Source organism: Ruegeria sp. CJ3, from assembly GCF_056536725.1.
In genome coordinates, this window is record NZ_JBQFQE010000008.1 from 114125 (window position 1) to 168957 (window position 54833).

General features: G+C 61.6%; 56 protein-coding genes and 1 pseudogene (2 of these 57 running past the window's edge). 27 read left to right on the forward strand and 30 right to left on the reverse strand.

Going from position 1 to position 54833, the window contains the following annotated elements; all coding sequences use genetic code 11:
• The 3 genes in view from rdgB to ACR0J1_RS15065 are tightly spaced (each overlapping or abutting the next) and all read left to right on the forward strand, a layout consistent with a single transcriptional unit that may run on beyond the window.
• Positions 1 to 127 carry the 3' portion of an RdgB/HAM1 family non-canonical purine NTP pyrophosphatase gene (gene rdgB / locus ACR0J1_RS15055; protein ID WP_480733786.1) on the forward strand. 488 nt of this gene lie to the left of the window's left edge, so only the last 127 of its 615 coding nucleotides appear in the window; its start codon lies beyond the left edge, outside the window; its stop codon occupies positions 125 to 127.
• Complete coding sequence (gene hemW / locus ACR0J1_RS15060) at positions 117 to 1271, forward strand: radical SAM family heme chaperone HemW (protein WP_480733787.1); 1155 nt, start codon at positions 117 to 119, stop codon at positions 1269 to 1271. Before rdgB ends, hemW begins: the two co-directional genes overlap by 11 nt.
• A complete protein-coding gene (locus ACR0J1_RS15065; RefSeq protein ID WP_480733843.1) occupies positions 1271 to 1624 on the forward strand; it encodes a YbaN family protein in 354 nt (117 codons plus the stop codon). Before hemW ends, ACR0J1_RS15065 begins: the two co-directional genes overlap by 1 nt.
• Here ACR0J1_RS15065 and ACR0J1_RS15070 read toward each other — a convergent pair.
• The 7 genes from ACR0J1_RS15070 to ACR0J1_RS15100 form a co-directional block, all read right to left on the reverse strand.
• Entirely contained in the window at positions 1614 to 2507 is an 894-nt protein-coding gene (locus tag ACR0J1_RS15070; protein ID WP_480733788.1) for a ParB/RepB/Spo0J family partition protein, read from the reverse strand. The two genes, ACR0J1_RS15065 and ACR0J1_RS15070, sit on opposite strands and share 11 nt — an antisense overlap.
• Positions 2508 to 2526: 19 nt before the next feature.
• Positions 2527 to 3330 carry a ParA family protein gene (locus ACR0J1_RS15075; RefSeq protein WP_480733789.1) on the reverse strand — a complete coding sequence of 268 codons (804 nt, stop codon included), beginning with the start codon at positions 3328 to 3330 and terminating at the stop codon, positions 2527 to 2529.
• Positions 3323 to 3946, reverse strand: a complete 624-nt coding sequence (gene rsmG / locus ACR0J1_RS15080) for a 16S rRNA (guanine(527)-N(7))-methyltransferase RsmG (protein WP_480733790.1) — start codon at positions 3944 to 3946, stop codon at positions 3323 to 3325. The genes ACR0J1_RS15075 and rsmG overlap by 8 nt, the downstream gene beginning before the upstream one ends.
• The gene (mnmG, locus tag ACR0J1_RS15085; protein ID WP_480733791.1) at positions 3943 to 5811 is read right to left on the reverse strand and encodes a tRNA uridine-5-carboxymethylaminomethyl(34) synthesis enzyme MnmG; all 1869 of its coding nucleotides are present in this window, start codon (positions 5809 to 5811) and stop codon (positions 3943 to 3945) included. The genes rsmG and mnmG overlap by 4 nt, the downstream gene beginning before the upstream one ends.
• Positions 5812 to 5823: 12 nt before the next feature.
• Positions 5824 to 7110 carry a tRNA uridine-5-carboxymethylaminomethyl(34) synthesis GTPase MnmE gene (gene mnmE, locus ACR0J1_RS15090; protein ID WP_480733792.1) on the reverse strand — a complete coding sequence of 429 codons (1287 nt, stop codon included), beginning with the start codon at positions 7108 to 7110 and terminating at the stop codon, positions 5824 to 5826.
• A 31-nt stretch (positions 7111 to 7141) separates the two neighbouring features.
• A complete protein-coding gene (gene rho / locus ACR0J1_RS15095) occupies positions 7142 to 8413 on the reverse strand; it encodes a transcription termination factor Rho (protein WP_480533754.1) in 1272 nt (423 codons plus the stop codon).
• Positions 8414 to 8536: 123 nt separating this feature from the next.
• Positions 8537 to 8986: a CopD family protein gene (locus tag ACR0J1_RS15100; RefSeq protein ID WP_480533756.1), complete on the reverse strand. Its 450-nt coding sequence runs from the start codon at positions 8984 to 8986 to the stop codon at positions 8537 to 8539.
• 405 nt (positions 8987 to 9391) lie between these two features.
• Between ACR0J1_RS15100 and ACR0J1_RS15105 the strand changes: the two genes are divergently transcribed.
• Genes ACR0J1_RS15105 through dnaQ form a run of 4 tightly spaced genes read left to right on the forward strand, consistent with a single transcriptional unit; the run spans position 9392 to position 12126 of the window.
• Positions 9392 to 9991 carry a Maf family protein gene (locus ACR0J1_RS15105; RefSeq protein ID WP_480733793.1) on the forward strand — a complete coding sequence of 200 codons (600 nt, stop codon included), beginning with the start codon at positions 9392 to 9394 and terminating at the stop codon, positions 9989 to 9991.
• Complete coding sequence (locus ACR0J1_RS15110; protein ID WP_480733794.1) at positions 9988 to 10821, forward strand: shikimate dehydrogenase; 834 nt, start codon at positions 9988 to 9990, stop codon at positions 10819 to 10821. Before ACR0J1_RS15105 ends, ACR0J1_RS15110 begins: the two co-directional genes overlap by 4 nt.
• Positions 10818 to 11411, forward strand: coding sequence for a dephospho-CoA kinase (gene coaE, locus ACR0J1_RS15115; RefSeq protein ID WP_480733795.1), 594 nt, complete (start codon positions 10818 to 10820; stop codon positions 11409 to 11411). The genes ACR0J1_RS15110 and coaE overlap by 4 nt, the downstream gene beginning before the upstream one ends.
• Complete coding sequence (gene dnaQ / locus ACR0J1_RS15120) at positions 11404 to 12126, forward strand: DNA polymerase III subunit epsilon (RefSeq protein ID WP_480733796.1); 723 nt, start codon at positions 11404 to 11406, stop codon at positions 12124 to 12126. Before coaE ends, dnaQ begins: the two co-directional genes overlap by 8 nt.
• 27 nt (positions 12127 to 12153) lie before the next feature.
• Here dnaQ and secB read toward each other — a convergent pair whose 3' ends face one another.
• Both secB and ACR0J1_RS15130 read right to left on the reverse strand, forming a co-directional pair.
• Positions 12154 to 12654: a protein-export chaperone SecB gene (gene secB / locus ACR0J1_RS15125; protein ID WP_480733797.1), complete on the reverse strand. Its 501-nt coding sequence runs from the start codon at positions 12652 to 12654 to the stop codon at positions 12154 to 12156.
• A 54-nt stretch (positions 12655 to 12708) separates the two neighbouring features.
• A complete protein-coding gene (locus ACR0J1_RS15130) occupies positions 12709 to 13209 on the reverse strand; it encodes an FxsA family protein (RefSeq protein WP_480733798.1) in 501 nt (166 codons plus the stop codon).
• A gap of 108 nt (positions 13210 to 13317) precedes the next feature.
• On the opposite strand from ACR0J1_RS15130, the gene ACR0J1_RS15135 reads away from it, so the two are divergent.
• From ACR0J1_RS15135 to ACR0J1_RS15145, 3 genes are read left to right on the forward strand one after another with little or no spacing between them, the layout of a single operon-like run.
• Positions 13318 to 13974 carry a Tim44/TimA family putative adaptor protein gene (locus ACR0J1_RS15135; RefSeq protein WP_480733799.1) on the forward strand — a complete coding sequence of 219 codons (657 nt, stop codon included), beginning with the start codon at positions 13318 to 13320 and terminating at the stop codon, positions 13972 to 13974.
• Positions 13971 to 15005: a murein transglycosylase A gene (gene mltA, locus ACR0J1_RS15140; protein WP_480733800.1), complete on the forward strand. Its 1035-nt coding sequence runs from the start codon at positions 13971 to 13973 to the stop codon at positions 15003 to 15005. Before ACR0J1_RS15135 ends, mltA begins: the two co-directional genes overlap by 4 nt.
• Positions 15005 to 15592, forward strand: coding sequence for a Smr/MutS family protein (locus ACR0J1_RS15145; RefSeq protein ID WP_480733801.1), 588 nt, complete (start codon positions 15005 to 15007; stop codon positions 15590 to 15592). Before mltA ends, ACR0J1_RS15145 begins: the two co-directional genes overlap by 1 nt.
• 4 nt (positions 15593 to 15596) lie before the next feature.
• Here the strand turns inward: ACR0J1_RS15145 and ACR0J1_RS15150 are convergent, their stop codons facing one another.
• Both ACR0J1_RS15150 and hslU read right to left on the reverse strand, forming a co-directional pair.
• Positions 15597 to 16694 (reverse strand): alpha/beta hydrolase, encoded by a 1098-nt coding sequence (locus ACR0J1_RS15150; RefSeq protein ID WP_480733802.1) that lies wholly within the window; start codon positions 16692 to 16694, stop codon positions 15597 to 15599.
• Positions 16695 to 16781: 87 nt separating this feature from the next.
• Positions 16782 to 18089, reverse strand: a complete 1308-nt coding sequence (hslU, locus tag ACR0J1_RS15155; protein ID WP_480733803.1) for an ATP-dependent protease ATPase subunit HslU — start codon at positions 18087 to 18089, stop codon at positions 16782 to 16784.
• Between the two features lie 172 nt (positions 18090 to 18261).
• Between hslU and ACR0J1_RS15160 the strand changes: the two genes are divergently transcribed.
• Complete coding sequence (locus tag ACR0J1_RS15160) at positions 18262 to 19503, forward strand: MFS transporter (RefSeq protein WP_480733804.1); 1242 nt, start codon at positions 18262 to 18264, stop codon at positions 19501 to 19503.
• On the opposite strand, the gene hslV is transcribed toward ACR0J1_RS15160, so the two are convergent.
• A complete protein-coding gene (gene hslV / locus ACR0J1_RS15165) occupies positions 19495 to 20052 on the reverse strand; it encodes an ATP-dependent protease subunit HslV (protein ID WP_480533779.1) in 558 nt (185 codons plus the stop codon). The two genes, ACR0J1_RS15160 and hslV, sit on opposite strands and share 9 nt — an antisense overlap.
• A 196-nt stretch (positions 20053 to 20248) precedes the next feature.
• Here hslV and ACR0J1_RS15170 point away from each other — a divergent pair, with 196 nt between their 5' ends.
• Positions 20249 to 20443 carry a DUF1127 domain-containing protein gene (locus tag ACR0J1_RS15170; RefSeq protein ID WP_480733805.1) on the forward strand — a complete coding sequence of 65 codons (195 nt, stop codon included), beginning with the start codon at positions 20249 to 20251 and terminating at the stop codon, positions 20441 to 20443.
• A 129-nt stretch (positions 20444 to 20572) separates the two neighbouring features.
• Here the strand turns inward: ACR0J1_RS15170 and trxA are convergent, their stop codons facing one another.
• From trxA to regB, 8 genes are all read right to left on the reverse strand, one after another.
• Complete coding sequence (trxA, locus tag ACR0J1_RS15175; protein WP_170410773.1) at positions 20573 to 20893, reverse strand: thioredoxin; 321 nt, start codon at positions 20891 to 20893, stop codon at positions 20573 to 20575.
• Positions 20894 to 20953: 60 nt separating this feature from the next.
• Positions 20954 to 24313: a double-strand break repair helicase AddA gene (addA, locus tag ACR0J1_RS15180; protein ID WP_480733806.1), complete on the reverse strand. Its 3360-nt coding sequence runs from the start codon at positions 24311 to 24313 to the stop codon at positions 20954 to 20956.
• Positions 24310 to 27237, reverse strand: coding sequence for a double-strand break repair protein AddB (gene addB / locus ACR0J1_RS15185; RefSeq protein WP_480733807.1), 2928 nt, complete (start codon positions 27235 to 27237; stop codon positions 24310 to 24312). Before addB ends, addA begins: the two co-directional genes overlap by 4 nt.
• Positions 27230 to 27916, reverse strand: coding sequence for a nucleotidyltransferase family protein (locus tag ACR0J1_RS15190; RefSeq protein WP_480733808.1), 687 nt, complete (start codon positions 27914 to 27916; stop codon positions 27230 to 27232). The genes addB and ACR0J1_RS15190 overlap by 8 nt, the downstream gene beginning before the upstream one ends.
• Positions 27913 to 28917, reverse strand: a complete 1005-nt coding sequence (locus ACR0J1_RS15195; RefSeq protein WP_480733809.1) for an aminoglycoside phosphotransferase family protein — start codon at positions 28915 to 28917, stop codon at positions 27913 to 27915. The genes ACR0J1_RS15190 and ACR0J1_RS15195 overlap by 4 nt, the downstream gene beginning before the upstream one ends.
• On the reverse strand, positions 28914 to 29384 hold the full coding sequence (gene tsaE, locus ACR0J1_RS15200; RefSeq protein ID WP_480733810.1) for a tRNA (adenosine(37)-N6)-threonylcarbamoyltransferase complex ATPase subunit type 1 TsaE: 471 nt from the start codon (positions 29382 to 29384) through the stop codon (positions 28914 to 28916). The genes ACR0J1_RS15195 and tsaE overlap by 4 nt, the downstream gene beginning before the upstream one ends.
• Before the next feature lie 41 nt (positions 29385 to 29425).
• Positions 29426 to 30934, reverse strand: coding sequence for a PAS-domain containing protein (locus tag ACR0J1_RS15205; RefSeq protein ID WP_480733811.1), 1509 nt, complete (start codon positions 30932 to 30934; stop codon positions 29426 to 29428).
• A 66-nt stretch (positions 30935 to 31000) separates the two neighbouring features.
• Positions 31001 to 32392 (reverse strand): sensor histidine kinase RegB, encoded by a 1392-nt coding sequence (regB, locus tag ACR0J1_RS15210; protein ID WP_480733812.1) that lies wholly within the window; start codon positions 32390 to 32392, stop codon positions 31001 to 31003.
• Positions 32393 to 32482: 90 nt separating this feature from the next.
• Between regB and ACR0J1_RS15215 the strand changes: the two genes are divergently transcribed.
• Positions 32483 to 33103 (forward strand): SCO family protein, encoded by a 621-nt coding sequence (locus tag ACR0J1_RS15215; RefSeq protein ID WP_480733813.1) that lies wholly within the window; start codon positions 32483 to 32485, stop codon positions 33101 to 33103.
• Between the two features lie 86 nt (positions 33104 to 33189).
• Positions 33190 to 33744, forward strand: a complete 555-nt coding sequence (locus ACR0J1_RS15220) for an ActR/PrrA/RegA family redox response regulator transcription factor (RefSeq protein ID WP_480733814.1) — start codon at positions 33190 to 33192, stop codon at positions 33742 to 33744.
• A gap of 22 nt (positions 33745 to 33766) precedes the next feature.
• Here the strand turns inward: ACR0J1_RS15220 and ACR0J1_RS15225 are convergent, their stop codons facing one another.
• Positions 33767 to 34489 carry a hypothetical protein gene (locus tag ACR0J1_RS15225; protein WP_480733815.1) on the reverse strand — a complete coding sequence of 241 codons (723 nt, stop codon included), beginning with the start codon at positions 34487 to 34489 and terminating at the stop codon, positions 33767 to 33769.
• A gap of 108 nt (positions 34490 to 34597) precedes the next feature.
• Positions 34598 to 35191, reverse strand: coding sequence for an HD domain-containing protein (locus ACR0J1_RS15230; RefSeq protein ID WP_480733816.1), 594 nt, complete (start codon positions 35189 to 35191; stop codon positions 34598 to 34600).
• Between the two features lie 209 nt (positions 35192 to 35400).
• Between ACR0J1_RS15230 and ACR0J1_RS15235 the strand changes: the two genes are divergently transcribed.
• The 3 genes from ACR0J1_RS15235 to ACR0J1_RS15245 all read left to right on the forward strand — a co-directional run bounded on the left by ACR0J1_RS15235 (position 35401) and on the right by ACR0J1_RS15245 (position 37969).
• Positions 35401 to 35718, forward strand: a complete 318-nt coding sequence (locus ACR0J1_RS15235) for a hypothetical protein (RefSeq protein ID WP_480533803.1) — start codon at positions 35401 to 35403, stop codon at positions 35716 to 35718.
• 102 nt (positions 35719 to 35820) lie between these two features.
• Entirely contained in the window at positions 35821 to 37209 is a 1389-nt protein-coding gene (ahcY, locus tag ACR0J1_RS15240; RefSeq protein WP_480733817.1) for an adenosylhomocysteinase, read from the forward strand.
• A gap of 13 nt (positions 37210 to 37222) precedes the next feature.
• A complete protein-coding gene (locus ACR0J1_RS15245) occupies positions 37223 to 37969 on the forward strand; it encodes an extensin-like domain-containing protein (RefSeq protein ID WP_480733818.1) in 747 nt (248 codons plus the stop codon).
• Positions 37970 to 38005: 36 nt separating this feature from the next.
• Here ACR0J1_RS15245 and ACR0J1_RS15250 read toward each other — a convergent pair whose 3' ends face one another.
• Entirely contained in the window at positions 38006 to 39079 is a 1074-nt protein-coding gene (locus ACR0J1_RS15250) for an L-dopachrome tautomerase-related protein (RefSeq protein WP_480733819.1), read from the reverse strand.
• Between the two features lie 89 nt (positions 39080 to 39168).
• On the opposite strand from ACR0J1_RS15250, the gene ACR0J1_RS15255 reads away from it, so the two are divergent.
• Complete coding sequence (locus ACR0J1_RS15255; RefSeq protein WP_480533811.1) at positions 39169 to 40044, forward strand: LysR family transcriptional regulator; 876 nt, start codon at positions 39169 to 39171, stop codon at positions 40042 to 40044.
• A gap of 116 nt (positions 40045 to 40160) precedes the next feature.
• Positions 40161 to 40502: a DUF2853 family protein gene (locus ACR0J1_RS15260; protein ID WP_480533813.1), complete on the forward strand. Its 342-nt coding sequence runs from the start codon at positions 40161 to 40163 to the stop codon at positions 40500 to 40502.
• A 190-nt stretch (positions 40503 to 40692) separates the two neighbouring features.
• Here ACR0J1_RS15260 and ACR0J1_RS15265 read toward each other — a convergent pair whose 3' ends face one another.
• From ACR0J1_RS15265 to tsaD, 4 genes are read right to left on the reverse strand one after another with little or no spacing between them, the layout of a single operon-like run.
• On the reverse strand, positions 40693 to 41115 hold the full coding sequence (locus ACR0J1_RS15265; protein ID WP_480733820.1) for an EVE domain-containing protein: 423 nt from the start codon (positions 41113 to 41115) through the stop codon (positions 40693 to 40695).
• On the reverse strand, positions 41115 to 41384 hold the full coding sequence (locus ACR0J1_RS15270) for a YciI family protein (protein WP_480733821.1): 270 nt from the start codon (positions 41382 to 41384) through the stop codon (positions 41115 to 41117). The genes ACR0J1_RS15265 and ACR0J1_RS15270 overlap by 1 nt, the downstream gene beginning before the upstream one ends.
• 1 nt (position 41385) lies before the next feature.
• Positions 41386 to 42348 (reverse strand): NAD(P)H-dependent glycerol-3-phosphate dehydrogenase, encoded by a 963-nt coding sequence (locus tag ACR0J1_RS15275; RefSeq protein WP_480733822.1) that lies wholly within the window; start codon positions 42346 to 42348, stop codon positions 41386 to 41388.
• Positions 42345 to 43439 (reverse strand): tRNA (adenosine(37)-N6)-threonylcarbamoyltransferase complex transferase subunit TsaD, encoded by a 1095-nt coding sequence (tsaD, locus tag ACR0J1_RS15280; RefSeq protein ID WP_480733823.1) that lies wholly within the window; start codon positions 43437 to 43439, stop codon positions 42345 to 42347. Before tsaD ends, ACR0J1_RS15275 begins: the two co-directional genes overlap by 4 nt.
• Positions 43440 to 43536: 97 nt before the next feature.
• On the opposite strand from tsaD, the gene ACR0J1_RS15285 reads away from it, so the two are divergent.
• The 3 genes from ACR0J1_RS15285 to ACR0J1_RS15295 are packed head-to-tail and all read left to right on the forward strand — an operon-like array spanning position 43537 to position 47083.
• The gene (locus ACR0J1_RS15285; protein ID WP_480733824.1) at positions 43537 to 44250 is read left to right on the forward strand and encodes a uroporphyrinogen-III synthase; all 714 of its coding nucleotides are present in this window, start codon (positions 43537 to 43539) and stop codon (positions 44248 to 44250) included.
• Positions 44251 to 44298: 48 nt separating this feature from the next.
• Positions 44299 to 45561 (forward strand): COG4223 family protein, encoded by a 1263-nt coding sequence (locus tag ACR0J1_RS15290; RefSeq protein WP_480733825.1) that lies wholly within the window; start codon positions 44299 to 44301, stop codon positions 45559 to 45561.
• A gap of 10 nt (positions 45562 to 45571) precedes the next feature.
• Positions 45572 to 47083 (forward strand): heme biosynthesis HemY N-terminal domain-containing protein, encoded by a 1512-nt coding sequence (locus ACR0J1_RS15295; RefSeq protein WP_480733826.1) that lies wholly within the window; start codon positions 45572 to 45574, stop codon positions 47081 to 47083.
• 3 nt (positions 47084 to 47086) lie between these two features.
• Here the strand turns inward: ACR0J1_RS15295 and ACR0J1_RS15300 are convergent, their stop codons facing one another.
• From ACR0J1_RS15300 to ACR0J1_RS15310, 3 genes are read right to left on the reverse strand one after another with little or no spacing between them, the layout of a single operon-like run.
• Positions 47087 to 48118, reverse strand: coding sequence for an ABC transporter substrate-binding protein (locus ACR0J1_RS15300; RefSeq protein WP_480733827.1), 1032 nt, complete (start codon positions 48116 to 48118; stop codon positions 47087 to 47089).
• Entirely contained in the window at positions 48118 to 49512 is a 1395-nt protein-coding gene (locus ACR0J1_RS15305) for a sensor histidine kinase (protein WP_480733828.1), read from the reverse strand. The genes ACR0J1_RS15300 and ACR0J1_RS15305 overlap by 1 nt, the downstream gene beginning before the upstream one ends.
• Positions 49505 to 50176: a response regulator transcription factor gene (locus tag ACR0J1_RS15310; protein WP_480733829.1), complete on the reverse strand. Its 672-nt coding sequence runs from the start codon at positions 50174 to 50176 to the stop codon at positions 49505 to 49507. Before ACR0J1_RS15310 ends, ACR0J1_RS15305 begins: the two co-directional genes overlap by 8 nt.
• A 189-nt stretch (positions 50177 to 50365) precedes the next feature.
• Between ACR0J1_RS15310 and ACR0J1_RS15315 the strand changes: the two are divergent.
• From ACR0J1_RS15315 to ACR0J1_RS15335, 5 genes and pseudogenes are all read left to right on the forward strand, one after another.
• Positions 50366 to 51262, forward strand: a pseudogene (locus tag ACR0J1_RS15315) (tripartite tricarboxylate transporter permease); the annotation flags it as partial.
• A gap of 105 nt (positions 51263 to 51367) precedes the next feature.
• On the forward strand, positions 51368 to 52453 hold the full coding sequence (locus ACR0J1_RS15320) for an MHYT domain-containing protein (RefSeq protein ID WP_480733844.1): 1086 nt from the start codon (positions 51368 to 51370) through the stop codon (positions 52451 to 52453).
• 138 nt (positions 52454 to 52591) lie between these two features.
• Complete coding sequence (locus ACR0J1_RS15325; RefSeq protein ID WP_480733830.1) at positions 52592 to 53425, forward strand: FAD binding domain-containing protein; 834 nt, start codon at positions 52592 to 52594, stop codon at positions 53423 to 53425.
• 12 nt (positions 53426 to 53437) lie between these two features.
• Positions 53438 to 53932 carry a (2Fe-2S)-binding protein gene (locus ACR0J1_RS15330; RefSeq protein WP_170355562.1) on the forward strand — a complete coding sequence of 165 codons (495 nt, stop codon included), beginning with the start codon at positions 53438 to 53440 and terminating at the stop codon, positions 53930 to 53932.
• Positions 53929 to 54833 carry the 5' end (the start) of an aerobic carbon-monoxide dehydrogenase large subunit gene (locus tag ACR0J1_RS15335; protein ID WP_480733831.1) on the forward strand. 1513 nt of this gene lie beyond the right edge of the window, so only the first 905 of its 2418 coding nucleotides appear in the window; its start codon is at positions 53929 to 53931; its stop codon lies beyond the right edge, outside the window. Before ACR0J1_RS15330 ends, ACR0J1_RS15335 begins: the two co-directional genes overlap by 4 nt.

A 54833-nucleotide genomic window follows, 5' to 3' on the forward strand; every position in this document is an offset into this window, starting at 1 on the left:
CGACCCGATGTTTGTCCCCGACGGCCACGACATTACCTTTGCCGAGATGGATCGCTGGGAAAAGAACAAGATCAGCCATCGCGGCCGTGCGGTGGAGATGTTCGTGAAAGGCTGCTTTGGCGGATGATTGGCGCAACGGGGGCTTTGGCCTGTACGTGCATTGGCCCTTTTGCGAGGCCAAATGCCCCTATTGCGACTTCAACAGCCATGTGTCCCGAAATATCGATCAAAAACAATGGCTTGGTGCATATTTGAGCGAGCTGCGCCGCTCGGCGGCTGAAACCCCCGGGCGGGTCCTGAACACGATCTTCTTCGGTGGTGGCACCCCGTCCCTGATGGATCCCGACACCGTTGCCGCTGTGATCAACGAAGCCCGCACTCTCTGGCACCCGGCCAATGACATGGAAATCACGCTTGAGGCCAATCCCGGTTCGGTCGAGGCTGGCCGGTTTGCTGCCTATCGCGATGCGGGTGTGAACCGGATTTCTATGGGCGTACAGGCCCTGAACGACGACGACCTGCGCCGTCTGGGCCGCATCCATACCGTCGCCGAGGCCCGCGGCGCCTTTGACATCGCGCGGCACTGCTTCGATCGGGTCAGCTTTGACCTGATCTATGCCCGCCAACACCAGACACTGACCGATTGGCAGGCCGAACTGACCGAGGCCTTGTCAATGGCCGTCGATCACTTGTCGCTGTACCAGCTGACCATCGAAGACGGCACCGCCTTCGGCGACCGCTATGCGGTGGGCAAGCTGCGTGGCCTGCCCGAAGATGATCACGCCGCCGATATGTATCTAGCCACGCAGGAAATCTGCGACGCGCACGGCCTGCCCGCCTATGAGGTCTCGAACCACGCACGGCCCGGCGCGGAATCGCAACACAATCTGATCTATTGGCGCTATGGGGATTATGTCGGCATCGGCCCCGGCGCACATGGTCGGATCACTCTGAACGGGCGCAAGCTTGCAACGGAAACCTACCTGTCGCCGACGAAATGGCTGTTGGCTGCGGCGCAAGGTCTGGGTGAGAGTGATCGGATCGAACTCAGCCAGCAGGATCAGGCATCTGAACACCTTATGATGTGTATTCGCCTCTCAGAAGGTCTAAATATTGATAGATACCGAGAATTGGCGGGTCACACGCCTCCGCAGGACAAGCTTGCTGCACTGGTCGATCTAGGGATGATCGAGCTCTGTGAAAACCGGCTGCGCGCGACGCCCAACGGACGCGCGGTGCTAAACGCGGTAATCCGGGAAATTCTGGAATGATGCAATATCTGTGGGCCGGTCTGGGTTTGCTCTGCGTCGCGCTTGCCGTGATCGGTATCGCCCTACCCTTGCTTCCGACCGTCCCGTTCCTGCTGCTGGCCGCGTTCTTCTTTGCCCGCTCGTCGTCGCGCCTGCATCACTGGCTGCTGAGTCATAAGACCTTTGGCCCGTTGATCCTGGACTGGCAAAGCTCGGGCGCGATCCGGCCTGCCGCAAAAAAGGCGGCCACCCTTTCGATCGCCGCCGTGTTTGGCCTGTCAGTTCTGATTTCCGTCCCGGCGCATGTCCTGGTCATTCAGGCCGTCGTGCTGGGCGGCGTCATGACCTTTATCTGGACCCGGCCTAACGGCTGAGCTTGGCGCACAGATCATCCAGCTGATCGAGGTTTTCATAGGTGAGCACGACCTGCCCGGTCTCTGAACCCGCCTTGTGATTGATGGTCACCTTCATCGCCAGAATTGCCGAGAGATCTTTCTCGAGCGCGCGTGTATCCGCATCTTTCCCGGCGTTCAGATTTCTGGACCGTGGTGTTGGTGTGTCAGACCCGCCTTGCTGTTTCTTGACCAAAGCCTCGGTCGCCCGCACCGAAAGCCCGTCCCGAACCACCTGTTTCGCCAGCTCCGAAGGGTTTTCCGCCGTGATCAAAGCCCGCGCGTGACCAGCGGATAGTTTGCCCTCAATCACCAAGGTTTGCACATCCATCGGCAGCGACAGCAGGCGCAGCAGATTGGCGATATGGCTGCGGCTCTTACCCAAAGCCTCGGCCAGTTTTTCCTGCGTATGGCCGAAACGGTCCATCAGTTGCTTGAAGCCGGCGGCCTCTTCCACCGCGTTCAGATCAGCACGCTGAATGTTTTCGATGATCGCGACCTCAAGAACCTCGGTATCGTCGAATTCACGAACAATCACTGGAATTTCATGCAGTTGCGCCATCTGGGCGGCGCGCCAGCGGCGTTCGCCCGCGACGATTTCATACTGCCCACCTGCGATGCTGCGCACGATCAGGGGCTGAATGATTCCCTTTTCCTTGACCGAGGCTGCAAGCTCATCCAACTGTTCCTGCGCAAAACGGCGGCGGGGCTGATCTGGGTTTGCCTGCAGTTTTTCGATCGGAACCTTCAGATCAGGGCGGCGCGGCTCCGATGCGATCCGGCCATCGGCCTCGGGTGTCACGTCGGCCATCAACGCCGACAAACCGCGACCCAACCCACGGGGTTTGCTTTTCCTGACGCTCATTTGCCCTCCTGACCGCCGCTTAGGCGGCGGCTTTGTTGTTCTTATGCATGATCTCACGGGCAAGGTGCCGATAGGCCATCGCCCCCAGAGACCCGGAATCATATTGCAGAACGGGCAGCGCGTAAGACGGCGCCTCGCTCACCCGCACATTCCTGGGTATCTTGGTTTTAAATACCATCTCACCCAGATTGTCACGCGCATCCTTTTCGACCTGACGAGACAAGTTGTTGCGGTTGTCATACATGGTCAACACAACACCTTCGATTCTGAGGTCCGGATTTGCGGTTTGACGCACCTCGCGGATCGTCAGCATCAGCTGCGACAGACCTTCGAGCGCGAAGAATTCGCTCTGCAGCGGTACAAGCACCGAATGCGCCGCGACCATGGCGTTGACAGTCAGCAGGTTCAGCGACGGCGGGCAGTCGATCAGCACGAAATCCAGACCAAAGGCGTCAATCGCCGTCTGGCGCAACGCGTCGTGCAGCAGATAGCTGCGCTTCTCGTTTGAAATCAGTTCGATATCTGCCGAGCTGAGATCAACGGTTGCCGGAACCACATAGAGATTGCTGATTTCGGTTTCCTGAACCACAGCCTCAAGCGGCGCGTCGTCCAGAATAAGGTCATATGTCGTCCAGTCCCGATCCTCGACACCAAGCCCGGTTGACGCGTTGCCTTGCGGATCAAGGTCGACCACCAGCACCTTGCACCCAGCTTCGGCCAGCCCGGCCGCCAGATTGATTGCTGTTGTTGTCTTTCCCACCCCGCCTTTCTGATTGGCGACCGCGACAATCCGGGGCCCGGCAGGACGAGACAGATCAACCACGAGTGACTCCTTTGACTTTCAGGATAACGGCTTGGGGTTCCGTTAAACTTGTAATTGGCTCAGCCTCGAATTTCCATTCCTTGCGCGCGTCGTCCAGTTCTTTTTTCCAGCTTGCGCCTTTCGGCAACAGCGCGATGCCAGTCGGGCTTAAATGCCTGTCACAAAAAGACAATAGCTTTCTCAGGTCCGCCAGCGCCCGGGCAGACAGGATATCCGCTTCAAGCGGTTCAATATCCTCGATCCGTCGTGATATGACCTTGGAATTGGCATCGCATTCGCGCGTGACAGTGCGCAGGAAGGCCGATTTGCGCTGGTCGCTTTCTACCAACGTGAATTGCATCTGAGGCGCCACTTCAATCGCCATGATTGCGCAGACGAGCCCCGGGAACCCTCCGCCGCTGCCCAAATCGACCCAATTTGCAGCCGGTCCAGCACACCGGAAGACCTGTAACGAATCCCGGATGTGACGCTCCCATATGGTATCCAGACTGTTGCGCGACACCAGATTGATCTTCGGATTCCAGCGCCCAACCAGATCCACATATGTTCTGAGCCGCTCAAATGTTTCACGTGAAACATCCAGATCCTCCGGCGTCACGCCCTTCGCAGCTCTCATGCTTTGCGCGTCCTCAAATCCCGACGCAGCTTTGCCAGCACCAATGTCAGTGCCGCCGGTGTAACCCCTTCGACCCGTCCGGCCTGTGCAATATTCTCTGGCCTGGCCTTCGACAGCTTTTGCTTCATCTCAGCCGACAAACCATCAAGCGCAAAATAGTCAAAATCCCTTGGAATCATGTGGGATTCGTCACGTTTCATCGCTTCGACATCACGCTGCTGCCGCGCGATATAGTTGGCGTAAAGGGCGTCACGCTCAACCTGACGCCGGGTATCCTGATCTGTAGCCGCCAGTTCGGGATCAAGTGTTATCAAATCCTCGAACCCAACTTCTGGAAAAGCCAATATCGCCATTCCATCCCGACGGTTTCCGTCCTGATTGACAGCGATCCCGGCTGCACGGACCTCTTTCGGCGTGTAGGTTCGGGCGGTGAGTCGAGCGCTCACGGTCTGCAACTTATCAGACTTCTTCGCGAAGACTTCTTGCCGGGACGCACCAACACAGCCCAATTCAATGCCCTTCGGTGTCAGGCGTTGATCTGCGTTGTCGGCGCGAAGGGATAAGCGGAACTCGGCGCGGGAGGTGAACATCCGATAAGGCTCCGCGACCCCGCGGGTGGTTAAGTCATCGATCATCACGCCGATATAACTGTCCGACCGCGTAAAAAACACAGGATCGTGCCCCTGAACCTCACGCGCCGCATTCAGCCCGGCGACCAGACCTTGCGCCGCGGCCTCCTCATATCCCGTAGTGCCATTGATCTGCCCCGCAAGATATAGGCCCGGCGCATCAGGGAGCGACAGCGAGGCGCTCAGAACACGCGGATCGACATAATCGTATTCGATGGCATAACCCGGCTGCAGGATCTCTGCCTGCTCAAGGCCTTTGATCGAGCGCACATACGCCACCTGAACGTCCTCCGGCAAAGAGGTCGAGATTCCGTTCGGGTAGACAGTGTGGTCATTGACGCCCTCTGGTTCCAGAAATATCTGATGTGATTCCTTGTCCGCGAAGCGCACGATCTTATCCTCTATCGAGGGGCAATATCTGGGACCGACCCCGTCGATATGCCCGCCATACATAGCGGATCGAGATAGGTTGCGCTCGATGATCTCGTGGGTTTGCGTGTTAGTATGAGTGATGCCACAGGCGATTTGGGGCGCCGTCACGGTCGTCGACAGGACCGAGAACAGCGTCGGCTCGGGATCACCGTCTTGCCGTTCAAGAGCATCCCAATCGATCGTCCGTCCATCCAGACGCGGCGGTGTGCCGGTCTTTAGCCGCGCCATGGGCAGCGCGAAACCATCCAGACGTTCAGCAAGCCTCACCGACGGGCGGTCGCCCATACGACCCCCGGGCCTTGATATATCACCGATATGGATTACGCCGCGCAGGAACGTACCCGAAGTCAGAATGACCGTCTTTGAAGCAATCTCGGATCCGTCCGCCAGAACAACACCCGCAACCCGCGAGCCGTCCATTCGGAAATCGACGACCTCACCCGGAATGACGGATAGGTTGGGCTGGCCTTGCGTCTCCTTCAGCATGGCAGCTTGATACAAGGCGCGGTCGGCCTGCGCGCGCGGGCCCTGGACAGCCGGGCCTTTTCTTCGGTTCAGAAGGCGGAACTGAATTCCCGCCTGATCCGCAACACGCCCCATGACACCATCCAGCGCGTCGATCTCTCGGACCAAATGACCCTTGCCCAGCCCGCCAATAGCGGGATTGCAGGACATCACCCCGATATCTCGTTCAGACAAGGTCACCAACGCCGTCGAGACACCCATGCGGGCAGCTGCGTGGGCGGCCTCGGCCCCCGCATGGCCTGCCCCTATCACGACTACATCGAAATCTGAATGTTTCACGTGAAACACTCCTCACTTACCCAAACAAAAGCTGGCAAAGATCTCATCCAGAAGGGTTTCGACATCTATTCTGCCCACCAGAGATTCAAGCGCGCGGATCGCGGTCCGCAGTTCCTCAGCCGCTATATCATACATCTCGGGCCCTGATTCCAGAACCGTCTGAGCAGCCTTTAACGCGTCACTGGCCCGTAGCATAGCGGTCCGATGCCGTTCCCGCGTCGCGATACCATGACTGGTAGTTCGATGGCTTAATATATACGATATATTGTTGATCAATCGATCAATACCCTGTCCAGTTTTCCCCGAAATACCCTCTGCTGCAGCCTCTCGCAGGTCAGATTTCGGAAGAACGTGAATATCCCCGTCCCGCATCTGAATCCCCAGTGCATCCGGCGCGTCAGTCAGAAACACCCGCAGATCAGCAGCCTCAGCCCGATTGCGGGCCAGTTCGATACCCAGGTTTTCGACATGGTCTTCGGTCTCACGCAGCCCTGCAGTATCCAGCAATGTGACCGGCAGGCCCGCAAGGTCCATCCGCACCTCGATCACGTCTCGCGTGGTGCCCGCATATTCCGAGGTTATCGCCGCCTCGCGCCCAGCCAGCGCATTCAGCAGCGTTGACTTCCCCGCGTTCGGAGGGCCCACAATCGCCACCTCAAAGCCCGAGCGGATACGTTCAGCAATCCGAACCCCCTCAGCCTCGCGCGTCAGGTCTGCTTTCACGACCTCTATCAGGCTGCGAACTTCGGGCGTGACATCGGTCGGCACCTCTTCATCGGCAAAGTCGATCACCGCCTCAAGCAACGAGGCGGCCCGGATCAGATCACGCCGCCAGCCCTCAGCCAGCTTACCCAGCGCTCCGGACAAGATGGTTTGCGCCTGTTTGCGCTGCGCCTCGGTTTCCGCGTCGATCAGATCGGCCAGCCCCTCGACCTGAGCGAGGTCCATCTTGCCGTTTTCCAGCGCCCGCCGCGTGAATTCTCCGGGTTCGGCCAGACGCAGATCGTCACGGTCCGACAAGCACCGCAGCACCGCGTTGACCGCGGCCGTACTCCCGTGGATCTGAAACTCGGCCACGTCTTCGCCGGTGAAGCTGGCCGGCGCCTGGAAGGTCAGAACCAGCCCGTCATCCAGAATCGCACCGTCCGGCCCGCGCAGCGTCCGCAGATGCATCCCGCGCGACGGCAACCCGCCCCCGGCCAGCGCGTTCGCTGACTTGTGCGCATCAGGTCCAGAAAGACGGATGACTGCTACGCCTGCTTTGCCCTGGGCGCTGGCCAGGGCGAATATCGTATCCATGGATAGCCCCCGCGACAGTGCCGGACCGGCGTCAGGTGTTCATCGAATCAAAGAACTCGCCATTTGTCTTGGTCTGTTTCAGTTTCGACAACAGGAACTCGATGGCGTCGGTCGTGCCCATCGGGTTGAGGATGCGGCGCAGAACGAAAGTCTTGGCCAGATCGCCCTTGTCGACCAGCAGGTCCTCTTTCCGGGTGCCGGATTTGAGGATGTCGATCGCCGGGAACACGCGCTTGTCGGCGATCTTGCGATCCAGAACAATCTCCGAGTTACCCGTGCCCTTGAATTCTTCGAAGATGACCTCGTCCATCCGGCTGCCGGTATCGATCAGCGCGGTGGCGATGATGGTCAGCGAGCCACCCTCTTCGATATTCCGCGCCGCACCAAAGAACCGCTTGGGCCGTTGCAGGGCGTTCGCATCCACACCACCGGTCAGAACTTTACCCGAGGATGGGACCACGGTGTTAAACGCTCTGCCAAGTCTTGTGATTGAGTCGAGAAGAATAACAACATCTCGTTTATGTTCGACCAAACGCTTGGCTTTTTCGATCACCATCTCAGACACGGCGACGTGGCGCGTTGCCGGTTCGTCAAAGGTCGAGGAGACAACCTCACCCTTCACCGAGCGCTGCATGTCGGTCACCTCTTCAGGGCGTTCATCGATCAGCAGGACGATCAGATAACACTCGGGATGGTTCTTTTCGATCGAATGCGCGATGTTCTGCAGGATCACGGTTTTACCGGTCCGTGGCGGGGCCACAATCAGCGACCGCTGGCCTTTACCGATGGGCGACACAAGGTCGATCACACGGGCCGATTTGTCCTTGATGGTCGGATCCTCGATCTCCATCTTCAGGCGCTCATCAGGGTACAGCGGCGTGAGGTTGTCGAACAGGATCTTGTGCTTGGCCTTGTCGGGGTTCTCGAAATTGATCTTGGTGACCTTGGTCAGAGCGAAATAGCGCTCGCTCTCGTTCGGGGCCTTGATCTCACCTTCGACCGTGTCGCCGGTGCGCAGCGAATGCTGGCGGATCATGTCGGGTGAGACATAGATATCGTCCGGACCCGGAAGGTAGTTCGCCTCGGGCGAGCGCAGGAAGCCAAAGCCGTCCTGCAGCACTTCCAACACACCATCGCCGCCAACGGTCCAGCCCTCATCTGCGCGTTCACGCAGAATCTGGAACATCATCTCGCCCTTGCGCATGGTCGAGGCATTTTCGATCTCAAGCTCTTCGGCCATGGCCAGCAGGTCTTTGGGGCTTTTGGCTTTCAGATCGGCAAGATTCAGGGACTCGGTCGTCATGATATACACCTTCACCGCTTGGGATCGCGGCATGGATTGGAATTTCAGCACGGAAGATACGCCGCCCGGACGGGCGTGTTAGCTGATAAGTAGGCGTTTACTTAGTCAGAGTCAAACCTACGCTCAGAACTTCACAACGACCGCCAGAACGATGGCAATCATCAAAAGGGTCGGAACCTCGTTCATCATGCGGTACTGCCGCCCAGTGAGCTTATTTCGGCCCTCTGCGAAGTCTTTTCGTCGGGCCATCAGCCAATGATGGAACCATGTCATACCAATCACTGCTGCACCCTTGATCCAGGGCCAGCTCCAGTCCCAGCCGACAATGCCGGGGGTGAACACCATGATCAGACCACAGACCCAAGACACGATCATCGCAGGCCGCATGATCACACGCAGCAGCTTTTCTTCCATTTCAAAGAAAATCGGTTCCGCCCCGTCGACGGCTTGTGCCTTTTCGACGTGATAGACGAATAATCTGGGTAAATAGAACAGACCCGCCATCCAAGAGATCACGGCCATGATGTGCAGGGACTTCACCCACGGGTATATCGTGAAAAGAAGATCGGTCATCAGGGGCTCCGGGCATTGCTCGGGACCCTCCCTAATAAAAAAATAAGAAAAGAAAAAGGATGATGGTTTTGTAGGGAGATCAAAATCAGTGGATTACTTTTTTATCCATGCCTTCTCCCCAAGTGGATAGATTTTTCTAAACTGGAAGAAATACTGTTGAGAACAAGAATAATATAGAAATTTCAAATGCTTAGTGTAAAAAGTCCGGGCGAGATCTGGGGATAACTCTTGCACCAGGCGGGGATATCCCGGTTATTCCATCTGTTCCAGTTATCCTTACCCCGACGGGATGGATTTCGAACGACTCGGGGAAGATCGGGGTCGAAATCCCGGGCTTGCGTGTCAACCGGAAAACCATACAAACCGTTCAGGACAGCTCAACGATTTACACAGGGGGTTTTCCACATGACTGTCCCCATTCTTCTGGCCTCGGGTTCGTCCATCCGGGCGCAGTTGCTGCGCAATGCGGGGGTTCCCTTCGACGTGCAGACGGCGCGCGTGGATGAAGAGACCGCCAAGCGGGCGTTGCTGGCCGAAGGCGCTGCGCCGCGCGATATCGCGGATACGCTGGCCGAAATGAAGGCGCGCAAGGTCAGTGACAAGAACCCCGGTGCAATGGTTCTGGGTTGTGATCAGGTGCTGGATTTCGACGGGCGCTTGTTGTCGAAGCCAATCAGCCCCGAAGATGCGCTGGCGCAGCTGAAGGCGATGCGGGGCAAGCGGCATATGCTGTTGTCGGCGGCGGTGATTTACCGCGACGGGGAACCCCTTTGGCGGCATGTCGGTCAGGTGCGTCTGCGGATGCGCGCCAGTTCGGATGCGTATCTGAAGGCTTATGTGGCGCGCAACTGGGACAGCATTCGCCATGCGGTTGGTGCGTATAAGCTGGAAGAAGAAGGTGTGCGCCTGTTTGCCACCATTGACGGCGACTATTTTAACGTCTTGGGTATGCCTCTGCTGGAGCTGCTCAATTTTCTGGCCGTGAAAGGGGTGATCGACCAATGACGGACCATTCTATTCCGCTGGCCGGGGTGATCGGCCATCCGGTAGCGCATTCCCGGTCGCCGAAACTGCACGGGCATTGGCTGAAAACCTACGGGCTGGCCGGGCATTATGTTCCGATGGATGTGGCCCCGGCTGATCTTGAGCAGGTTCTTCGGACATTGCCCAAGGCGGGGTTTGTCGGGGCCAATGTGACGGTTCCGCATAAAGAGGCCGCGCTGCGTCTGGCCGATCACGCCTCGGATCGCGCCTCGGTCATCGGGGCGGCGAATACGCTGACTTTCCGGCAGGATGGCTCGATCCATGCCGACAACACCGACGGGTACGGGTTCATCGAAAACCTGCGCAGCGGCGCGCCGGACTGGGTTCCTGGCGATGGCCCGGCGGTGGTGTTCGGCGCAGGGGGTGCCGCGCGCGCGGTTCTGCAGGCCTTGGCCGAGGCGGGTGTGCCCGAAATTCTGCTGACGAACCGCACACGTACGCGGGCGGATCATCTGAAAGAAGAATTCGGCCAGCGGATCACCGTGGTCGACTGGGTACAGGCCGGAAACGTGATCGAAAACGCCGAACTGGTGGTTAATACAACCTCGCTGGGGATGCAGGGCCAGCCCGAACTGCGGGTGCCTCTGGACGGGCTGCAGCCCGGCGCGGTGGTCACCGATCTGGTCTATGCCCCGCTGAAAACCCGCCTGCTGCAAACGGCGGAGCAGGCCGGATGCACCACGGTTGATGGTCTGGGTATGTTGCTGCATCAGGCCGCGCCCGGATTTGAACGCTGGTTCGGTGTTCGGCCTCAGGTGGATGACGATCTCCGCGCGGCTGTGCTGGCATGAGTTTCGCTCTGGGTCTGACCGGTTCGATCGGGATGGGCAAAAGCACCACGGCGCAGCTGTTTGCGGACGAAGGCTGCGCGGTGTGGGATGCGGACGCGGCGGTGCATCGGCTGTATTCGGCGGGGGGCGCAGCGGTTGCGCCGATGCGGGCTGATTTGCCCGACGCCGTTGTCGAAGGAGCGGTCAGCCGCGACGCGCTGAAACGGATCATCGCCCAGGACCCGACCGCGCTGAAACGGATCGAGGCGATTGTGCATCCGTTGGTCGCGGCTGACCGGGCCGCCTTTCGGGATGCTGCTAATGCAGACATTCTGGTCTTTGACATCCCATTGCTGTTTGAGACCGGTGGAGAGGCCGCAATGGATGCAGTCGCCTGCGTTTCGATCCCTGCCGAGGAACAAAAGCGCCGGGTAATGGAGCGCGGCACGATGACCGAGGCGCAGTTCGACCAGATCCGCGCCAAGCAGATGCCGAATGACGAAAAATGCGTGCGGTCGGATTTCGTCATCGTCACGGACACTCTGGACCATGCCCGCACGCAGGTGCAGGATGTGGTCAGGCAGATACGGGCGGGGATGGCAGATGCGTGAGATCGTACTGGATACCGAAACCACGGGCTTTGATCCCGAAAGCGGCGACCGGATTGTTGAAATCGGTGCGGTCGAGCTGTGGAACCACGTGGCGACTGGCGAGACTTATCACGTCTATATCAACCCCGAACGCGGCATGCCGGACGAGGCGTTCGGCGTGCACGGGATCGGCCCCGACCTGTTGGAGAACCCGCGCCCGCCGGAAAAGGGCGAAGTGACGCTGAAAGACAAGCCGGTCTTTGCCAAGGTCGGTCAGGGGTTTCGGGACTTTGTCGGCGACGCCAAGCTGGTGATTCACAACGCGTCGTTCGATATGAGGTTCCTGAATGCCGAGCTCAAGTGGATGCGCGCGTCACTGATCCCGATGGATCAGGCGATTGATACGCTGGCCATTGCGCGCAAGCGGTTTCCCGGCTCGCCCGCCTCGCTGGACGCTTTGTGCCGCCGGTTCGGGATCGACAATTCGAACCGGGTGCTGCACGGCGCTCTGCTCGACTCCGAGATACTGGCCGAGGTCTATCTGGAACTGATCGGCGGACGCCAGCCCGATTTCGGCCTGTCCAATTCGGGTTCAAATGCAGCAGGCGGTGCTGATGCATGGAGGCCATCCCCACGGCCAAGCGTTTTGCCGTCCCGGATCACCGAAGACGAACGTGCGGCCCATCAGGAATTTGTGGAAAAACTGGGCGAAAACGCCCTATGGACCCGCGCCTGATTCCGATCACGCGCGGGTCGTAAGCAATCAGGCTTCGGTCTTTTGCGCCTGTGCGGCCTGACGGCGCGCCAGTTCGTTGCGATAGAGCGCCACGAAATCGATGTTGTCCAGATTGACCGGCGGATAGCCCCCGTCGCGGGTGACGTCGCTGACGATGCGGCGCAGGAAGGGGAACAACATGCGCGGGCATTCGATCATCAGGAACGGGTGCAATTGATCCTCAGGTACGCCTTCCACGTGGAACAGGCCGCAATAGTCGATCTCGCACAGGAACAGAACGTCCTCCATGCCTTTGGCCTTGGATTTGAGGTTCAGCTTGATGGAAACCTCAAACTGATGATCGGCGGCGCGCTTTTTCGCGTCCAGATTGACCTGCACGGAAATCTCGGGCTGTACGTCGCCCGACACGCCCTTCTGCGCCATCACGTTTTCAAAGGACATATCGCGGATGAACTGCCCCAGCACGCGCATCTGGATCTGAGGTGTTTGCGGGGCGGCGGTGTTTTCCGCAGCGCTTTCTTCGGCCATGAAGCTACTCCAAGAATGAAATTCGCCACTGATTAGCAAGTTGGGCGGGGCACCTCAATGCCGGTGCGGCCCTTCGACCCATTTCGAGGGCTTATCCGGGTGCTGCCGCGGCCGCACCTCGGTGAATTCGCCGTCGATCACATCGTCCTGCGCAAACGGATCGGGGCCTGACCGGAACTGCGCGCCGGTGCCCATCTGAAACTGCGTAATCGTGGCTTTGGACTTCAGATAGCGGAACACCGCCACACGGATACCCGGAACAAGCAGCGCAAAACCAACGGCATCGGTGAAAAAGCCCGGTGTCAGCAGCAAAACGCCCGACAGCAGGATCATCGCCCCGTGCGCCAGCGGCTCGGTCGGGTCATCGAGCTGGGCAAAGGATCGCTGCAGATTGGCCAGCGCCATGCGACCTTGTGTCCGCACCAGAACCGTGCCCAGAACCGCCGTCAGCACTACGATGGCCAGGGTCGGCCACAGCCCGATCAGGCCGCCGACCTGAATGAACAGGGCGATTTCGATGATGGGGACCAACAAAAATGCCAAGAACAGATACATTTGCGTTATCCTTCAGGATGTGCCGGGCTGTGGACTTGGCCCGAACTGTCACCTACATAGTGGCATGAGGCCCCGTATACAAAGCCCCGGTTCTGAAAAGAGGACGAAATGAACTCACCCCTGATCCAGCTTCTTGTGCTGGCCGGCATTGCCATATTCCTGATCCTGCGCCTGAAAAGCGTGCTGGGCACGCGCGAAGGTTTCGAGAAGCCCCCGTTGCAGCAGCCCGACAGCAATACTGCGCGCCGCGATTTCGAGGTGATCGAGGGCGGCCCGGATCACGATATCACCGACCACGTGGCCGAAGACAGCGAACAGGCGCAGACGCTGGCCGCGATGAAGCGGATCGAGCCCGGGTTTTCCGTCAGCGAGTTCGTGCAGGGTGCGCGCGGGGCCTATGAGCTGATCGTGATGGGTTTTGAAAAGGGCAATCTGGACGAGATCCAGCCCTTCCTGTCGGAAGAGGTGTTCGACAGCTTCGTCTCGGTCGTCGCTGCGCGCGAGGATCAGGGCCTGACGGTCGAGGCCGAATTCATCGGCGTACGCGAGACCACGCTGTCCGATGCGCGGTTCGACAAGGACAGCAATCAGGCCGAGATCACAATGCGTTTCGTGGGCGAGCTGACCTCGGTCGTGCGCGATCGTGGTGGCGACATCATCGAAGGTAACCCCAACACCGTGAAACGCCAAAAGGACAGCTGGACCTTTGCCCGTGTGATGGGCTCGGATGATCCGAACTGGCTGCTTGTTGCCACGGACGCATGATTGCCGCGCTTCGGTCGCTTGTTCTGGTGGGCCTCATGACCACCTCGGCCAGCGCCGAGGCGACACGGTCGATCCTGTCATTCGATGACCTTGATGGCTGGGCCGCCGATGATCACGGGGCGGCCCTTTCGGTTTTCCTGAACACCTGCGGCGATCTGGATGACCCGGACTGGCAGGCGCTGTGCGGCGTGGCGCAGACCTATGAGCCCGAAGCCGCGCGCGCCTTCTTTGAATTGTTCTTTCGCCCCGTTCTGGTGGAAGACGGAGACGACGCCCTGTTCACCGGCTATTTCGAGCCCGAACTGGACGGCTCCAAAACGCCTACGGGCAAATACCGCTATCCGCTCTACCGAATGCCGCCCGAGGCGCGCGGCGTGGACCAATGGCTCAGCCGTCGCGATCTGCTGACCGGAGACGTGATGTCGGGCCGGGGGCTTGAGATCGCATGGGTCGATGACCCGGTCGAGCTGTTCTTTTTGCAAATTCAGGGCTCTGGCCGGATACGCCTGCCCGATGGCTCGGGGCTGCGGGTTGGCTATGGCGGGGCGAATGGGCACCCGTACCGATCAATTGGTGCGGAACTGGTGCGGCGCGGCGCGCTGGGGGCTCATCAGGTCAGCGCGCAAATGATCCGCGCCTGGGTGCGCAAGAACCCCGAGGCCGGGGCCGAGCTGCTGTTTCACAACCCCTCTTATGTGTTCTTCCGCGAGGTCACGCGCGTTGCGCCCGAGTTTGGTCCGTTGGGTGCGATGAACCGTTCGGTCACGACCATGCGCAGCATTGCCGCTGACCCGGCTTATACGCCGCTGGGCGCGCCGGTCTGGGTTGAAAAGGACGGCAAAAACCCCTTGCGGCGCTTGATGATCGCGCAGGATACCGGGTCGGCGATCAAGGGCGCGCAGCGGGCCGATATCTTCTTTGGCACCGGCGATGACGCCGGTCAGGCCGCAGGCCGTTTGAAAGACCCCGGTCGCATGGTGCTGCTGCTGCCGATCCAGCGGGCCTATGCTCTGCTGCCGGATGAGTTCTGATGACTCGGCGGAAACTGACCTCGGATGAGATCGAGCTGTGGCGCAAGGTCGCCAAACAGGCCGAACGATTGCACCCCGAACTGCCGCAGACCGTGCACCCGACCACCCTGCCCAAGCCGAAGCCGACCAAGACACCCAAGGCGCGGATTGATGCGTTTGACCTGGGCCAGATCGCGCCGTCGAAACCGGCACGGCACAGTCTGAAACCCTCGGTGACCGAGGGGCTGCGGGCCGCGCCAGTGCAGATGGACACCAAAGCCTTCGGTCGCATGAAGCGCGGCAAGCTGAAGCCCGAGGGCAAGCTGGACCTGCACGGAATGCGGATGGCGACCGCCCATCCGGCGTTGATCCGCTTTGTCCTGACCGCGCAGGCGCAGGGCAAACGGCTGGTGCTGGTGGTCACCGGCAAGGGCAAGGATCGTGATGAACCCGGCCCGATCCCGACGCCACGCGGTATGCTGCGCAATCAGGTGCCGCATTGGTTGTCGATCCCGCCGCTGGCGCAGGCGGTACTGCAGGTTACACCGGCCCATATCAGCCACGGGGGCGACGGGGCCTACTACGTCTATCTCAGGCGTGTGCGCTGAGCAGCTAGGGTGACGTCACCTGCGCCTGACCGGTTTCGGTCAGCACGATCTCGGTCGCGCCCGTGTCGCTGCGCAGGTTCTGCGGTACAATGACATCCAGCCCGCGCCGCTCGGGCCCAAAAGTGCGGCTGACCCGCCGGGCCGAGCTGATAAGCGCCAGCAATGCCGGAGAGGTTGCGGCCACGAAATGCGAGGACTCCGCGTCGCTGCTGAATGCGGTCGTATCTATGATGTTGATTTTATAGTCGGACAGCTGGTCAGACGAACTGATATTGCCCAGCCTCTCGCCATGTGCAGTGCCGCGCAGCCGGGCCGAGATGTTCAGTAGTTTGTCCTTTTGCGAGACCATCACCACAAACGGGTCCGGCGGGTTGCCGATACTGTCCATTTGTGACCGGAACAGATCCACATCCAGATCGGGTGAGATCAGGATGACGCCCTCGATATTGCGTTTGGCCCAACCGGGCTCGCGCAGCTCGGCCTGGCGCATCATCTCCATCGTCAGGGCACTGCCCATGGAATGCGCCACGAGGACCACGCGGCGCACGCCCATGGATTTCAGGTCACGTACCGTCTGTTCCAGCCCGTCGCGGGCAAACAGCATGCTGTCCAGATCATAGGCATAGCCATACCCCGTTGCGCGGCTGGGCCAGGAATAGACCATGGTTGCGCCGGGAATTCCGATATCATGGCTTAGCTGCGCCGCCCGGAACGCGGTTTCCGATTGCGTCGTGTTGTAGCCATGGACAAAGATCGACACCTCGTCGGCCCCGCGCAATCTGCCCCGCAGATCCTGCGCGCCCTGCAACTCATCAACGCCGGCCATGACGAACTGCGTTTCGGGATCAGGATTGGCATAAGAGAAATCCAGCGTCCCCGGCTTGTGATCCGGTGGGATCGACACGGTCATTTCCAGATATTGCAGACCATCGGCGCGCCGAAACCCGTATGAGCCGTCCGGCTCGCGCGCGCGGGTGGTGGTGGCATAGACCGTCTCGGGCGTGCCGACGTTCAGCGCTGCGGGCACCGTTTCGGATATCCTGCGATCAACGCAGGCGCTTAGTGTCGCCACGAGCAGAATCAGCAAGAGAACATGCGGCACGATCAGCCCCCGAAAGGTTACGGCAACAGGCTATCCTATTCTGCCCGCACGTCCAGCAAAGCGGTGGCGACAATCAGCCGCTTGTTGTTACAGAACGTAACGGCTGAGGTCGGTGGATTTGGTCAGCTCACCCAGATTGTCCTCGACAAACTGCGCGTTTACCGTGATCTCGACCCCGGCCTGATCGGGCGCAGTGAACGAGAGTTCTTCGAACACGCGCTCCATCACCGTATACAGCCGCCGCGCGCCGATGTTTTCGACGCTTTGGTTCACGTCCGCTGCAATCTTGGCCAGCGCGGCGATGCCGTCATCGGTAAAGCTGACGGTGACCTCTTCGGTGCCCATCAGGGCTGTGTATTGGCGGGTCAGGGCATTGTCGGTCTCGGTCAGGATACGCACGAAATCTTCTTCGGTGAGCGCCCGCAACTCGACCCGGATCGGCAGACGACCCTGCAATTCCGGCAGCAGGTCCGAGGGTTTGGCGATGTGAAACGCACCGGACGCGATAAACAGGATGTGGTCGGTTTTCACCGGGCCGTGTTTGGTAGAGACGGTGGTGCCTTCGATTAGCGGCAGCAGGTCGCGCTGCACCCCTTCCCGGCTGACATCGCCGCCGCGCGCCTCTGCGCGCGCGCAGACCTTGTCGATCTCATCCAGAAACACGATGCCGTTCTGTTCGACCGACTCCAAGGCGACGCGGTTGACGGTTTCATCATCCAGCAGCTTGTCGGCCTCTTCCCCGATCAGCGCGTCATAGCTGTCGGCGACGGTCATACGTTTCTTGACGGTGCGCCCGCCAAAGGCCTTACCGAAGATATCGCCCAGATTCATCATCCCCATCTGACCGCCGGGCTGGCCGGGAATGTCGAACATTGGCATCGGGTTCGACGTGTCCGAAAGCTCCAGTTCGATCTCGGTATCGTCCAACTCACCCGCTTTCAGCTTTTTGCGGAACATCTCGCGCGTGGCTTCGCGGGCGTCCTCTCCGGCGATGGCGGCAATCACACGATCCTCTGCGGCCTGATAGGCGCGCGCCTTCACATCCTCGCGCATGTATTCGCGGGTCTGGATGATCGCGGCATCCGCCAGATCACGCACGATCTGTTCCACGTCGCGCCCGACATAGCCGACCTCGGTGAACTTGGTGGCCTCGACCTTGATGAAAGGCGCGCGGGCCAGTTTGGCCAGACGGCGGCTGATCTCGGTCTTGCCGACGCCGGTGGGGCCGATCATCAGGATGTTCTTGGGATAAACCTCGTCCCGAATGTCATCTGCCAACTGCTTGCGCCGCCAGCGGTTGCGCAGCGCCACGGCGACGGCGCGCTTGGCATCCTTCTGCCCGATGATAAAGCGATCCAGTTCCGAGACAATCTCGCGCGGGGTCAGGTCGGTCACGGGGGCAGTCCTTTCGATCAGCGGTTTGGCTTAGGTAGTCACAGCAAGGGCGAAAACAACATCGGCGGCGTTGCTTAGCAATGCCCTTTCCGCTTTGCAAATGCTTTCCTTAGGTGTTCGGCGCGCCCTCTGTTACAGTGATTTCAACAGCTTGACAGTCCGGAGCGCCCCGATGACCAAAATTGCCAAGATCACCCTGCTGTTCGTGGTGTTTGTGGACCTGATCGGACAGGGGCTGGTCTTTCCCATCATCAACTCTTTGATCATGGAGACGAAATCGGGCTTCCTGCCGGAAAATACACCCATGGGACGGCGGCATTTCTACTACGGGCTGGTGATCGGATGCTTCTTCTTGTCGTGGTTTCTGGGGGTGGTCTATGTGTCCAAGGTCTCGGACTCCATCGGGCGCAAGAATGCCCTGCTGATCTGCCTGGGCGGAGCGTTGGCGGGCTATGCGCTGACCATCGCCGCGCTTTATATGAACAGCCTGCTGATGCTGATCATCGGGCGCTCGATCACCGGGTTCACTGCCGGGAACCAACCCATCGCGCAGGCGGCGATGATCGACGGCAGCACCGATGCGGCTGATCGGGACCGCAACATGGGCTATATCGTCACCGGCGTCAGCTTTGGTCTGGTCGGAGGGCCCATCATCGGCGCGGTCCTGTCCGACGCGGCCCTGCTGGGCAGCGCGGCGACACTGAAAACCCCGTTCTACGGGGCCTTTGTGCTGGTCGTGATCGCCATCTTCCTAGTGACCACATTCTTCAAGGACACACGGACCGAGCGCGCGCCCTTTGTCTTTCGCCCCCGCGACATCACCGACAGCCTGATTGCCGTGCGCGGGCATCCGATGGTGCTGAAGATCCTGCCGGTCTATGCGCTGTTCATGATCGCCAACGTCACCTTCTATGTCTTCGTCGACAATTTCCTGACCAGCGCCTGGGGCTATGGCGTGATCGGCGGCAGCATGGCCATGGTCGTGATCGGTTTCGCGCTGGCCTTCTCAAGCACCTTCTTGGTGAAACCCGCGCAGCAAAGGTTCAGCAAACACCAGATCATCTATTTCTCGCTGGTGGTCATGGTGATCTGCGGCTTTGGCTTTGCCTTCAGCCCCAGCGGCGTACTGAGCTATATCCCCGTCTTCTTCTTCTACTTCTTCTTCGGCGTATCCTACCCGACCTTGCTGGGCCTGTTCTCATCTTCGGTCAGTGAGACGGATCAGGGCTGGGTCATGGGCGTCACCACTGCGGTGTTCTGCCTTGCGGGCGGCATCATGTCTCTGATCGGCGGCGGGCTGATGAGCATCGACATCCGCTTGCCCTATTACATCGTGATTGCCACCGCGATCATGGGTCTGATCGGAATGCACCTGCGCTGGAAAGGGAAAGAGATTAAGGCGCTGCTAGCCTGATATGGTCTCAACCGTCAGATTGCCGTTGGTGTAGACGCAGATATCGGCGGCAATCGCCATGGCCTCGCGTGCAACCGTTTCGGCGGGCTTGTCGCTGTCCATCATCGCCCGCGCAGCAGCCAACGCAAAGTTGCCGCCCGATCCGATGGCGGCCACGTTATGTTCCGGCTCCAGCACATCCCCTGCCCCGGTGATCACCAGCAGGTCCTTGCCATCGGTGACGATCAGCATCGCCTCAAGCTTTTGCAGATACTTGTCTGTGCGCCAATCCTTGGCCAGCTCGACCGACGCGCGGGCCAGTTGACCGGGTGTCGCCTCAAGCTTGGCCTCTAGCCGTTCCAGCAGCGTGAAGGCATCCGCCGTGGATCCGGCGAACCCCGCGACCACCTCGAACCCGCCGGGCGACAGGCGTCGCACCTTGCGGGCGGTGCCCTTGATCACGGTCTGGCCCAGACTGACCTGCCCGTCCCCGGCAATGACGACCTGCCCGCCCTTTTTGACGCCGATGATGGTCGTGCCGTGCCATCCGGGAAAATCGCTGTCTGCCATGGAAGCCTCCGTAATCCGTGGCGACATATATGGGCCGGGCGCGCGGGCGGCGCAACCGTTCTTAAACTGCCCAAAAGATATGCACACAGCGCAAAGCGGGGCTGTCGAACCAGCATTTGTGGGACTCATGTGCCGGCGCTAAACGGGCGGGACAACCGACAACGGGTCGGCTGTTTCTGTTTGAAGGAACGCGCACATGGCTACGATCGCAAAAACCCACGCGCCGCTCGGAGCAGTCACCATCCTGCACGTAGTGGACGCAATCATCCATCGCTTTGAAGGCGTTGTCGAATGGCATCTTGCGCGGAAAACCCGCCAAGAGCTGGACCGCCTGACCGACGAGCAACTGGACGATATCGGCCTGAGCCGCAGCGACATCGACAACTTCTGATCGCCGCTGGCACAGCCCAATCAAGATGGCCGTCTGATCCTCAGGCGGCTTTTCTTTTTGGGTCAAGGCAAGAGCCCATGAAAAAAGGCGCCCCGGTTCGGGCGCCTTTGTTTTGTCTATGCGGTTGGATCAGATCGACTCGTCAATCCAGCTTTGCAGCGCCGCTTTGGGGGCCGCGCCCGCACGGTTCGACACGACCTGACCGTCCTTGAAGATGAACAGCGCCGGAATGCCGCGCACGCCCATGGCTGCGGCCGAGTTCGGGTTGCTGTCTACGTCTACCTTGGCGATCTTCACCTTGCCACCATACTCGTTGGCCAGTTCTTCCAGTGCGGGACCGATCTGTTTACAGGGTCCGCACCACTCGGCCCAGAAATCCACAACAACGGGAACGTCCGAGTTCTTGACCTCGGCATCAAAGGTATCGTCGGTAACGGCAACGGTCGACATATTCTGTCTCCTGAATGGGGAATGCTTGGGCACAGAACCTAGGTGCCGGACCGGAGGAGGTCAAGATATCGGGTGGGTGGTCAATGCATCTGTCACAAGATCGTGTGGCAGCCACATAAGCCGCGCCGTGCGGGTCCAAAGGATCGCGGTTCGGACCTGATGTTCGGGATAGATCTGCGCCAGCGCGTGGGCATAGGCCCCCATCTGCCGCAGCAGCCCGTCCGGGCAGGTTTCAGGCGTGTCGGGGACGCTGGCATTTGACTTGAAATCAATCACATGCACTTCGGTATCTGTGACGATCAGTCGGTCGATGACGCCGTGCATCCGGGTGCCGTTCAGATCGGCAGAGACGGGAACCTCTGCCAATGCCCCGGGCGCGAACACCTGTTGCAGGTGATCAGCGGTGAGCACCATTTCAGCCTCGGCGACGATCTCTTGCCGTTCTGCATCGGGCATATCGGGCAGTAACCGGGCGCTCAGCTGCGGCCATTGGTCCCCGTCGGCGGCGGGCAAATGTTCCAGCAGCAGATGCAGCCGCGTGCCGCGCAGTTTGGCGGCCTCTTCATCCTGCCCCGCATCCCCTGGCAGCGCCTTAGCCCCGCCCAGATCCGACGGGCTGATGGTGTCCACCGGTTCGGGTGGTTCCTTCGGCGCCTGCCGAAACATCTCAGGCAGATCCTGTCGTCGGGACGTGTCAGCATGGTGTTCGACCAAGGGTAGCGCGTCCCAATCGCCATGCGCCAGCCGTTGTGTCTGTGTTCCGGGCAATTGCGTCGCTCCGGCGCGGCCCATCGCGGCCTCGACCATCTGGTACCAACTGGTTCCATCCTTGCCCACATCGCCCGCCGCAGCCACGATCAACCACTTTTCGGCCCGTGTTAGAGCCACATATAGTAACCTCAACCGCTCATTTTCTTCCCGCTTACGCGCCTCGTCCCGCGCCGCGGTGACCAGTGCGGGCGACGCATCGGCGGGCACCTTCCACAGCGGCATTTCTCCGGCCATCATGATCTCGGCATCGCGCGGAGGTTGTCGTTTGCCCGTATCCGGCAGGATCACAATCGGCGCTTCTAAGCCCTTAGAGCCATGCACGGTCATCACCCGGATCATGTTGCCGACACCGCTCATCTGTCGCTTGATTTCCAGATCGTCGGTTTGCATCCAGACCAGAAACCCGGTCAGGCTGGGGATATCGGTGCGCTCATAGGCCAGCGCCTGCGACAGCAGCGCGTTGATCCCATCCTCGGCCTCCGCCCCCAACCGCCCCAGCAGTTTGCGCCGTCCGCCATGTCTCGTCAGGATGCGTTCGATCAGGTCGTAAGGGCGGAGAAAGTCGGTCTGACCCCGCAGGTCATTGAGGATTTCAAGCGTCTTGGGGAAGTCTTCAGCGCGCTTGCGCAACGCGGCCCACAAAAAAGCCTCGTCGCGTCGATGCGCCAGATCGAACAGTTGTTGTTCTGACCACCCGAACAGAGGCGATTTCAGCACTGTGGCCAGCGACAGGCTGTCTTCGGGCGTGGCCAGAAAATTCAGCAACGCAGCGAGGTCCTTGACTGCAAGTTCAGCACCTACCTTCAGGCGGTCAGCGCCCGCGATGGGCAGACGCAGCGCCTTGCAGGCGCGAATGATCTCGGCAAACAGGTCCGAGCGGCGCTGGACAAGGATCAGAAAATCTCCCGGCTGCACCTTGCGGCACACAAAGTCGCCCGGCGTGTCCCCATCTTCCGGGATGGTTTCACCATTGTCGATCATATCTTTGATTGAGTTTGCGACCTTCTCGGCCAGCAGGACGGTGTGATGTCGCGCGCCAGGCCGATCGACGGGGTCGGTCCAGTCGCTGTCTTCATCCTCTTCGACCTTCTCGACCACGGGCCATAGATCAACGCGCCCCGGTAGATCGGCTTTAAACGCGCGGTGTAGCGCGTCCTTGTGAAACCCGGCCTCGGCGCGGTTCTCGAACAGAATATCGACCAATCCAAGGATCGCGCTGGATGATCGGAACGAATATTCCAACGTCGAATCCCACAGTTTAGAGCTTGATTCCTGCAATTTCCGCCCAAACTCGGCCTGCATCCGGTCAAAGGCCTGCGGGTCAGCGCCCTGGAAGGAATAGATCGACTGTTTCTTGTCGCCGACCACAAAGATTGTGCGCTCAACCCCGGACCGGGCCCCCTCCCCGCTGGTGAATTCCTGCGCCAGTTTCTCGATCACGTCCCATTGGTCCGGGCTGGTATCCTGCGCCTCGTCCACCAGAATATGGTCGATGCCCCCGTCGAGCCGGTACAGAACCCATTCCGCCACCGCCGGGTCGTTCAGAACTTGCCGCGCGCGCAGGATCAGATCGTCGAAGTCGAGCCAGCCACGCAGTTGTTTCCGCCGCTCATATTCTGGCAGAAAAGCAGCAGCAAAGCGATGTAATACAAGGGTTTTCCGGGCCGCCACTAGTGCGAGCCGCTGTTCCCGTGCCGCCTCGACCCGCAGCATCAACGCGTCAAGCTGGGGCATCCGGTCGGCCAGCGTACCCTCGCGCAGGGCTTTGGTGGGAAAACTGTTGATCTTGGCGGTGAAGGGCTCCTTCGCAGATTTCCCGGTCAGCAGAACGCTTTCCAACAGCGGTAAATTCCCGAGCGTTGGTTGGGTGAAACCCGCCAGCTTGGCCGCGGCTTTGGCATTGTTGCCGCCGCTCTCGGTCAGTGCGGGCAGCGTGGATCGGATCAGGTCAACCTCTCCGTTCATGTAAACGCGACCCAGCAGGGTTTCTTCGTCGAAATCTGATGGCAGATCAAAGCGTTGCAGCAGGTCGGGCCAAGCAAGCGGATGCGCGAAATGGCTGCGTTTCTGCGCGATGGCGGCGGTCAGCTTGTCAAAGCCGGTGTCGGTGACGAAGCGGGCCACATCCTCGATCAGTGCAGCCTGCGGGCCTTCGGCAAAATCCTCCACAATCTCTTCACGCAGCAAGGCGGCAGCGCGGTCTTCCATCTCAGCAAATTGAGGGCTGACCCCGGCCTCCAGCGGAAACCGCCGTAGCAGCGCGGCGCAGAACGAGTGGATCGTCTGGATTTTCAGCCCGCCGGGCGTCTCGATCGCGCGGGCGAACAGAGTGCGGGCCTGCGCCAGCCGGTCGCCGCTAATGATGCCCTCGACACCCAGATCGGTGAGTTGCGCCAACAGAGGCGCGTCGCCCAGCATCGCCCATTCGCCCAGCCGTTTGAACAACCGGTTCTGCATCTCGCTGGCGGCGGCTTTGGTGTAGGTCAGGCACAGGATATGTTGCGGCTGCACCCCGTCCAGCAGCAGCCGCGCCACGCGGTCGGTCAGAACCCGCGTCTTTCCCGAACCCGCATTTGCCGCAAGCCAGGTCGAGGCATCCGGGCGCGCGGCCTGCACCTGACGTTCGGTGGCATCATTGCGCGCGCTCATCTCAGGTCCTCTGGCTTGGTTTCGGCGGACCGGTCCCATTCACCGAACCGGGCGAGATGATCGTAGTCGCCGATATCGGTATCCTTGTGCAGCATCCGGCGCGAGGAAAAGCCCTGATCAGGCTCTAAATAGGCAGAAATGAGCTGTTTAAGGTCGGCCATAACCTTGTCAGCCGGTTCTTTCGCCAGCGGCGCGTCGACCTCTTTATAGGTGCCGCCCATACCGATGAAGACGGCCTGTGCCACGGGTAGCGGATCGAACCCCTCGATCCCGCCTTGTTCGGCAATCGCGGATTCGATCAGCAGTTGTTTGTCGAACTTGGCCTGTTGGCTCTCGGTTGGGGGGACGCCGGTCTTGTAGTCGATGATCCGCATCGCGCCGCGGCTGTTCAGATCGATCCGGTCGGCACGCCCTGCGATGGTGAAATCCAAAGGCTTCAGCGCCAGTTTCATGCCGACCTCAAAGGCGACAGGCCCACCGTCACCGCGACGCTGGATTTCGGCGGATAGAAAACTGTCGGTGATCCGATCCAGCCGCGCCAGCCACAGTTTTTGCGCCGTGGGCCACGCGACATGCTCGCTCAGCAGGGCTTCGGCACGTTTCAGGAAATTCTCGCGGGTCAGCAGGGCCGGGTCCAGCAGGCTGTCGCGCACGAATTGCTCCAGGACCTCGTGGATCACGATCCCGCGCAGCAGGGCGTCGGGCGCGCGGACCAGCGGGTTCAGCGGTTTCAGGCGCAAAACGTGGCGGGCGTAGATGGCATAAGGGTCGCGGATCAGGCGCTTGATTTCGGTGACCGACAGACGCCGGGGTCGGGCAGCAACCGGGGGCCGGGGTGAAGGGCGATGCGCGGCGTTGATCCGGGGGGCTTGTTCCAGTGCTTCGGCCCAGCCCAGCCATTGCCGACCCCGCGCGCGCATCGCGGCCAGAGCATCCGCGCCACCCTTTTCGGGCAGGCCCTGCAGCAAGTTGGTCATCCGGTTCAGCCAGCGCGACGGTACGGTTTCTGCATCGTCCGAGCGGGTGGCGCGAGACAAAACCACCTCAGGCGCGCCGACCGCCTGCTGGAAATCATGGGCGGACAGGCCGATGCGGCGTTCGGGCAGCAACAACCCGGCGGCGTTGCGCATCTGTCGGTTTAGCCATGGGTCGGGTGTGGGGGCCTCGGGCCAGCTGCCCTCGTTCAGCCCGCCGAGGATTAGCAGATCGGCCCCCTGAACCCGCGCTTCGAGCGTGCCCCAGATCATCAGATGCGGATGCGGGGCGTCGCGGTCGCGCACTTCCTCTCCGGCCAGCAGCGCGCCCAGAAGGTCGGCGAAATCATGAGCGCTCATTGCGCCGCCGTGCTGCGCTTCGGCTTCCAGCGTGGTCATGACCGCCAACGCTTTTTGACCAGCGTTCTTGTCCCAAAGCGTGCCGGGCGCGCCGGTTGGCCCGGCTGAAATGGCTTCGGCCAGCCCGCGCAGCCGTGCCACCCAATCGGCCAGCGGGCGCTCGGTCGGGCTGTATTGATTGCAGAACGATTGAATCACCCAGCGAGTCCACTCGTCGGGTGCATCAGCGCGGATCGCAAAGGTGGTCAGGCTGGCGCTGTCGGGGAAGGGCGGGCCGTGGCGGCGCAGGTCAAGTTCTAGGTCGCGGGTGTGCAGCAGGTGCGCACCACGATCCGCACCGTCATGGCAGAGTGGGTGTTTGAGCAGGGTCAGCAGCGCCTCACCGTCCAGACGGCGGGCAAACAGGCCCGCCACATGGCGCAGGAACCGGCCCGGTGGCGACAGTTGCAGCGGCAGGCCTGCGCTGTCATCGGGCAGGATGTTCCAGCGGTCCAGCGCGGCGCTGACCTGCCGGGTCAGCATCCGGTCGGGCGTGATCAAAGCGGCGGTCTGGCCGGTCTCGGCCGCCTGACGCAGACGCAGCGCAATCGCCAAAGCCTCGGATCGGGGTGAGGTGGCCTCGATCAGTGTCACGTCCTGCGTTGCGCCCTGCAGATCGGTCAGGGACGGCCCCTCGGCCATCCACGCGTCGGTGACCGGGGCAGGGCGCAAGGCAAGTGAAATCAATCTGTTGCGCGCGGGTGAGGGCGGCGGCACCTTGGCCCAGGGCTGAACCTGGTCGGGCGTCAGATCAAGATCGCGCATCAGTTTACGAAAGCGGTATTGCGGGTGATCTTCCGAGGTTAGCGCGTCATCGAGGCTGTTCCAGACCTGCGCAGGCTGATCGAAATCATAGCCCGGCAACACCAGCGCGCCCTGCGGTAGGCCCGCGATGGCTTGCATCAGCATCATCGTCGTTCCGCGTGATCCAGTGGACCCGGCAAGGATGATCGGGTGCTGCGGCGGGGTTTCGTGCCAACGCCCGATGAGACCTTCGACCACGCGCCGTTGCCGCGCCTGCGGGTCCAGCGCGTCAGGTCCGGTCTGCATGAAATGATCGGCGATCCCGATAAAGGCCTGCGCCCGGGCCCAGTGGCCGGACATATCGCTGACATCCAGCGTCCGGATCGTATCGGGAGAGATACCTTCACCCTGCATCTCATCGATCAGCGCCGCCAGACTGTCGGACAGATCAAACAGCGACGACCGCGCGGCCAGATCGGGTTGCTGATCCAGCAGTTTTGCGATCAGCTGCGTCAGCTCCAGCCGTCGCCGCAGTGGCGGAATTGCGGGCGGTACCTGCGCCAGATCAGCACCGTCGCCCAGATCGGTGACCAGAGACAACCGTGGCAGCAAACAGGGCGGCCCCTGATCAAACAGCTCGCGCACGCGCCGGGCCATGCGGCGGGTGTTGACCACCAGTTGAACCCGCGCCAGCGCCTCGGGCGGGTGCGACGCAAACCGGTTGCGCAGCCCATCGACCAGAACGCGCGGAAAATCCGCTCCGGGCGGGACGGTAAAGACCCGGGGCAGGGTGCCGGGCTCAAACATCAGCAAGCAGACCCTCAGCCAGCGCGATCCCTTCGGGGCGGCCTACGTCACACCAGCGACCGGGGTAGGACAGCGCGAACAGTCGGCGATTCTGCAGCATCCGGTCCCACAGAAGGTTCAGCGAGAACGCATCCTCGGCAATATCGCGCAAACCATCGGTCTTCAGGATCTGCGCGCCGCCATAGATCAGGTCTTTGCCACGGGTGATCCGCCCGGTTGTGTCCCGCGTGAAATCTCCGGTACCCGTGTGGCCAATCGTCTGGCCGGTGGGAATGCACATCAGCAGCGCGTCCATACGGGTTGGGTCCCAATGGTCCTGCAGCAGTTGCAACGGGTTAGGTCCGGCCCAGATCGCGTCGCTGTTCAGTGTGAAAACCGGACCCGGCCCCAGCGTCGGCAGCGCTGCGCGCAGCCCGCCGCCGGTTTCCAGAATCTGCGGGGCCTCATGCGATAGCAGCACGCCTTTCGGAGTCAGATGGCGGGCCATCTGATCGGCGTGATAATGCGTGTTGGCGACGATCCGCATCGGCTGCAGCGGCGCGAACAGATCCAGCGCGTGGTCGATCAGGGGCCGCCCGGCCACCTCGATCAGCGGTTTGGGCCGGTCCTTGGTCAGCGCACCCATGCGGGTGCCAAAACCGGCGGCAAACAACATCGCGGCTTGAGGTGTTCCGGTCATTGCGGCCTCAGCATTGCGAGGTTTTCGGGGCTGGGCGCGGGCAGGGCCTTGTGCAGAAGATCGGCCACCGGAACAAGCGCGGGGTGTTCCAGATCGCGCATCAGATGGGCCCAGGCGGCGGGGATCAGATCGACGTAATGCGGCTTGCCGTAATCCGTGGCCAGCCGCGCGAACCCACCCAAGATCCGCAGGTTGCGCTGGGCACCCAGCACCGCATAGGCGGTGCGGAAATCATGGCCGTCAACGCCGGTCGCCGAGATATAACGGTCGATCATCCGCATCTCGATGCCTGCGGGCACGGTGCGGCGCACGTCCTGCAGCAGCGACATCAAATCATAGGCGGGATGGCCCAGCATCGCGCTTTGAAAATCCAGCAGGCCGACGCGGGCCAACCCGTCGCGCTCGGGCAGCCAGATCAGGTTTTCGGCGTGATAGTCGCGCTGCACCACAACGCGGGTGCCGCCGGTTTCGCGGTGCAGGATGTCGGCAAACCGCAGCTCGAACCGGGCGCGGGCTTCGGCGTCATGGGTTCCCAGCACGCCCTGGGCGTATTTGGTGAAGGACAGTGCCGCGAACTCGGTCATCATGGCCGGGTCGTAACTGTCCAGCGACAGGGTCGGGGCCGCGTGCAGATGCACCAGAACATCCGTGGCCGCGCCATAGAGCTCCCGCTCGGCCTTTGGATCATCGCGCAGGACGCGGGCAAACAGCGCATCCCCCAGATCTTCAAGCAGCAGGAACCCGTATTCGGCATCTTCCGCATAGATCTTCGGTGTGCTCAGGCCAAGCGAGCGCAGATATTCGGCCATGCGGGCAAACGCCTGGATATCTTCACACTTGTCCGGTGGCGCATCCATCAGCACCGCTGTCCGGCCGGTCGCGGGATCGGTCAGACGCTCGTACCGGCGGTTCGAGGCATCGCCGGCCAGCGGCGCATGCTGCGCCCCGCGCCAGGGTGTCTGGGCAATCAGCGCCTCGGCCAGAACCGCCCGGTTTGTCATGAGGTCCCCTCCAGTCTGGTGGTCCATTTCGGGTCTGTCCAGCTGAGGTCCAGATGCCGCATGTCCGGGCCATCCGGGTCGGCGGCAAAGCGGATCAAAAGCGCCGCATCAGGTGTCAGCGCGCCCAGTTTTTCAGGCCATTCGATCAGGCAGATACTGGTGTCGAAGGCCTCGATCAACCCCAGTTCCTCAACCTCTTCGACCGAGGAGAGGCGATAGAGATCGGAATGCCAGATCTCGCCGATCTGGGTGTCATAGACCTGAACGAGGGTGAAGGTCGGCGAGGGGACATCCTCGGGCACCGACAGCACGGATTGCACCAGCGCGCGGGCGAAATGGGTCTTGCCGCTGCCGATAGCGCCGTCCAGCAAAATAGCGTCGCCGGGGCGCAGCGCGGCCCCCAGACGGGCGGCAAGGGCGGCGGTGTCCTGCGGTGAGCGGAGAGTAAGCTTGAGCGGCGCAGTCATGGCGCCACAATGAACCTGCGCCCCGGTGGCCGCAACCCGGATCAGGCGCTGATCTTGCGGATTTCCTCTGGGGTGTGGGCGCTGTCGCTGGTGCCGAACCGGACGATGGTCGCGCCATTCTGCATCGGGTTGACCGTACAGGTCAGCACGGCGCCGTCGCGCAGCGTCAGATCGGCGGACCATTCGGCCCGGTTCTCGCGTGCGGCGACGAAATCGCGGATTTCACCCAGAACCGGGGTGGCGGTGCAGCGGTCCTGCCACTGGCGGGTGACGTCCAGCACGGTCACAGGCTCAAACCCGGCTTCATCGCTGCCGCCCCACAGCATCCGATAGGCATAGTTGGTCAGCGCCAGCGTTCCGTCATCCGAGAACACCGCGATCGCATCTGCCAGCTTGTCCAGAATGGATTGCATTAGGTCCATCTCGGACCGGAAGCGACGGGTCAGCGTGATCTCGGCGGTGATATCCTCGAACAGGAAGGCCACCGCGCCGTCGGGATGCGGGCGGCCGCTGACGGAATAGACCGACCCCGAGGGCAGCGACCACGTTTCCTGATAATTGCCGTCCTGCGCCGCCTCAAGCAGATCGTTCATCTGGTTGCGCCAGCTGCGATAGTTCTTGGGCTCGGGCATCATGTGCTGATCGCGCAGCCGGTCGAAAAAGCTGGACAAGCTGGGGCGGCAGCTGAGGAAATCGGGCGGCAGCGTGGTCAGGTCGATCAGCGCGGGGTTGAACAGGGCAAGCTGCCGGTTGCGGTCGAAAATGGCCAAACCTATCGACAGCTGGGCGAAGGTCTTGGTCATGGTCTGGACGAATTTGCGCTGCGCCACCTCAGCCTCGACAATCGCATTGATATCAACCGCATAGCATAGCTGCCCCTGTTCATGAGATACCCGGGTCAGGTCGAACCAGAGCTTCGCGTCACCGCCTTGCACCGGTATCGGGACGCGGGTTTTCCGACCCAGCTGTGCCTCGTCCTGCGGAGTGGGGAACAACGGGATCGTCAGATCGGCATCGGGACCGCAGGCCTTGCGCGCCAGCGCAACATAAGCTGCATTGCACCAGCTGACCTTGTTGGCGCTGTCCAGCAGCCAGACCGGGTAGGGTGCCTGGTCCATGGCCAGCCGGATCGGATCATCCTGATCCCGCCGGGCCACAGGGGCGCCGTCGGTCAGGTCGCGCAACTGCACCCGGACGATGCCGTCGATCCATTCGCAGACAACTTCGCGCCGGACTGTGCAGTCTATGGCGGGGACCACCAGATTACCCTTGTAGCAGACGATTTGCGGGGTTTCGGGGAAGGCCGGGAAATCCCGCTGCAGCAGCCGCCGCAGATCGGCCCAGCAGGTGACCGCCTCGTACCCGTCCAGCGCGATATCGGAATGGCCGATCAGATGTTCGTCCTCGAATAGGAACACCGCATCGAACAGGCACCCGCGGGCCGACAGCCCATAGTCGCCCCCTCGATATGGTCTGCGCGGCAGCAACCAGCGCATTGCAAAACCCGCCGAAACCAGACTGATTGCAGCCAGAATCATCCAGTCAGCCATTGCTGTCGTGTCCCTGAAAAACCATCGGACCCCTGTATGCCGGCGAAATGTTAACGGGGTCTTAACTCAGATCTGAAACGGCTGGTTTGCGCCCGAGGGCACCGGGGTATCCCCGGTCTGTGCGTCGATCAGCTTGCGCGGCCAGACCACCTTGACGATTGCTCCGCGCCGCTCGGGCTGATCGGTGAGGTTCTGATAGGGGTCGGCCCCGTTGGCAAAAAAAAGCTCGGCCCCGCTGCGTTCCAGCAGGGTTTTCGCGATGAACAGGCCCAGACCCATACCCTCATATTCCGGGCGGCTGCTGCGGTCGGCGCGCCGCCGACGCATGAACGGATCCCCGATCCGTCCGATGATATGCGAAGGGTACCCGCGCCCGTCATCCATGATGCAGACGGTGATCTGGTCTGCCGTCCAACCGGCCTCGACCCACACCTGCGTCTGGGCGAAATCCACCGCGTTCTGGATCAGGTTGCGCAGCCCGTGAATGATCTCGGGCTTGCGCAGAATTGACGGTTGCTGCACGTCTCCGTCCTGCAGCGGCCCTTCGGCGAAATGCACTTCTGTGCCACGGTCGACATGCGGTTCTGCCGCTTCGTGGATCACCGCCGACAGCGGGGCCTGACGCAGATGCAGGTCGTCTTTGCCCGCCCGGCCCATGTCGCGCAGGATATCGCGGCACCGGTCCGCCTGTTCGCGGATCAGGGCGGCGTCTTCCTTCAGCTCGGGGCGGTCGTCCAGTTCTTCGATCAGTTCCGAGCTGGTGAGTTTTATGGTTGCCAGCGGCGTGCCCAGTTCATGCGCGGCGGCGGCGACCACGCCGCCCAGATCGGTCAGTTTCTGTTCGCGTGCCAGCGCCATATGGGTGGCCGACAGCGCCTCGGACATCGAATGCACCTCGGAACTGACGCGGTGGGAATAGGCGCCCAGAAACACGATGGCGATGATAATCGCGGCCCAGTTGCCGAACAGCAGGATGTCGGGGATGTCCAGCACCAGGCCCAGATCGGTGCGCAGCGGCAGGTGAAACTGCGCCAGCAGAGTGGTCAGGATCACCGCCACCCCGCCGATGATCAGGGTCGAGCGTGTGCTCATCACGCTGGCGGAAATCGTGACAGGGCCGACCAGCAGCAGGGCGAACGGGTTGTTCAGCCCGCCGGTCAGATACAGCAGGAAGGACAGTTGCAGCAGGTCGAACAGCACCATCAGGAAGTTTTCAAACTCTGACAGGCGCTTGTTTTCGGGGAACAGCAGGATGGCCGTGAGGTTGCCCATGACCGAGACGCCGATGGCGAAATAGCACAGGCCCAGCTCCAGCTGCACGTCATAGGACTGTTGCGCCACGGTGATCGCGGTGATCTGGCCGACGATGGCGACCCAGCGCAACAGGATCAGCGTGCGCAGTCGGATCCATGTGCTGCGCTCGTGCCCGCGCCAGAGGCTGGTATTGGAATCGGTCATCGGTCGATTATGTCCTATTGCGTCGGCCCCTCATGTTGATAGGTGTCCGCGCCGAAACGATCAATAACCCCTCATGCGAGGAACGCCACCATGATCCGCCTTTATGCCATACTTGCAGCCGTTGTTCTGGCCATCGGGTTGGGGGCCATGTGGCTGCTCACGCGGGGCGCAGGATCGGATGACAGATTCGCCCAATGTCGGTCCAGCCAGATCGCGGGCGGCACCGCAGCCATTGGCGGCCCGTTCGAACTGCTCAACGCCGCAGGTCAGACCGTGACTGACAAGGATGTGATCACCGAGCCGACGCTGATCTATTTCGGCTATACCTTCTGCCCCGATGTCTGCCCCTTCGATATGTCCCGAAACGCCGAGGCGATCGACATTCTGGCCGAGCGCGGTCAGTCGGTGACGCCACTGTTCATCTCGATCGACCCCGACCGCGATACGCCCGAAGTCATGGGCGATTACGCTTTCAACCTGCACGAGCGCATGATCGCGCTGACCGGATCGCCCGAGCAGGTCAAGGCGGCCAGCAAGGCCTACAAGACCTATTACAAGGCCCATGACAAAAGCGACGAGTATTATCTGGTCGACCATTCCACCTTTACCTATCTGGTCACCCCCGAGGACGGTTTCCTTGAATTCTTCAAGCGTGACGACACGGCCGAGCAGATGGCGGACAAGGTGGGCTGCTTTATCGACCGGCTCTAGGCTGCGACGGGTTGTTTGACCTTTGGAATGGCGCTGCTATTACTCATGTTCAAGCCAAAGGCATGAAATAGCGGAAAGACCCACATATGGCAGACAGTTCCCAGCTTGACATCGGCCCCGACAAATCGCTGCTTCTGGTCGATGATGACGAGCCGTTTCTGAGACGCCTGGCCAAGGCCATGGAAAAGCGCGGGTTCGAGGTTGAAACAGCAGGCTCGGTCGCCGCAGGCCGTGCCATTTCCACCGCCCGCCCGCCTGCCTATGCGGTGGTCGACCTGCGGCTTGAGGATGGCAACGGTCTGGACGTGGTCGAAGTGCTGCGTGAAAAACGCCCCGACAGCCGGGTTGTGGTGCTGACCGGCTACGGCGCCATTGCCACCGCCGTGGCCGCCGTGAAGATCGGCGCGACCGACTACCTGTCCAAACCCGCCGATGCCACCGACATCACCAATGCGCTGCTGGCCAGAGGCGACGAACTGCCCCCACCGCCAGAAAACCCCATGAGCGCGGACCGCGTGCGCTGGGAGCATATCCAGCGGGTCTATGAGCTGTGTGATCGAAACGTCTCCGAGACCGCGCGGAGACTGAACATGCACCGTCGGACGTTGCAAAGGATTTTGGCGAAGCGCAGTCCGCGGTGATCTAGAGAATTCCAACGAGAAATCACTGATCAATTTCTGTGCGCAGTTTTTGTATGCTATCCTGTCTCGTAATGGGGTTTGGAAAACTTAAAACCCCTTTTGTTTCAAATACCTCTAACATAAATGGAAGTGCAATCTCGGAATCTCTCAGTTCAGGTTCCCAAACCCCATTGATGAGTGCCAAGCTCATGCGGCGCATTATAGACTCCCAGCTTTCTTGAAGCGCTTCGCCAGCATCACTGTTAATGAAAGCAGCGTATTCGCTCAGCTCTTTTGAAGACAGCGTCTCTTTGATCTCAGTTTCATCGAGCTCCAGAATACCAGAAAGAATAATGTCTTGGCTTTCTGCCGACATTTGTTTCGATGCCTTACTCGAAGAAGCGGCCAGCAGCTTTTGCCCTACATCTAGCCGATGGAATGTAGAAATCTGATCCAAGTGACTGGAGCTGAACGTCTCGAGGTAGATCCTTTCGCCAGATTCCAGGTAACTTCGGATCGCGAGGTCGGTGATTTCATTTGGTATCATCTCTGCGAAGCGATCAGCGTCGCGAATTTTGATATCTCGTTCAGCAAGCGGATTTGCGAGGGCTCTAACGTGTATACGTGCCGCCCATCGTCTCACCGCTTGAACAGTTTCTGAGTTCAGATGCTGGCTCGTAAGGAACACCGCATCATCGGCTGGAGATGCCGCAGCTTCGGATTGCAGAAAAAATAATGTAATCAATGTGGTAAGGAGTTTGCGCATTTTGGTTTAATGGGCCAATTCGATTTGAAAATTCATAGCCAAACTAAGAATGTTAGATGGCAAAACTATTGTTTCGATAGTTGAGAGAGACGTATTATCCGACACCGGCTAGAAGCAGGCGAGTAATGTTTCATGTTTTGACAAATACGCTTCTCTCACCTCAATGGGCGGGCGCAGTGTGATCGCCAGCCCCTCCATCACCGCCTTATCCGGCTGCCCAAAGAACTTGCAGGCCTCGGCCTCGGAAAACCCCGCGATCTGCGTTGCCTCCATCCATGCGCTGATCTTGTCGGCCTTTTTGATCTGCCGTTTCACCGTCTTCGGCACCTCGGCGGGCAATCCGAACCGGATGTGTATCGCTGCCGCCAGACGGTCATCCAGCGCGCCGTAATCCGGGCCAACGGCGGATTTGACGGGCGAGATCATGTCTCCGATCACATATTCGGGGGCATCATGTAACAACGCAGCCAGCCGCCATTTCACGGGTGCCTTTGGCGCAATCCGGCCAAAAAGCTCTTCGACCAGCAGGGAATGCTCGGCCACGGAATAGGCAAAATCGCCCGCCGTTTGCCCGTTCCAGCGCGCCACAAAGGCCAGACCATGGGCGATATCCTCAATCTCGATATCCACCGGGGTGGGGTCCAGCAGGTCCAGCCTGCGGCCCGACAGCATCCTTTGCCATGCGCGGGGTTGTGTTGCCATTTTGCCATGCCTTGTGAAGTGGGACACATAAAATTCGCGTCTTTATGCTATGATGTACCTGTCAGGATCACCGGCTGCCAACATTTTCTTGAGCACTCGTGCTTTGAAACCGTTCGGTACGATCCCGACATCAAGGACTGAGGGGGGTGCTGACTCCTCCCAGTTATGCGCCCCTCTCGAAACGAAACTCGTATCGAAAGGAGCTTGTCATGTTCAAGCGTCTACTTGGAATTGCCCTGACCTTTGGTATGGCCGCGACCGCGCCGCCGGCCTTTGCCCAAAATAACTGTGCCGTCCGCGATCAACTGATTTCCAATCTGCAGGACAAATACGCCGAGGAATTGGCCTTTGGCGGGTTGCAGAAATCTCGGGGCGCGCAATCTGTGATGGAGGTCTGGACCTCAAAGGAGACGGGAAGTTACACCGTTCTGGTCACGCAACCCAACGGCATTAGCTGTATTGTCGCTGTCGGTACTGATTTTTTCGAGGCGATCCCCAAGATCAAGGTCGAGGGTACGCCAAGCTGATTATCAAGGCGTAAGTTCCCGTTTCCGGCCATCCTCGTTGCCACTTGCCCGAAGGAATGCTAGGGGCAATCCGGATCAAGATTTACCGGAGTGGAGCACCTGATGGCCGGGGACTATATCGTTAAAGACATTTCACTGGCGGGCTTTGGCCGCAAGGAACTGGACATCGCCGAAACCGAAATGCCGGGGCTGATGTCACTGCGCGCCGAATACGGCGAAAGCAAACCGCTGAGCGGTGCCCGAATTGTTGGCTCGTTGCACATGACCATCCAAACCGCTGTTCTGATCGAAACACTGGTTGCGCTGGGCGCGGATGTACGCTGGGCATCGTGCAACATCTTCTCGACGCAGGACCATGCGGCGGCGGCAATTGCCGATGCCGGTATTCCGGTCTTTGCTATCAAGGGCCAGACGCTGGAAGAGCACTGGGACTATCTGGACAAGTCCTTCCTGTTCGAAGACGGCCCAAACATGATCCTCGACGATGGCGGCGACGCCACGCTGTACATCCTGCTGGGCGCGCGCGCCGAAGCAGGGGAAGACATCATCCCCGTTCCGGGTTCGGAAGAGGAAGAGGTGATCAAGAAGCAGATCGCCAAGCGTATGGCCGCATCCCCGGGCTGGTTTACCAAGATGCGGGATCAGATCCAGGGCGTCTCTGAGGAGACCACCACTGGCGTGAACCGCCTGTATCAGCTGGTCAAAGACGGCCACTTGCCGTTCCCGGCGATCAACGTGAATGACTCGGTCACCAAGTCGAAGTTCGACAACAAGTATGGCTGCAAGGAATCGCTGGTCGACGGGATCCGCCGCGCCACCGACACCATGATGGCCGGTAAGGTCGCCGTTGTGTGTGGCTATGGCGACGTGGGCAAAGGCTCGGCCGCTTCGCTGCGTGGTGCGGGTGCCCGGGTGAAAGTCACCGAAGTCGATCCGATTTGCGCGCTGCAGGCCGCGATGGACGGATTTGAAGTCACCCTGCTGGAGGACGAAGTTGCCAGCGCGGATATCTTCATCACCACCACCGGCAACAAGGACGTGATCCGCATCGAGCATATGCGCGCGATGAAGGACATGGCCATCGTCGGCAACATCGGCCATTTCGACAACGAGATTCAGGTGGCCAGTCTGAAGAATCACAAATGGACCAACATCAAGGAACAGGTGGACATGATCGAGATGCCCTCGGGCAATCGTCTGATCCTGCTGTCCGAAGGTCGTTTGCTGAACCTTGGCAACGCCACCGGTCACCCTTCATTCGTGATGTCGGCCTCCTTCACCAATCAGGTTCTGGCCCAGATTGAGCTGTTCACCAAGGGTGATGAATACAAAAACGATGTCTACATCCTGCCCAAGCATCTGGATGAAAAAGTCGCCCGTCTGCATCTGGACCGCATCGGCGTGAAGCTGACTCAGATGGACAGCGAGCAGGCGGCCTATATCGGCGTGAAACCCGAAGGTCCCTATAAGCCCGAGCATTACCGCTACTGATTGCGGATCGGGTATGACCGAACCTTCAGGACGCCGCCGGTTGATGAAACTGGCGGCGTTTTTCTTTTCAATCATCGTATTTCTATTCCTTGTTGGATCGGGCGGGTACCTGTTGTTGGCGCACCCCAAAACCCCGCTGCCCGCGTATTGGAATCCCCTTCGGGACCTGACCCTGACTGCCCCGGTCACGCCTGCCACCAAGTTCCAATTGAACCGCGCGCTGGCGGATGAGGCACAGTGCCGGGCGACCCTGTCACAAGCCGGTGCCGCGTTCTCGGAGATGGAGGACTTGGTGGTCGATCAGAACTGCGGCATCGCCGGTCGGGGATCGCTGTCACGGTTGGTCAGTGCCCGGATCAGCGGGGTGGAAACCCGCTGTACGACTGCCCTGCGCTTGGCGATGTGGGAACATCATGTGGTGCAACCCGCCGCGCGCGACCTATTGGGGACCGAGGTGCGCGCATTGCGACATCTGGGCAGTTACAATTGCCGCCGCATGCGCACCTCGCAGGGTGAAAACAGCGGATGGAGCAGCCATGCTACGGCAGATTCCATCGATATTGTGGGGGTTGAGCTGGCGGACGGGCGAACGCTCAGCCTGCTACAGGATTGGACGACACCGGGCCCCGAGGCTGACTTTCTACACCGGATCGGAAAAGGGGCCTGCGACTGGTTCCGCGTGGTGCTGGGCCCCAATTTCAATCGCCTGCACGCGGATCATTTCCATCTGCAAGGCCCCGGTTGGGGCTATTGCCGGTAGGTGGTCCGGCCCCGCTTCGCAGGGCCGGGGATTCGCTTAGCGTCCGCTGACCGCGTCAGACAGCGATTTGAACCGGACGATCTTGTAGATCCCTTTCGAGGCATCCTCGCCATTGTTCAGAACGGGCGAGCGGTGCAACTCGTTAATCGTGGCATAGACATATCCATCCGCACCGATCGAGAACCCGTCCGGCCACGGCAATTCATCATCCGACTGGAACAACACTTCATAGGTCCCGTCCGGCTTGGTCACACCCAGCGCATTGTCCGTCATCGCGGTGATGTAGACATTGCCACCGGTATCCACGGTCGAGCCATCCGAGATCGGCTTGTCGCCATAGCGTTCGACCTGCGCCTCAAGCTCGGCGTCCGACAGGCTTTCATCCAGAAGTGCGGCGGTCGGGATGCGATACATCGCGCTGGCCGTCATCGGGGCGAAATAGACCCATGTGTTTGTCGGATCGACGGTGATCGGGTTGATGCCGATCTTGGCCGGATTGCCGCCCAGCGTGATCTCGCGCCCGTCGATGACCATCGGCGTATCTTCGGGAATCGTATATTGAGAGCCTTCCAGAACCCGCCGCGCGCGTCCGGTGTCCAGATCGACCACGATAATGGCCGAGTTCTGACCGTCACCCGTGTCCGAGATGTAGATGGCCCCATGATCGCGATCCACGGCGAGATCGTTCAGGAACGAGGTCGGGCGCGCGACAGGTGCGCCGATATAATGAATCGCATGCAGCGTCTCGGTATTGGTGTCCCAACCGACAACGCGTCCGGTCTGGTTCTCGCCCTGACCATCCAGCATCCACAGGATACCATCGCGATCTGCGCGCAGCCCCAACACACCGTTCAGCCCATCCGCATCATCGTTTGGCGCGCGCGCCCAATCTTCGGTCGGATAGGGTTTGGTGGACCCGTCCGGCATCACCTCGACCACGCGCAGTTCGGGGCCGTAGAATTCGTGCACGGACATGAACATGCGCCCATCCGGGCCAATGGCCAGATTACCCGGGGGCATGGCCTTTTCGAACTCAAGATAGGTTTCCAATTCCGCTGCAGTTGCAGGGGCAGCCAGCGCAAGGGCGCAAATGGCGAACAGGTGTTTCATGGGGTCCTCCTCTGATACCCGCTCAGATACCATTTGAAATTTTTCACGATAACTGGCTTGATCCTGAAACCAGCATCAGGATTTTTCGAATGTACCATGTGAACGATCTGCTCACCTTTGTCTCGGTTGCCAAAACCGGGGGCGTGGGGTCCGCCGCGAAGGCGCTGGGCGTTTCGGCGGCGACGGTCAGCCACCGCATTGCCAAGCTTGAGGATGTGCTGAACCTCAAGCTGTTTCACCGCAACAGCCGTACCGTGCAGCTGACCAATGAAGGCCATATCTTTCTGGACCGGATCGAACCCGTCCTGGCCGATCTGCGCGACGCCGAACTTGACGCGGGCAGCGGCACCGGCGCGCTGCGCGGGCATCTGAGGGTGACGCTGTCGCCGTGGATCCTGTCGCGGTTCATCATGCCGCTGATGGAGGATTTTCAGACCCGCCACCCCGACCTGTCCGTCGAATTCCTTGCGGTCGACCGTTATGTCTCGCTGGTGGATGAAGGCATCGACTGCGCCATCCGCGTGGGCCAGTTGGCCGACAGCACCCTGAAGGCCCGCAAGCTGAGCGATAATGACCGCCTGATCTGCGCCGCGCCCGCGTTTTGCGACCGCTACGGCACGCCGCAGACGGTCGAGGATCTGCGCCTGATGCGCTGGGCCTGCCTGCCGTGGCAGACCCGGTTCGACCTGCGCGACGGCACCCGCCTGACCGTGCCCACCCGCATTGCCGTGTCGAACTCGGACATGCTGACCGAGGCGGCGGTGCAGGGGTTGGGCCTTGCGGTCAAATCCCGTCTGGCGGTACAGCGCGAATTGGATCACGGGCTGCTGCGCGAGGTCATGCCCGGCGCCTTGCGCGCACCTGATGCGCCGATTGCGTTCGTTCACGCCGGCAACGCCACGCCAGGCCGCAAGGTGCGCGCCTTTTCCGATCTGGCCACGCAGGCGTTTCAGGCCCGCGCTTAGGGGGAAAGCGCCAAAATTTTCCCTTTGTCCGATGCGCTTATCTGGCTAACCTTTCCCCACCCGCCCCAAGGGTTTGATTTTAACGCAGCAATGACTGTCTGACGGGAGAGTATTTTATGGGAAAACGTGACGAGCTGATCGCCAAATACGCCGAAGATCTGAAATCGAAATGCGGCATGGATGCTGATATGGACCTGCTGACCAAGGTCACGATCGGCTGCGGCCCGGCAATCTATGACGCTGATGCCTCGACTGTGGCGGCCAGCCAGGAGGGCGAGCTTGAGACGGTCAAGAACAACTTCCTGATCAAGAAGCTGGGCCTTTCGGACGGTCCCGAGCTGATGGAAGCGATCAACAAGAGCATGGAGACCTATGGCATGTCCGAGCGCAACAAATACCGCGCCGTGGTCTATTACATGCTGACCAAGCATTTCGGCAAAGAGTCGGTCTATGGCTGACGCACCTGGCGGGCGTCTTGGATTTGAGATGTAATTTAAGGACTTGGTGTTTGAACCGTCCGCCGTGTGTGGGCTAAGGTCGCGGAAAGACCAGGACGGTCAGAGCCATGAAATTCCATACGCGTGTGGTGAGTTGGGAGCACGCGGGGGTAGGGAAGGTTCTGCATCGTCAGGACCTTCCCATTTTTCTTCAGTCGGGCTGCGTCTCGCCCAGCCCGCAGATCACCGCCCATTCGGCCTCGGTCACCGGCTGCACCGACAGGCGCGAATTGCGCACCAGCACCATTTCGGCCAGCCGCTCGTCGGCCTTGATCTGGTCCAGCGTGACCGGCGTCGTGAAGGGGCGCACCGCCTTGATGTCCACACACTCCCAGCGGTCGTCATCGGTGGTGCTGTCGGGATGGGCCTCGGCGCAGACCTCGACAATGCCGACAATCGCCTTGTCCTTTTGCGAGTGGTAAAAGAACCCCCGGTCGCCCACCGCCATCTGCCGCATGAAATTGCGCGCCTGATAGTTGCGCACCCCGTCCCATTCCTCGCCCGCGTCGCCCTTGGCAACCTGCTGGTCCCAGCTCCAGGTCGAAGGTTCGGATTTGAACAGCCAATAGGCCATCAGCCCACCACCCGTTTCCATGGGATCAGCTCGACCGACTCGAACAGCCCCGCCATCGCATAGGGATCGTTCGTGGCCCAGTCCTGCGCGGTGGCCAGATCCTCGACGTCGAGTATGATCAGCGAGCCGATCATCGCCTCTCCGTCCAGCAGGGGGCCGGCCTGCGCGACGACACCGGTCTCTTCGATATAGGCCAGATGGGCGGCGCGGTTGCCCAGCCGGGTCTGCAGCGCGCCAGCCTTGTCGCGCGCGATCAGGGCGATCAGCATGTTATTCCTCCTTCAGGGGTCGGTTGAGCAGCGACTGAATCGCCTGCGCCACACTGTAGGCGCCATGACTGAGTTCTGCCACCGTCGTACTGATGGGCATGTCCAGACCTTCGGCTTTGGCGATGTCGGACATGGCGCGCGCGGTGGCGACGCCCTCGACGGTCGTGCTAGGGTCAAAATCCGCGTTTCGACCCAAACTCAGACCAAAACGGTAGTTCCGTGACAGATCGGACGAGCAGGTCAGCACCAGATCACCGAGCCCCGAGAGCCCCATCAAGGTCTCGGCCTGCGCGCCCCGCATCGCGGCAAAGCGCTGCATCTCGGCAAATCCGCGCGTCAGCAGGGCCGCTCGGGCGCTGTCGCCCATCCCGGCGCCGATACAAGCGCCGCAGGCGATGGCGATGACATTCTTCAATGCTCCGCCCAGTTCCGCGCCCACCGTATCGGTGGTGCGGTAAAGCCGCAGATTGGCCGAGGTCAATTCGCGCTGCAAGGCCTGCCCCAGATCGGCCTCGGCACAGCCCAACGTCAGCGCCGTGGGCAACCCGCACGCGATGTCGTCGGCAAAGCTGGGTCCGGTCAGCAGGGCAGGGCAGGCGTCCGGGACCGTCTGGCGGATGACCGAGACCGGCCCCAGTCCGGTCGACAGCTCGATCCCCTTGCAGCAGGCGACCAGCGTCTTGCCGGTCAGAACCGGGGCATGGTTCTGCAGGGCGCCGCGCAGTTTCTGCATCGGGATCGAAAGCAACAGCGTTTCGCTTTCTGCAGCCTGCGCGATGTCCGAGGTGACGTTAATCCCGTCAGGCAGTGTTACGCCGGGCAGCCGTGCCGCGTTTTCGCGGGTGGTTTGCGTCAACCGGGCCTGTTCCGCATCGCGCGCCCACAGCGTCACCGGCCCGTTCCCAGCCAGTGAGATTGCCAGCGCGGTGCCGAACGCACCCGAGCCCAGAACCGAAACGCTCATGCCTTGGCCCCCTTCTTGCCGCTGCCCAGCATAGCCGGGCTTGTCTGATCCAAGGGCCAGCGCGGACGGGCGGTCAAGTCCAGCCCGTCGCGTGCGCCGCTGCGAAACCGTTCGAGCCCGGCATAAGCGATCATCGCCGCATTATCCGTACACAACGCCAACGGCGGCGCGGTGAACCGCGCGCCTGCCTCGGCACAAACAGTCTCTAATGCGGTGCGAATGGCCGAATTGGCCGCCACGCCCCCCGCAACAGCGACAACCGGATCGGGCGGGCTTTCGGCCAGATACAGCGCCAGCGCCCGGCGGGTTTTCTCGGCCAGTGTGTCGACGACGGCTTGCTGAAACCCTGCGCACAGATCGGCGCGGTCCTGCCGCGTGAGCCCGCCTTTTTCACCAACGATCTGGTCCCGCATCCGCATCAGCGCGGTCTTCAACCCCGAGAACGACAGGTCACATCCGGGCCGGTCAAGCAAAGGCCGGGGAAAGCGGAACCGGTTGGCATCACCCGCGCGCGCCTCGGCCTCGACCGAGGGCCCGCCGGGCTGTGGCAGGCCCAGCAGACGGGCGGTCTTGTCGAAGGCCTCACCCGGCGCGTCGTCGATAGTGCCACCCAGACGGGTGAAGCTTTCGGGCCCGTGGGCGATCAGATATTGGCAATGCCCGCCCGAGACCAGCAGCATCAGATAGGGAAACGCGATCCCGTCCGTCAGCCGCGGCGTCAGCGCGTGACCCGCCAGGTGGTTCACCCCGATCAGCGGCAGCCCGGTTGCCGCGCTGATCCCCTTGGCGCACATAACGCCGGACATCACCCCACCGATCAGGCCGGGCCCGGCGGTGACGGCCACCGCGTCAATCTCGGCCAACGTCAAATCCGCCTGTGTCAGAGCCTGTTTTACGCAGATATCCAGTTTTTCCGCATGGGCGCGTGCCGCGATCTCGGGCACCACGCCGCCATAGGCGCTGTGCAGGTCCGTCTGGCCATGCACGACCGAGGCCAGAATCTGCGCCTCCGACTCGGCCCCGCGCACCACGGCGGCTGCGGTATCATCACAGCTGCTTTCCAGCCCGAGGACGGTAAGTGTTTGCACCATTGGCCTGATCCGTTGCATCATGATCTTATGGCGGGGTAGCACCCCGCGCGGACGCAAACAATCCCAGGGCCGAAGGCACCGACCGTTGTATTTGTTGATGACCCGCCCTCGCGCCGCCTCGGACAGGTTCGTTGCGCAGTTGCCCGACAGTGTTCGGTCCCGGGTTTCGGTTCTGTATTCCCCCCTTCTGGACATCAGGCCGCTGGCGGTGCCGGTGGACACCAGCGAGATGCGCGGGCTGATCTTTACTTCGGCCAACGGGGTGCAGGCTGCGGCGTCCCTGGACATCGATCGCGGGCTGCCCGCCTGGTGCGTGGGACCGGCCACAACCCAGGCCGCGCGATCGGCGGGTTGGGATGCCCAGATGATCGGCGGCACCGCCGAAGAGCTTGTGGCCGGCCTGTTACGGCTGCGGCCCCCGACGCCGCTGCTGCATCTGCGCGGTGAACACAGCCGCGGCAATATCGCGGAACGATTGACGGGTTCCGGCCTGACCACCCGCGAACAGCCGGTCTATCATCAGCATCTGCTGCCGCTCAGCGATGAGGCCTCGGTCGTGGCCGAGGGTGATCAGCCGGTGATCGTGCCGCTGTTTTCGCCCCGCACCGCGCGACAATTCGCCAATGTCTGGCCCGGCCCGGCGCCCTTGTGGCTGGCCGCGATCAGCGAGGCGGCGGCGGAACCGGTTAGCTCTCTGGCCGCCGAGAAGCTGGTCATCGCCCGTGAACCCACCCCGGCCCGAATGCAGAAAGCCGTTAAAAAACTTGTGAAATACGCGATGCGGGTTGAGGGTGCGCCGGGTGCGGATTAACTTGGGTTGGTCTGTTGTTCATGTGTTTCAGGAATCAATAAGGGGATTATGCCGGTGGCTGATAAGAAAAAACCCGATCAGGAACCGGTCGAAGACCTCAATGTTGAAGAACTGACCGAGGATGCCGGGGCTGAAAACGCCCCCAATAAAGCTGACGATTCGGTTGACACCACCGAGCCTGCTGCCGAGGTAACTTCCGAAGCCGAAGCCGAAGCCGAAGCCGAAGCCGAAGCCGAAGCCGAAGCCGAAGCCGAAGCCGAAGCCGAAGCCGAAGCCGAAGCCGAAGCCGAAGCTCCGCCCGCGCCGGTCGAGGAAAAGATCATCGAGCGCACCGTGGAAAAGCGCGGCGGCTTTGTCCCGGCGCTGATCGGGGGCGTTATTGCCGCCGGGATCGGCTTTGCCGTCGGCAATGGGGGCCTGCTGTCGCAGGGCTCGGACCAAACCGACACTATCGCGGCGCTTGAGAAAAAACTGGCCGATCAGTCGGATCAACTCAGTCAGCTGGCCAAGAGCCTGTCGGACAGCCCTGATGTCTCGGGCCTGTCGGACCAGATCACTGCCCTGACTAACAAGCTGACCCCGATCGAAACCGATCTGGGCGCGGTCAAATCCGGCCTGGATGCGCTGGGTGGCAAGGTTGATCCGCTGGCCGACCGTCTGACCGAGTTGGAAAAGCGGCCTGTCACCGATGCGGCCTCGCCCGCTGCGGTGGCGGCCTATGAGGCGGAACTGAAGAAATTGCAGGACTCGCTGGCGACCCAGCGGGCCGAGGTGGAAAAGATGGTCTCGGACGCACAAGCGCTCGAGGCCAAGGCCGCATCCGAGGCCCGCGCGGCGACCAACACCGCCATCCTGTCGCGGCTGCAGGGCCAGTTGGATACCGGCCAGCCCTATGATGAGCTTGTGAGTGAGTTGAAGGCGAGCGGGGTCGATGTCCCCGCCGCGCTGTCGGACCCGGCCGAAAAGGGGGTTGAGACGATTGCAGCCCTGCGTGCGTCTTTTGAACCGGTCGCGCGTTCGGCGCTGGCGGATGCGCGCGACGCGGACAAAGGCACGGGGCTGGTGGCGTTTCTGCAGCGTCAGACCGGCGCGCGTTCGGTGACGCCGCAGCAGGGCGATGACCCTGATGCGGTTCTGTCGCGGGCGCAGGCGGCGCTGGCCGATGGCGATGTGGCCACCGCGCTGACCGAGTTGAAATCGCTGCCCGAGGCGGCGCAGGCCGCCTTGGCCGAGTGGGAACAGGCGGCCCAGACGCGGTTGTCGGCGGTGGAAGCCGCACAGGCGCTGACATCCGGCGCGAATTCGAACTGAGGGGCCTGACATGCTGTGGTCATTGTTAAAAATCCTTGTTTTTGTTGCGATTATCGGCCTTCTGGCCCTGGGTGCCGGGTTCCTGATGGAATCCAGCGGCGGGGTGCAGATCACCGTCGCAGGCACGGAATACACGCTGGGCCCGCTGCAATCGGTGATCGCGCTGGGCGTGCTGGTGCTGGCGGTGTGGCTGTTCTTCAAACTGCTTAGCCTGCTGATTGCGACGCTGAAATTCCTCAACGGTGATGAAACCGCCCTGTCGCGCTATTTCGACCGCAGCCGCGAACAGCGCGGGTATCAGGCGCTGTCGGATGGGTTGATGGCGCTGGCCTCGGGCGAGGGGCGTATTGCCATGACCAAGGCGGCCAAGGCCGAAAAGCTGCTGAACAAGCCCGAGCTGACCAACCTGCTGGTGGCGCAGGCGGCTGAGATGACGGGCGACACGCGCAAGGCGTCCGAGACGTACAAGAAGCTGGTGACGAACAGTGCAACCCGCTTTGTCGGTGTGCGCGGGATCATGAAACAGAAATTGGCCGAGGGCGATGACGACACCGCCCGCAAGCTGGCCGAAAAGGCGCTGGCGATGAAGCCCCGGCACGAGGAAACGCAGGACGTGCTGCTGACCCTGCAGACCAAGGCGCAGGACTGGGCGGGCGCGCGCTCGACCCTGACAGCCAAGCTAAAATCGGGCCATCTGCCGCGCGACGTGTTCAAACGCCGCGACGCGGTGCTGGCCCTGTCCGAGGCGCGCGATATTCTGGATGAGACCAGCACAGTCGAACAGCAGGAGCACGCGATCGAGGCCAACCGTCTGTCGCCCGATCTGGTGCCCGCCGCCGCAATGGCTGCGCGGGCCTATCTGGCCAAGGGCAAGTCTCGCGCTGCGACCAAGATTCTGAAGAAGGCGTGGGAGGTGCAGCCGCATCCCGATCTGGCCCATGCCTTTGCCGAGATCGCGCCGGATGAAACCCCGGACCAGCGGATCAAGCGCTTCACTGCCCTGACCCGCATTCACCCCGATCACATGGAAACTCGCCTGATCCGGGCCGAGTTGAACATCGTGGCCGAGGATTTCCCCGAAGCCCGTCGCGCGCTGGGCGATCTGGTCGAGAAACAGGCCGATGCGCGCGCCTATACGCTGATGGCGGCGGTCGAACGGGGCGAGGGTGCCTCGGATGCGGTGGTACAAGGCTGGTTGGCCAAGGCGCTGACCGCGCCGCGCGGTCCGCAATGGGTGTGCAACAACTGCCATGACATTCAGCCCGAATGGGGCCCGGTCTGCCAGAACTGCAACAGCTTTGACACGCTCAGCTGGCAGACCCCGCAAACGCCCGAGCTTGCCAGCGCGACCGGTGTGCACATGCTGCCGCTGATCGTCGGCGCGCTTGAGAATCAGGCCGAGATGGACGAGGCCGACGCGGACGAGGCGGCAGAGGATGAAACCCCCGCCGAGGCACCCGAAGAGGACGTGATCGAGGTGCAGGCCGAACCGGTTCGGGATGATGTCGCCCGGCAGGCCTGATCGTCAGCGCGCGGTTTCCACGTTGAACGCGTCGTTCCACAGCTTGAACAGCTCGGCCCGCCGGTTCTGATCGCGCGCGACCAGCAGGGCGGGCGACAGCGGAATGAACCGCCGGGCGCTGGGCGCAAGCCCGGTATCGGCGGCGTCCAGCCGGGCCACCAGACCCGAGGCGGCCAGCAGGTCCTGCGCCTCGGGCGACAGCAGGAAATCCAGCAGCCGGGTGGCGGCCTGCGTGTTCTCGGCCTGCTGCGGGATCATGTAGGCGCGGGATAGGACCAGGGTGTAATCCTCGGGCAGGATGACACCCACACCGGGGGCCTCGGCGCTGGCGACATACGACCCCAGCACGTTATAGGCGATCAGAAACCGCCCCTGCGCCACGTCGTCGATGATGCGCGCCGAACAGCAGGTGGCCACCGCGTCGATGCGCGCAAAGCCTTCGATCAACGAGCCGAAGGTCGTCGCCTCGAGGCTGTCGCCATAGGCAAACAGATATCCAAGCCCCGAGGCGGCGATGTCATAGGTGGCAACCCGCCCGCGCAGCAACTCGGGCTGGGTGCGCATCGCGTCCAGCAGGGCAAAGCGGCTGCGGGGAACCTCGTGATCCTTCAGCCCGTCCTTGTTGTAGACGATGACGGCGGGCTCGGTCGTGATCCCCCACAGCTCCTCCCGCCAGCGGCGGGCGGACGGCAACGCCTGCGTCGCGGGTGAGCTGTAGCGGCTGGCACAGGCCGCGTTGACCAGCCAGACCATCTGCTGCACCGCCGAAGACAGCACCGCATCCGCCGCGCCTTCGCCGGTTTTGCAGGCCGTCCGGCTGTGCTGAAACAGCGCGTTTGATCCCCATTGCTCATAGGTGATGGTCAGGTTCGGGTTCAGCACCGCAAACCGTTCGATCACCGGGCGGATGATGGCGATGTCGGTGGTCGAGCGCACCAGCATCGCCTCGGGGCCTTGCCCAAACTGCGCCGTATCTTCCTGCGCCTGTGCAGCGGTCGTCAGGGTCAGCAGGAAAAGACCGATAAGCCGGATCATCAGGTGCCTCCTTCCGAAGCCGCCGGAAAGCTGAGCGCGGCGCGAAAGCCGCGGTCGTCGCTGGCCATTTCGACGGTGCCGTCGAAGGCCTCGGCGGTGGATTTCACGATCGACAGGCCCAGCCCGGTGCTGTCCTCGCCCGAGCCTGCGTTGCGGTTGAACCGCGCGCCCAGATGGTCGGCAATCGCCCGGTCCGGCCCCGGCCCGCAATCGCGTACCCACAGCACGGCGCGACCCTCGGCCAGTTCGGCCCCGATACTGACCGGAGGCTGCCCGTGCCGCAGCGCATTGCCCAGCAGGTTCTTGGCCGCCTCGCCGATGGAAAAGGCGTCGGCCCGCACCAACACCGGTTGCTCGCCGATCTCCAGCCGGACCTCGACACCGGGGGCGATGACCTCGTGATCGCGCTGTTCGACGATCTCCAGCGCGACCTCGCGCAGATCGACGGCGCGGCGCGGGGCGCTGTCGATACGGTGGATGACCATCGCGCGCGACAGAAGCTGATCCAGCAGCGTGCCCAGAGACCGGGTGCGGCCCAACAGCCGGTCCAGCGCCCGGGCGCGGGCCGGGGCGTCGGGGTCGTCCTGCGCAATCTCGGCCTGCACGCGAATGGCTGCGACGGGGGTGCGCAGCTGATGGGCGGTATCGGCGATCAGGTTGCGCATCGTGTCCACCTGTCGGTCCAGCCGCCCCATGAACCGATTCATCGCGCCCAGCATCACCTGCAATTCACGCGGCAATCCGGCGCTGGGCATCGGCGTCAGATCATACGGGTCGCGCCCGGTCAGATCATCCGACAGCGCCTCGAGCGGGCGCAGGGCCGAGCGGGTGACAAACCACGACATGATGACCAGCAACCCTCCGGCAAGCGCCATCGGCAACAGCGCGTCGCGCATCAGCCCAGCGGTCATCGAATGGCGCGCGCGCAGGGTCTGGCCGACCAGAATCTCGACCTCGCCCGAGAAATCACGTTCGGCAAACAGCCGTGTCAAGCGGACAAACCGCGCAGGCTCGCCATTCAGATCGGCGGCGAAATATTGCGGCGCGGTGCCGGTGGTGGGCGGGGTGTCGATCACCGTGTCGCGGTCCAGACCGGTGATGAAGGGGCCGTCGGGCACCTGAACGGCGTAATAGATGCGATCCTCGGGCGCCTGTGCCAGCAGTTGAAAGGCCGAAACCGGCAGGTCCACCACCGGCGCGCCGTCCTGAATGCGCACCGATTCCGCGATGTCGCTGGCCGCGCCCAGCAGCAGCCGGTCATAGGCCTGCCGTGCCGCCAACCGCCCGTTGGCCCAGATCGACAGTGCCACCAGTAACCCACCCAGCACCAGGATCAGCACCACGGCACTGAGCACGCGGGCCGTCAGGCTGTGGGGCAGGCGCAGGCTACCCATCCAGCCCGATCCGGTATCCCACCCCGCGTTGGGTGGTGATGCTTACAGCACTGTCGGCGAATTTCTTGCGCAGCCGGGCGATATAAAGCTCGATGGCGTTTTCGCCCACATCCGCGTCCTCGAACCCATAGAGCGAATCGTAAAGCCGCGCCTTGGACATATACTGCCCCTCGTGCCGGATCAGGGCGTCCAGCACGGCGGCCTCGCGCGCGGTCAGGTTCAGGCGCTTGCCGTCCAGCGTGGCGCTGCGGTCCTTGGGGGCGTAGATCAGGGGCCCCAGCGTGACCTGTTCGGTCTTGCGATCCGCATCGCGGCGCACCAGCGCGCGCAGCCGGGCCTCAAGCTCGCGCTGATCGAAGGGCTTGCCCAGATAATCGTCGGCCCCCTTGTCCAGCGCGGCCACGCGATCCTCGACCGAGGTCAGCGCCGTCAGCATCAGAACGGGCGTCCGGTCGCCCGACGCACGGATTTTGGCAAGAAAGTTCAAACCCGACCCGTCGGGCAGGTTGATGTCCAGCAGCATGGCGTCATAGCTTTGCACCGCGCGGAAATCCCGCGCCGCCTCGACCGTGGTGGCCAGATCGCAGACCACGCCGGATCGCGCCAGATGGGCGACCACGCCCTCGGCCAGATCCTCGGCATCTTCGATCATTAGAACGCGCATATCCCTTTCGCCCCCTTGGCCCGTTTGGCGTGACAGGTTCGTGACAGGTTTATCGTTACACAGAATGAACCTGCACGAAAGGGCCCGGCCTTGGCGGGGATCGGTTTCGGCCGCGCGCGCGGCCCAGAAAGACCCTAGGAGGAGGAACGAATGAAACTGTTTGGAACCAGTGGCGCAATTGCGGCTGCTGTCTTTGCCCTGTCCGAAGTGTTCATCTTCCTTGAACACCGCCACGGCGGGTCGGATGCCACCAGCAGCAAGCTGAACATTGGCCGCCTTTATCCGCCGCTGTCGATGGTCATGAAGTGCACACCGACCATGCTGCGGACGTCCTTCCTTGGCTTCATTGCCGGTGTTCTGCCGGGGGCGGGCGCGTCGCTGGGCTCGTTCATCTCGTATTCGATGGAGAAGCGGCTGGTCGATAAAGAGAACACCTTTGGCACCGGTGATCCCCGTGGCGTGGCCGCGCCCGAGGCCGGCAACAACGCCGCCGCCGGCGGTGCCCTGGTGCCGATGCTGGCGCTGGGCGTGCCGGGGTCGGGGACCACAGCCGTGTTGCTGGCGGTTCTGCTGGCGCTGAACGTCACGCCGGGTTCGCTGTTGTTCACCCAGAACCCAGATGTGGTCTGGGGCCTGATTGCGGCGCTGTTCATTGCCAACTTCATGCTGCTGGCGATGAATATCCCGATGGTGGGCCTGTTCAACCGCGTGCTGATGGTGCCCTCGCGCATCCTGATGCCGATCGTGGCGATGGTCAGCTTTGTCGGCATCTACGGCATCTCGGGGTCCAGCTTTGACCTGCTGGTGATGATCGGGTTCGGCGTGATGGGCTGGGTTCTGCGCAAGCTGGACGTGCCGCTGGTGCCGATCATTCTTGGCACGCTGCTGGGCAACTCGATGGAGAACAACCTGCGCCGCGCCGTCACCATCGACAACGGCAATTGGTGGACCCTTGTCGACAGCCCGCTGGCCATCGGACTTTTGGCGATTGCGATCATCGGCTTTGTCCTACCCCTGATCGTGGGTGCGCGGGTCAAGGCCAAGATGCACCAGCGCCGCGACGAAGAAGGCGCGATCAGCGATTGATACTGTTGGGGCCGCCCGCCAACCGGCGGCCCCAAACCCCCGATTGTTCCCGTCAAATCCGTTTGCTAACGTCTGTTCACGCCGGGGGAGGGCGTGCAGACCGAAATGCTGGATTATTCGCATAACGCCTGGCTTGTGGCGGCTTCGCTGGCCGTCGCCCTGATGGCGGGTTTCACCGGCCTCTATCTGACCCACGGCGCGTCGCGGCTGGACAGCCAGCGGCGCAAGCTTGTGGTGGCGCTGGCGGCGGTCGTGCTGGGCGGCGGCATCTGGTCGATGCATTTCGTCGCCATGCTGGGGCTGCAACTGCCGATCCTGTTCTATTACGACGCGCTGATCACGCTGATCTCGGCGCTGGTGGCGATCCTGATGGTGGGGCTGGCGCTGCTGCTGCTGCATTTCCGGCCCCGCACAGCCCAGACCATGGTCGGGGCCGGGGTGATCGTCGGTCTTGGCATCGTGGTGATGCACTATATCGGCATGGCGGGGATGCAGCTGTGTCGCCCGGTCTACAACGCGCTGGATGTTGCCTTGTCGACGCTGGCCTCGGTGATCTTGTCGGTTGCCGCGATCTGGGTGGCCTATGGCAACCGGACCCAGCGTAACATCCTGCTGGGCACGGTCTGTTTCGGGCTGGCCGTGTTCACCATGCATTTCGTCGCCACCGGCCTGACCGATTTCATCGCCAGCGACAGCCCCGGCGGCGCGGGCCCGGCGCTGGACAATCAGGTTCTGGCCATGGGCGTCACCGTTTCGGTTTTTCTGATCTGCGGCGCCTTCCTGCTGACCGGGATTTCCTTCGTCGAGCCGAAAGAGCCCCCCGCACAGCCCACCCCGGCGCCCGAACCCGCAACCTTGCGCGCGGGCGTCCCGTTCGAACGCGAAGGCCAGACCTTCTTTGCCGAACCCGCCCGCATCGCCGCCATCCGGGCCGAGGGGCATTACACCGTCCTCTACATGGGGTCCGAGAAACTCTTTTGCCCGTGGTCGATCACCGAGGCTGAAACCCGCCTGCAACCTGATGGGTTCCTGCGCGCTCATCGCAGCTATCTGGTCAATCCCCGCCACGTCTCAAGCTTCGAGCGGCACAAGGACAATGGCACCTGCTATTTCGAAGGTGTGGATGCTTTGCCCAAAGTCCCGGTCAGCCGGTCCCGCCTAGCCGACATCCGCGACGCGTTGGGCCTCTGATCGCAACTCGTGCAGCCCATTCGCATTTCGTGAAACAAGCTGCGCGCCCCGTTTCCGCTGTCTGGAACGGCTGACGCCGCCCTCGTTTTCTATCCACAGGTCCCCCAAGGCATTGCGTCGGACCCAGGGAGGAAAAATATGATACCAGCCGGATTTGAGTATCACCGGCCAGGCGACATCGCCTCGGCCATTGGTATTTTGCAGGAACACGGAGACGAGGCGCGCGTGATCGCGGGCGGGCACAGCCTGATCCCGATGATGAAACTGCGCATGGCCGAGATGGGCCATCTGGTCGATCTGCAGGCCATTGAGGAATTGAAGGGCATCGAGGTCGGTTCAGACACGGTTACGCTGGGCGCGATGGTCACCCAGCACGAGTTGATCACCCATGAAGGTCTGGAGTCCGCCGTTCCGCTGATCCGGGAAGCGGCGTTGCAGATCGCGGACCCGCAAGTGCGTTATGTCGGGACAGTTGGCGGCAACGTGGCCAATGGTGATCCCGGCAACGACATGCCGGGGCTGATGCAATGCCTGAACGCCACGTTCGAACTGTCCGGCCCCGATGGGTCGCGCAGCATCGCCGCGCGTGAGTTTTACGAGGCGGCTTATTTTACCGCCCGTGAGGACGAAGAAATCCTGACCCGCATCTCGATCCCGGTGCCCGGCGCGGGTGTCGGGCAGGCCTATGAAAAGCAAAAGCGCAAGATTGGCGACTATGCCACCGCCGCCGCTGCGGTGATGGTCGGCAATGGCACGGCCTCGGTCGCGATGACCAATCTGGCCGACACGCCGGTCTGGTCCGAGGGTGCCAGTGCTGCGCTGGCGGATGGCGATGTGAATGGCTGCGTCGCTGCGATGCTGGACGCAATTGATCCTGTGGCCGACAATCGTGGCCCCGTCGAATTCAAGAAACACGTGGCCGCCGTGATGCTGCACCGCGCCATCGACCGTGCGCTAAGCCGCGCGGGTTGAGGGGAGGAACCAATGTCAAAAATGCACGTCAAACTCACCGTGAATGGCAAAGAGGTCGAAGGTCTGGCCGAGCCGCGCACGTTGCTGATCCACTTCCTGCGGGAAGATCTGAAAATCACTGGCCCTCATATCGGTTGTGAAACCAGCCATTGTGGCGCCTGCACCGTGGATATCGACGGCAAATCCGTCAAATCCTGCACCACTTTTGTGGCGCAAGTGAACGGCGCAGATATCACCACCGTCGAAGGGCTGACCAATGACGATGGCAGCCTTGGCGTTCTGCAGGAAATGTTCCGCGAACATCACGGGCTGCAATGTGGCTTCTGCACGCCGGGCATGATCACCCGCGCGCATCGTCTGTTGCAGGAAAATCCGAACCCGACCGAAGAGGAAATCCGCTTTGGCATGGCCGGCAACCTCTGCCGCTGCACCGGATACCAGAATATCGTCAAGGCGATCTCGGCCTCGGCTGACATGCTGAACGCTCAGAAGGAGGCCGCGGAATGAACGACCAGACACTGACCCCCGAAGAACGCGCCGCCAACCTCAAAGGCATGGGCAGCTCGCGCAAACGCGTCGAGGATGTGCGCTTTACCCAAGGCAAAGGCAACTATGTCGATGACATCAAGCTGGACGGGATGCTGTTCGGCGACTTCGTGCGCTCGCCCTACGCGCATGCCCGCGTTGTCAGCGTGAACAAAGAGGCCGCTTTGGCGATGCCTGGCGTGATCGCTGTTCTGACAGCCGAAGACCTGTCTCCGCTGGGCCTGCACTGGATGCCAACGCTGGCCGGTGACAAGCAGATGGTGCTGGCCGATGGCAAAGTGCTTTTCCAAGGGCAGGAGGTTGCCTTTGTCGTCGCCGAGGATCGGTATATCGCAGCGGATGCTGCGGAACTGGTCGAGGTCGAGTACGAAGAACTGCCCGTTCTGACCGACCCGTTCGAAGCGCTGAAATCCGATGTGGTCCTGCGCGAAGACCTTGAGGGGCAGACCGAAGGTGCGCACGGACCGCGCAAGCATCACAACCACATCTTCACCTGGGAACAGGGCGATAAGGACGCGACCGAGGCCATTCTGGCCGAGGCCGACGTGGTGGCGGAAGAGATGGTCTATTACCACCGCACCCACCCTTGCCCGCTTGAGACCTGCGGGTCCGTGGCCAGCATGGACAAGGTGACCGGAAAGCTGACGCTCTACGGGACGTTTCAGGCCCCGCACGCGATCCGGACGGTTGTCTCGCTGATCTCTGGCATCGCCGAGCACAATATCCGCGTGATCAGCCCTGATATCGGTGGCGGGTTCGGCAACAAGGTTGGGGCCTATGCGGGCTATGTCTGCTCGGTCGTGGCCTCGATCGTGACCGGCAAGCCGGTGAAATGGGTCGAGGACCGGATGGAGAACCTGAT

What these genes read in the sequence shown, in the direction of transcription:
- ACR0J1_RS15065 (WP_480733843.1), top strand. Translation starts at nt 1,271, where the DNA reads ATGCAATATCTGTGGGCCGGTCTGGGTTTGCTCTGCGTCGCGCTTGCC.
- ACR0J1_RS15070 (WP_480733788.1), bottom strand. Translation starts at nt 2,507, where the DNA reads ATGAGCGTCAGGAAAAGCAAACCCCGTGGGTTGGGTCGCGGTTTGTCG.
- rsmG (WP_480733790.1), bottom strand. Translation starts at nt 3,946, where the DNA reads ATGAGAGCTGCGAAGGGCGTGACGCCGGAGGATCTGGATGTTTCACGT.
- mnmE (WP_480733792.1), bottom strand. Translation starts at nt 7,110, where the DNA reads ATGGATACGATATTCGCCCTGGCCAGCGCCCAGGGCAAAGCAGGCGTA.
- rho (WP_480533754.1), bottom strand. Translation starts at nt 8,413, where the DNA reads ATGACGACCGAGTCCCTGAATCTTGCCGATCTGAAAGCCAAAAGCCCC.
- ACR0J1_RS15100 (WP_480533756.1), bottom strand. Translation starts at nt 8,986, where the DNA reads ATGACCGATCTTCTTTTCACGATATACCCGTGGGTGAAGTCCCTGCAC.
- ACR0J1_RS15105 (WP_480733793.1), top strand. Translation starts at nt 9,392, where the DNA reads ATGACTGTCCCCATTCTTCTGGCCTCGGGTTCGTCCATCCGGGCGCAG.
- ACR0J1_RS15110 (WP_480733794.1), top strand. Translation starts at nt 9,988, where the DNA reads ATGACGGACCATTCTATTCCGCTGGCCGGGGTGATCGGCCATCCGGTA.
- coaE (WP_480733795.1), top strand. Translation starts at nt 10,818, where the DNA reads ATGAGTTTCGCTCTGGGTCTGACCGGTTCGATCGGGATGGGCAAAAGC.
- dnaQ (WP_480733796.1), top strand. Translation starts at nt 11,404, where the DNA reads ATGCGTGAGATCGTACTGGATACCGAAACCACGGGCTTTGATCCCGAA.
- secB (WP_480733797.1), bottom strand. Translation starts at nt 12,654, where the DNA reads ATGGCCGAAGAAAGCGCTGCGGAAAACACCGCCGCCCCGCAAACACCT.
- ACR0J1_RS15130 (WP_480733798.1), bottom strand. Translation starts at nt 13,209, where the DNA reads ATGTATCTGTTCTTGGCATTTTTGTTGGTCCCCATCATCGAAATCGCC.
- ACR0J1_RS15135 (WP_480733799.1), top strand. Translation starts at nt 13,318, where the DNA reads ATGAACTCACCCCTGATCCAGCTTCTTGTGCTGGCCGGCATTGCCATA.
- mltA (WP_480733800.1), top strand. Translation starts at nt 13,971, where the DNA reads ATGATTGCCGCGCTTCGGTCGCTTGTTCTGGTGGGCCTCATGACCACC.
- ACR0J1_RS15145 (WP_480733801.1), top strand. Translation starts at nt 15,005, where the DNA reads ATGACTCGGCGGAAACTGACCTCGGATGAGATCGAGCTGTGGCGCAAG.
- ACR0J1_RS15160 (WP_480733804.1), top strand. Translation starts at nt 18,262, where the DNA reads ATGACCAAAATTGCCAAGATCACCCTGCTGTTCGTGGTGTTTGTGGAC.
- hslV (WP_480533779.1), bottom strand. Translation starts at nt 20,052, where the DNA reads ATGGCAGACAGCGATTTTCCCGGATGGCACGGCACGACCATCATCGGC.
- ACR0J1_RS15170 (WP_480733805.1), top strand. Translation starts at nt 20,249, where the DNA reads ATGGCTACGATCGCAAAAACCCACGCGCCGCTCGGAGCAGTCACCATC.
- trxA (WP_170410773.1), bottom strand. Translation starts at nt 20,893, where the DNA reads ATGTCGACCGTTGCCGTTACCGACGATACCTTTGATGCCGAGGTCAAG.
- addA (WP_480733806.1), bottom strand. Translation starts at nt 24,313, where the DNA reads ATGAGCGCGCGCAATGATGCCACCGAACGTCAGGTGCAGGCCGCGCGC.
- addB (WP_480733807.1), bottom strand. Translation starts at nt 27,237, where the DNA reads ATGTTTGAGCCCGGCACCCTGCCCCGGGTCTTTACCGTCCCGCCCGGA.
- ACR0J1_RS15190 (WP_480733808.1), bottom strand. Translation starts at nt 27,916, where the DNA reads ATGACCGGAACACCTCAAGCCGCGATGTTGTTTGCCGCCGGTTTTGGC.
- ACR0J1_RS15195 (WP_480733809.1), bottom strand. Translation starts at nt 28,917, where the DNA reads ATGACAAACCGGGCGGTTCTGGCCGAGGCGCTGATTGCCCAGACACCC.
- tsaE (WP_480733810.1), bottom strand. Translation starts at nt 29,384, where the DNA reads ATGACTGCGCCGCTCAAGCTTACTCTCCGCTCACCGCAGGACACCGCC.
- ACR0J1_RS15205 (WP_480733811.1), bottom strand. Translation starts at nt 30,934, where the DNA reads ATGGCTGACTGGATGATTCTGGCTGCAATCAGTCTGGTTTCGGCGGGT.
- regB (WP_480733812.1), bottom strand. Translation starts at nt 32,392, where the DNA reads ATGACCGATTCCAATACCAGCCTCTGGCGCGGGCACGAGCGCAGCACA.
- ACR0J1_RS15215 (WP_480733813.1), top strand. Translation starts at nt 32,483, where the DNA reads ATGATCCGCCTTTATGCCATACTTGCAGCCGTTGTTCTGGCCATCGGG.
- ACR0J1_RS15220 (WP_480733814.1), top strand. Translation starts at nt 33,190, where the DNA reads ATGGCAGACAGTTCCCAGCTTGACATCGGCCCCGACAAATCGCTGCTT.
- ACR0J1_RS15225 (WP_480733815.1), bottom strand. Translation starts at nt 34,489, where the DNA reads ATGCGCAAACTCCTTACCACATTGATTACATTATTTTTTCTGCAATCC.
- ACR0J1_RS15230 (WP_480733816.1), bottom strand. Translation starts at nt 35,191, where the DNA reads ATGGCAACACAACCCCGCGCATGGCAAAGGATGCTGTCGGGCCGCAGG.
- ACR0J1_RS15235 (WP_480533803.1), top strand. Translation starts at nt 35,401, where the DNA reads ATGTTCAAGCGTCTACTTGGAATTGCCCTGACCTTTGGTATGGCCGCG.
- ahcY (WP_480733817.1), top strand. Translation starts at nt 35,821, where the DNA reads ATGGCCGGGGACTATATCGTTAAAGACATTTCACTGGCGGGCTTTGGC.
- ACR0J1_RS15245 (WP_480733818.1), top strand. Translation starts at nt 37,223, where the DNA reads ATGACCGAACCTTCAGGACGCCGCCGGTTGATGAAACTGGCGGCGTTT.
- ACR0J1_RS15250 (WP_480733819.1), bottom strand. Translation starts at nt 39,079, where the DNA reads ATGAAACACCTGTTCGCCATTTGCGCCCTTGCGCTGGCTGCCCCTGCA.
- ACR0J1_RS15255 (WP_480533811.1), top strand. Translation starts at nt 39,169, where the DNA reads ATGTACCATGTGAACGATCTGCTCACCTTTGTCTCGGTTGCCAAAACC.
- ACR0J1_RS15260 (WP_480533813.1), top strand. Translation starts at nt 40,161, where the DNA reads ATGGGAAAACGTGACGAGCTGATCGCCAAATACGCCGAAGATCTGAAA.
- ACR0J1_RS15265 (WP_480733820.1), bottom strand. Translation starts at nt 41,115, where the DNA reads ATGGCCTATTGGCTGTTCAAATCCGAACCTTCGACCTGGAGCTGGGAC.
- ACR0J1_RS15270 (WP_480733821.1), bottom strand. Translation starts at nt 41,384, where the DNA reads ATGCTGATCGCCCTGATCGCGCGCGACAAGGCTGGCGCGCTGCAGACC.
- ACR0J1_RS15275 (WP_480733822.1), bottom strand. Translation starts at nt 42,348, where the DNA reads ATGAGCGTTTCGGTTCTGGGCTCGGGTGCGTTCGGCACCGCGCTGGCA.
- tsaD (WP_480733823.1), bottom strand. Translation starts at nt 43,439, where the DNA reads ATGGTGCAAACACTTACCGTCCTCGGGCTGGAAAGCAGCTGTGATGAT.
- ACR0J1_RS15285 (WP_480733824.1), top strand. Translation starts at nt 43,537, where the DNA reads ATGACCCGCCCTCGCGCCGCCTCGGACAGGTTCGTTGCGCAGTTGCCC.
- ACR0J1_RS15290 (WP_480733825.1), top strand. Translation starts at nt 44,299, where the DNA reads ATGCCGGTGGCTGATAAGAAAAAACCCGATCAGGAACCGGTCGAAGAC.
- ACR0J1_RS15295 (WP_480733826.1), top strand. Translation starts at nt 45,572, where the DNA reads ATGCTGTGGTCATTGTTAAAAATCCTTGTTTTTGTTGCGATTATCGGC.
- ACR0J1_RS15300 (WP_480733827.1), bottom strand. Translation starts at nt 48,118, where the DNA reads ATGATCCGGCTTATCGGTCTTTTCCTGCTGACCCTGACGACCGCTGCA.
- ACR0J1_RS15305 (WP_480733828.1), bottom strand. Translation starts at nt 49,512, where the DNA reads ATGGGTAGCCTGCGCCTGCCCCACAGCCTGACGGCCCGCGTGCTCAGT.
- ACR0J1_RS15310 (WP_480733829.1), bottom strand. Translation starts at nt 50,176, where the DNA reads ATGCGCGTTCTAATGATCGAAGATGCCGAGGATCTGGCCGAGGGCGTG.
- ACR0J1_RS15320 (WP_480733844.1), top strand. Translation starts at nt 51,368, where the DNA reads ATGCTGGATTATTCGCATAACGCCTGGCTTGTGGCGGCTTCGCTGGCC.
- ACR0J1_RS15325 (WP_480733830.1), top strand. Translation starts at nt 52,592, where the DNA reads ATGATACCAGCCGGATTTGAGTATCACCGGCCAGGCGACATCGCCTCG.
- ACR0J1_RS15330 (WP_170355562.1), top strand. Translation starts at nt 53,438, where the DNA reads ATGTCAAAAATGCACGTCAAACTCACCGTGAATGGCAAAGAGGTCGAA.